Genomic DNA, 54,301 nt, shown 5'->3' with positions numbered 1-54,301 from the left:
CACACTCGCGGTAACGACTCCAGATGAAGGCCCCCAGATGAACGCCTCGCCCGCCCCGCATCTCCGCGATCCTTCGCGCGCGGGGATCGGCAGCCGGGGATGGATCGCCGTCGGCATCGCGGTCGTCGCGACCGCGGCCGTCGTCGCCGCACTGTGGTTCGCGCTCGACGGCCCGCGGATGAAGCGGACGGAGATCGCGCGCCTGGCGGCCGCGCCGTCCCTCGCCTGGCCCGAGGCGCTGGTCCCGCGCCCCGAGCACGCGGTCCGGCACGACGACTTCCTCGGCCTGGTCATCGTCAGCACGGGGTGGGACCTGGATGCCTCGGCGGTGTCGTGCCTGTACGTCTCGCGCGACGGCAGCGAGAGCCTGGAGTCCTTCGAGCGCTCGTGCGGGTCGGGATCCCTCCGCCCGACGGTCCAGGTCGTGGTGGGACCGCAGTCCCCGCCCGAGCTGTCGGCCCGCTACGACGCCGGCCAGACGCTCCGCTTCGTGCTCGACGACCGCGAGGTCAAGGTCGTGACCGCGCCGTAGCCCCGCGGCCCCGACCCATGGCATCCCGGCCCCGAAACCGCCCCGCAGGCCCCAAAACCCGGCAGGCCCCGCAGGCCCCAAGACCAAGACCCCGCAGCCCCTCAAGCCCGCGCCCCCGAAGCTCAGCCCGCGGACAGCCGTTCGACCGCGCCGGTGAGCGTGGTGTCGTCGCCGACGTTGCCCGCGAAGACGACGTACGGGATGCCGGAAGCCAGACCGTCCGCCGCCTCCCAGACCGACACGATGCCGGGGAACAGCGATCCCCGCACCCGCGCGCGGCGGATCTCGAGGCCGCGCGTGGCGACGTCGCTCGAGGTGATGCCGCCCTTGGCGATGACGAAGCGCGGAGTCGTCTGCTCGGCGACGGCGTGGACGGTGTCCACGACGGCCTGCGAGACGCGGCGTGAGATGTCCAGGCTCTCGTCGGGGTCGTCGGTGCGGACGAGCGTGCGGCTGGTGTGCAGCACGACGTCGCCGCGGACGAGCGCCGACGTCACCTCGGCGACCGCACGGGCGACCTCGTCGCTCCCCGTGGCCGGGTCGAGCAGACGCGGCACGTCGATCTCGACGACGGCGGCGAGGTCGCGGTTGTCGACGAGGTGGGCGAGTTGGCGGCTGGTGAGCCCCACGTGCGAGCCGACGACGACGAGGCCGCCGCGGGTGGCCCGGTCGGCGATGACGCCGTCGGGGTCGAGCGGCGGGCGGCGGCGCTGTCCGATCCGGGCCCGTACGAACGGCGGTCCGACGCGGTAGACGAACGCGCGCCCCTCGGACTCCACGATCTCGAGGCCGAGGGCGAGCTGCAGAAGGTCCTCCTCCACGACGGCGTCGACCACGATGGGCGCCCCGTCCGGCGCGGAGCGCAGGATCTCGGCGACCGCGGCGGGACTGTCGCGCAGGGCGTCGATGGTCACCTCGACGACGCGGGAGGCCTCGACCGCACCGCCCGTCTTCTCCTCGACCCAGTCGGCCAGTCGCGACGACGAGAACCCGAAGGTGGAGTCCTTCGCGAACTCGGTCTCGCCGATGGGGGTGAAGCGGTCGCCATCGAGGACGCCGTGCACCCCGTGGACGGTGACGCGGCCCGCGTCGGGGAAGGCGGGCACGATGACCGTGTTCGTGATGCGCGCGCCGCTTTCGCGGGCGACCTCGTCCGCGATGGTGAGAGGCTCCAGCGGGTAGTGCCCGCGCAGGGTGGAGTCGCTGCGGCTGACGAAGTCGACGCGGATGTCGGCGGTCGCCGCGGCGCTCAGCGCCGCGCGCACGACCTCGCGGTTGATCCGCTCCGCGTCGGCGGGCGCGAGGCTGCGCGAGTTCGTCAGCACGTAGACGGCCGGGGCGCCGGAGGCGAAGGCCCAGGCGAAGTCCTCGACGCCCCACCCGCCGAGCACCGGCAGGTCGGCGACGGACTGCGTTCCCGTCGGGTCGTCGTCCAGCACGACGAACACGCGTCCGCTGTCGGCCACGCGCGCGGCGAGCGCGTCGATGTCGGGGGCGGCGACCGGCGGAAGGGCGGCCAGATCGGGGATGGATGCCATGAGGTCTCTCTCGTCGTCGAGCGGGGCGTACCGCGGGTGCAACCTGTCAGCTGTATGACAGCATGCAGGTTCTCCGCGGCACCGTCAAGCCGGTCGCTCGCAGGCAATACCACAGGCTCGATATGCGGCTCAAGCTTTTCCGCTGAGAAATTCCCCTTGACAGACTTACGGCGTAAACGGCGGCCCCACCCGCCTTTCAGGACGCAATGCGTCAGAGAAGTAAGGACTGTCCCATGAATGTTCCCGCTGTACTCCAGAACGGTCTGGCCGCGGTCATCGCGTTCGTCCCGCTCGCCCTGCTGTTCCTCCTGATCCTCATCGTGGGTCTGATCGTCGCGAAGCTCATCTCGAAGGGTCTCGAGAAACTGCTCGAGAAGGTCGGCTTCGACCGCCTCGTCGAGCGCGGCGGCATCAAGAAGGCGCTGGCGAAGTCCAAGCTCGACGCGTCCGACATCGTCGCGAAGGTCGTCTATTACGCGCTGGTCCTGTTCGTCCTGCAGTTCGCCTTCGGCGTCTTCGGACCGAACCCGGTCAGCGACCTGCTCGAAGGCATCATCGCCTTCCTGCCGAAGATCATCGTCGCGATCATCATCATCGTCATCGCCTCGGCCATCGCCGCCGGCGCCAAGGGCCTCATCCAGAACACCCTGGGCGGCCTGTCGTACGGCAAGGTCCTCGGCAACATCGTCGCGATCTTCATCCTGTTCCTCGGCGTCACCGCGGCGCTGAACCAGATCGAGGTCGCCACGACGGTCACCACCCCCATCCTCATCACCGTGCTGGCGATCATCGCGGGCGTCATCATCGTCGGCGCCGGCGGTGGCCTCATCAAGCCGATGCAGGAGCGCTGGGAGAAGTTCCTCACCAAGGCCGAGGAGGAGGCCCCGAAGATCCAGCAGGAGGTCAACGGCGCTCCCTCGGTCACCGAGCAGGCGAAGCAGGCCGGCCGTGCCGTCCAGGACGCCACGCGTTCGCAGGACACCACCCGCACCGCCGAGCCCACGACCCGCACCCAGGCGCAGCGTCCCCCGCTGCCCCCGCAGGTCTGACTCCCTCACGACGCGGGCTGGTTCCGGCATCATTGCCGGGGCCGGCCCGCGTGGTCATTTCCGGGGAGGGATGCCACTCCCCCGAGCCCAGCGAAAGCCGGAGCGTCACATACGGGACAGGGATGCCGTGGCATCCATCCCCCGAAAGCCCTTACTGCGAGAGCTCGCGGTCGAGGCGGTCGAGGAGCGACTCCAGCGACACCTCGAACTCCTCGTCGGCGCGGTCCTCGCTGAGCATCGCCCGGAGCTTGCGGACGGTGGGGGCGTCGTCGAGGGTGGCCTCGCCGTCCTTGCCGGGGATGTCCGCCCCGCCCTCGTCGAGGGGCTCCTCCGCCGGCCCCGTCTCGGCGCCGCGGACGGCGGACTCCAGCAGCAGCTGGCCGAGCAGGAAGCTGCTGAACGCGCGGTAGGCGTTGACGGCCTGCCCGTCGGAGAAGCCGTGCGCGATCAGCGCGGACAGGAAGACCTCGACGACGTCGACGCTGCGCAGCGGCGGCCGCAGCCAGGGAGCCGCCGGGTGGCGGGTGGCGACGAGGGGGAACGCGCGCGGGTGGGCGACCGCGATGCCGCGGATCTCGTGCGCGGTGATCTGCAGGAAGGCCTGCCACTGCTCGTTCACGGCACCTTGGATGCTCGTGAGCACATCGTTCATCAGCAGCGCGACGACGCCTTCGAGCAGGTCCTCCCGGCCGTTGACGTAGCGGTAGAGCGACATCGCCTCGACGCCGAGCTCTTGCGCCAGGTTCCGCATCGACAGGCCGGAGGCCCCGACCCGGTCGATCTGCCCGAGGGCAGCGTCGATGATCAGCTCCCGGCTGAGCTTGCGGGCACCCCCGCGCGGCGTCGTCTTGCCGTCCTGCACCATTCGGTTCCCCTCCCGAAGGGCCCAGTCTGGCACCTCCGGGAGGGGCAGAAGGGGGCTCGCATCGTGGGCGCAGGGAGTGTACGCGTGACTTACGCCGTAAGCAACGTTGTAGGTCGGCGATTCTTCGCGCATCTACCGTCGCGCCCATGAATTCCCCCAGAAACGACGACAACACGCCCCGCGGCGAGCGGCACGATCCCGCCGCACGTTTCGACAGCTCCTCCTCCAGTGCTGCCGTCCCCGTCGACTCCGACTCCTCCCTCCGCCACGACGTGGTCGCCCGAGAGAAGGAGGAGTTCGGCGGCTTCAAGTTCGGCTCGGCATTCTTCGGCTGGCTGACCGCCACCGGCCTCACCGTCCTGCTCACCGCCCTCGCCGCCGCCATCGGGGCCGGCATCGGCCTCAGCCAGACCGGATCCGCCGACGAGGCGGCCGACGCCGCGACGCAGAACGCGGACACCGTCGGGATCGTGGGCGTCATCGTCATCGCCGTCGTGCTGTTCGTCGCCTATTACGCCGGCGGATACGTCGCGGGACGCATGGCGCGGTTCAGCGGCCTGAAGCAGGGCATCGCGGTGTGGATCTGGGCGGTCGTCATCGCGATCGTCGTCGCCATCGTCACCGCGATCGCCGGCAGCCAGTGGGACATCCTTGGCAACCTGAACAGCTTCCCGCGGATCCCCGTCACTCCCGAGAGCGCGACGACCACCGGCATCCTGACCGCCCTCGGCGCAGCCGTGGTGACCCTCGTCGGCGCGATCCTCGGCGGTCTCGCCGGCATGCGCTATCACCGCCGCGTCGACCGTGTCGGCCTCGGCCGCTGACCCCCCGAACCCCACCCCCACCGGAAGGAACACCATGATCAGCGATCAGAACATCTCCGCCCTCATCGGCGCCGACGTGTACAGCACGGACGGTTCCAAGATCGGCACCGTCGGACAGATCTACGTCGACCCCGACACCGGCCGTCCCAACTGGGCGACGGTGAAGACCGGGTTCTTCGGGACGTCCGAGTCGTTCGTCCCCCTCGACCAGGCCAGCGACGCCGACGGCTCGCTGCGGGTGCCGTACTCCAAGGACGAGGTCAAGGACGCCCCGCGCATCGACACCGACAGCGAGCTGAGCGACGCGGAGGAGGACGAGCTCTACCGTCACTACGACGGCGCATTCGCCGCCACCGACACCGACGCCACGACCGGTGGAGGCACGACCGGCGCCGGCGTCGACGCGGCGACAGAGGGCCACGACACGTCCGGCCCGACGACGGATGACGCCATGACCCGCTCCGAGGAGCAGCTGCATGTCGGGACGGAGCGCGTCCAGACGGGCCGTGCCCGGCTCCGCAAGTACGTCGTGACGGAGCACGAGACAGTCACCGTTCCCGTCACCCGCGAGGAGGTCCGGCTCGAGCGCGAGCCGATCACCGAGGGCAACGTCGACGACGCCCTCGGCGGTCCGGACCTTAGCGAGGAGGAGCACGAGGTCGTCCTGACCGAGGAGCGCCCGGTCGTCGAGAAGGAGACCGTGCCCGTCGAGCGGGTGCGTCTCGGCACCGAGACGGTCGAGGAGACCCGGACCGTCGACGCGGACGTGCGTCGCGAGGAGATCGAGCTGGACGGCGACGCCACCCGCGGCACCGGTCGCGAGTAAGTCCCGCACACGAGGGCCGTCTCCGGTCGGAGGCGGCCTTCGTCGTGTCCGCGCTCCTCCGCCTTCAGACGGAGGGGATGCCGCTCCCTCGCGACCGCGTCAGCGCCGAACCGTCCGCCAGCTCAGCGCCCCGAAGAACGCCGCCACGCACACGAGCGTCGCGAAGCCGGCGGCCAGCATGAGATCCACATCTCCGGCGAGCATCGCGCAGCCGAAGGCGGTGTCCTCGTACTCGCACGACCGCCACGGCTGCAGCAGGAAGACGACCGTCACCGCACCGAACACCACGGCACCGGTCCCCGCGACGACGGCGATCCATTTCCGCGCGGTCATGACAGGGCCTCGCCGAGGAGCGCGCTCATGTCAGCGGCGGCGGGCTTTGAGGGCGCAGGCGCCGTAGGCGAGGCCGGTCACCACGAGCAGCACTCCGAGACCGATGTAGAACACCGCGACCGCCGAATGGTCGAAGACGACCGAGACCACGACGGCGATCAGCGCCATCACCAGACCGATGGCGAAGGCGGTGATCCACCGGCGCGTTTCCGGCGACAGCTGCGAGGCGGTGTTGTTCACGGTGATCCTTGTTCGGCGAGATTCGACGGCGCGCGGGAAGGAGCTTCCTCGCGTCATCGGCGTCGGAGATGGATGCCACCTTGTCGCGGCCACATCTCGGGCCGCGGTGTCGAGGCTAACCCGGGTGGTGGGGGCGGTGGCTACCCCCCGAACGCATAGATCGATTGTCCTGCGGGTCAGGGAAAAACGGTGTCCCCTCTTTGGGGGACGCTGAGCGGTGGACGCGATCGGGATGCCGAGGCGCAGAGGGGTGGCATCCGGAAACTCGACCCCCAAGGACGATGTCGTCACCACTCCCCCTCCCGCATTCGGCACCCCGATCGTTTGCACTGTCGGGGCCGCAAGTAGTTAGCCGGCGGGGTCCCCGAATGTGCACATTAGCGGTTTCTCATGTTCGGCATGTGTCTTTTTGCACGCAGCGCAGAATCGTTGCCTGTCCGGGACTTTCGTCTTGTCCACCTTTCGGGGGACACCTCTCGCCGCTGGACCGCATAGCGCCGTCGGCGAAACACGGGGTTGCGCCGACACGGCGAAATGTCTTCGTAACGCCGGCCGTGCATGAGTGGTCGCCGCGTCGTGTTACTGTCCGTCCGGGGAGAACCGAAAACTGGGGCTTTTTGGGGTGAAAGGGGCCACCGCGCTGTGACGTCTGACCTAACGGTCGGCGCGACATCGACGTCGCAGGGTGCCGAGGACGCAGTGCTGCCGCGCGCAGACGCCAACCGCTTGCCGGCTGGCCGCGAGGCGACCAGTGGCTCCGGTGCGCCCGTGCGGAGCCGGTGGCGCCAGAAGTACCGCCGCAACCTCATCATCACCGACCTCGCCGCCCTGGTCTGGGTCGTCTACGGCACGCAGATCGCCTGGTTCGGGCTCGGCAACGCGCAGCTCGCCGCCGTCAACGACAGCCGCATCACCGACATCTCCTATTGGGTCTTCTCGATCGTGCTGATCGTCGCGTGGATGTGGTCGCTCTCCTTCATCGACTCCCGCAGCGACCGCGTGATCGGCACGGGCTCCCAGGAGTACATCCGCATCGTCGACGCGAGCTTCCGTCTGTTCGGGACGATCGCGATCATCGCGTTCCTCACGCAGGTCGACGTCGCCCGCGGGTACCTGCTCATCAGCCTCCCCGTCGGCATCGTGGTGCTCGTCTTCACGCGGTGGCTGTGGCGGCAGTGGCTCGTCATGAAGAGGTCGCGTGGCAAGTACTCCGCGAACGTGCTCCTCGTCGGCTCCCTGTCGTCGGTGACGCAGCTCGCCCGTGAGCTCGCCCGCAACCCCAGCGCGGGCTACCGCGTGGTCGGTGCGTGCGTCCCGAGCGGCAAGGTGGCCGACACCATCCCCGGCACCGACGTCCCGGTGATGGGGAGCGTGGATGCCATCCTCCCCGCCCTCGACGCCACCGGCGCCGACACCGTGGCGGTCACCTCGGCCGACGACCTCCCGGCCGACAAGGTCAAGGAGATCTCGTGGAGCCTGGAGGCCGGCCGTCAGCACCTCGTCCTCGCGCCCAGCATCACCGACATCGCCGGCCCGCGCCTCCACACGCGTCCCGTCGCCGGCCTCCCCCTCATCCACGTCGAGACCCCGCGGTTCTCGAAGGGCCAGTCGTTCCTCAAGCGCACGGTCGACATCGTCGCGAGCTTCGTCGGCATCATCGTGCTCAGCCCGCTGCTCGCGTTCCTGGCGCTGTCTGTGCGCCTGTCGAGCCAGGGCCCGGTGCTCTTCCGTCAGAAGCGCATCGGCTATCGTGGCCGCGAGTTCACGATGCTGAAGTTCCGCTCGATGGTCGTCAACGCCGAAGACCTGCTCGAGGCGCTCGCGAAGCAGCAGCGCGACTCCGGCAATGAGGTCCTCTTCAAGATGAAGAACGACCCCCGCGTCACCCCCATCGGCCGCATCATGCGCAAGTTCAGCCTCGACGAGCTGCCGCAGCTGTTCAACGTCCTCGGCGGCTCCATGTCGCTCGTGGGCCCGCGCCCGCCGCTGCCCTCCGAGGTGGCCCAGTACGCCGACCACGTCCACCGGCGCTTCCTCGCCAAGCCCGGCATCACCGGCCTGTGGCAGGTCAGCGGTCGCTCGTCCCTGTCGTGGGAGGAGTCCGTGCGGCTCGACCTCTCGTATGTCGAGAACTGGACGCTGCTGGGCGACGCAGTGATCCTCGGCAAGACCGCCAAAGCCGCACTAGCGCCCGGCGAGACGGCGCACTGAGGGGTCTGTAAGCCCAAACGAGCGTACGGGTTGACGCTGATGTGAGCGCGACGCTCATATGGGCACTTCTAGACGCGTCGCTCTACAAGCATCTCCCCCAACAGAAGTCGAACCGAACCTGGCCCGCTCACTAGTCATCAAAGGATTGCGGACATTCCAATTTCCTCGACCTCGCACGCGCCGCAGGACGCTTACCCCGGAACGTCACACCCTCCTCCTCGATGGAGTGACGCACAACACCGCGGGACACTCACCGCAGAACTGCGACCGATTGCCATACACATGCGGCCAGCATTCCAGCGCATATGCCTGTCAGGACGCCAACCACACCCAAGGGGGAAGCCAATACCCCGACAAGCACGAGACCGATCGGCGTGCACACCAGCATCGATCTGTTAGCAACGCCGAGGCGCCCCTGCGCCGCTAGACCCGCGTAGCTCACCGCGTTTTGGACTAGAAACAGCCCCACGAAGGAGCCCATCAACACCGAAATCAAGGGACCGGGCTCGACTTCCCCCGCGGCGACCCAATGCACCAGGGGCCGAGCTGAGATTGCCACAACCAGGGCCACAAACACCCCCGCCAGCCACGAAATGGCCAGAGCCACTCGAGCGCGGCGAGCAACAGCAGAGACTCCCTCGCGGGGCACCCATCCCTGAAGTACTGCAGTAACCGGAGAACTCCCCGCCAGCATTTGCTTCGCCAGCCGGTCGACAACGCTGAATGGAGCAACGATCGCAGGAGCGACGAAGGTGACAATCAGCATCGGAGCGTTGCTGAAGAAGGCGGCCAGGAGCGCGGAGGCCAGCCCCTGACGTTGGCGGCGCAGAAGGGTCAGGAACCCGTCGGACCTCGACGAACGCATCCAGACGCGCCACAGGCCAGATCGGAGCACGTACGTTCCCGAAAGAAGAACAGCGCAGAGGTTCCCGAGAAGCTGGACGGCGAGGGCAAAGGGGACAGTAATTGAGTCGGTGAGAAGCAAGAAGGCAGCGGCTGCCGTGAACGCCGCACGGGGAATTGTCTCCATCCAAAAGAGTAGAGATGGCGATGCCAACCCCACGAAGTAGAACGAAGCGGAGAGTGCAATGACCATCACCGGCAGCGCACCCAGTAGACCGAGACCGACATCGACCTCCGGAAGCAGAAAAATGGCCAGTGCGACAGCCATTGTCGCGACCGCGAGAATGAGTGTCCGGAGCGCAAACGCATCTGCGAACTCGCGCGAACGCTCAAGCTGCATTTGTGCCGCGGCGACACGTACAGGCCCCGATACGGACCAACCGTACCCGACCACGATCGCGCCGAGCGCGCCAACCGCCTGACCTACGGCGACTGACGCCCATAAATCGAGACCCCCCGCCGAAATTGCCGCCCGTATGAACCACAACGAGCTCAACGCGAGCAGTAATACACTCAGAGCAAAAAAACCGAACTGCCTCGCAGCCGTGAATCCTCGACGGAGAAAACGCATGAAGCTAGCACCAACCCCCATCTGCGGCCCGCATTAGGAACCGGGGCGCTTTCGGGTGCCAACGCAACGCGCTGGCGACCCCGCCCAGACTTCCCAATCTCCTGTGGAACGAGTTAATACGGCATTCGCGCCTATCAACGTTCCGGTCCCGACTCTGGTCACACCCGCACCGCCGAGAACCTTCGCCCCGGGGTAAAGCACCGCGTTGTCGCCGATCTCAATCTGTTCCATCGGACTGTCCGCGCGCGGCAGATGCGCATCAGCTCGACCGATAGTGACCTGGTGATATAGGGTCACGCCGTCACCAATTCGCGTTTCAGGGTGAACCACCGTGCCCATGCCGCGATGCTGCAACACCAAACCACGGCCGATGGTCACTTCGGCGGGTAAATCAAGGCCATACAGGAGCATGACTTCGCGCGCAACGCGGAATCGCCTCAAGTATGCCAACCTCTCCATCCAGCCCAAGATCAACCCACCTTCATGCAGCTGAAAACGACGTTGGCAAAGGACGTCGCCACCTTATCGATAGTCGGGATGTCGTGGCGGAGATTTTTACTTTTTCCTGCCTCGATTAGATCCAGCGATTGACGCGCGAAACGCTCGGCTGTCGGTCCGAGATAGAACACCTCGCCCTCGCTCAGAAACTCAATCTCAGGTGCATGATAGTCAAAGTTCGTCGTATGCACGGGCAGACCCATTGCCAGCGAATCGACGGCAACAAGACCCACTCGTCCCGGTACCCACATCACATCTGCGAGCGAACCGAGGCGAGCCAACTCAGCACCGCGAGCTTCCGGCACATAATTGAGATTCGCCTCATCGCTAGCGAGAGCCCGCACGAGCGCTTCGTCCCTTCCCCGACCCACCACCGTGAGCTTGAAGTTTGGCATTAATCGCTTGGCGACACGGAACGCCTCTAGCAGAAAATCAATTCGCTTGGCCGCATCAAGCCCCCCCACGTACATCGCGGATGGGGCGCCATCACGCGAAACCGTCGGCAGAAGTCTTTCCGTCTCAACTCGCAGCACCGAGGTGTCAGTGCTGTTCCCGATGGCAGTCACCTTATCCGGCGATATTCCGCCCTTCCGCACAATGTGGTGCCGGCCAGAAGGTGCGTAGGTCATTACGTGATCCGCCCGCCGAATCAAGCCAAATTCCACGTTGTCCGCTAGCCAACTAGTATCGTTGACATAGCCTTTCCCATGCCCCCACAAAATGAGCGGACGCCGACGAAAGCTCTCGCGCCATGCGAAGATGTTGAGCGCCTCTAATTCCGAAATTACCAGCCCGATCTCTGCAGGTTCCGGCGGCAAGCTTCTTCGAGAAACAGTCCACTTACCGATGGCGATCTCGCGCGATTCGACGTGGCGATGCCACCTACCCGACGCTGAATCACCTCTCTGAGATTGCTGCCCTCGTGGAGCCGCACTGTACACGCGCAATTCAAGACCATTGCGTTGCAATCTTTCCTCGATTGCATTGAACAGAGGAACCCGATACGCAGGTACGTACGGCTGGGTAACGGCAATGATTGTCATGTCTCCACCCGATTGACAGGGACTGCTTCGTAGTAGCCTGTCAGCCGTTCAGCGACGGCTGTCCAAGCGAGGTTTGAGTGAGCGTAATTGCGAGCGAGTTGCCCTGAATGCTTTCGGCCCGCAACATCTCCAAGGAGCTCACGGATTTGCACAGAGAGCGCCTCGACAGACTGCTGAGTCAGACGCACACCGGCCGAGGATCCTGCGTCGACAGCACATCCCACTGCTGGCGTCGCCACTACGGCGCAGCCTGCAGCCATCGCTTCAGCTACGGACATCCCGAAGCTTTCGTCATCGCTGGGCAACACATAGATAGCAGACTGACTGAGCAACTTGCGCCGCTGTGTCGCATTCACCTCCCCGAGGAAGATGACGCGTTCGTCTATACCCAACGTTTGCGCTAATTGCACCGGGTCGTAAGACAACGCAGGGTCCAATGGACCAGCCACGCGCGCCTCCCAGGCGCCCGTCTCTGGCCCCAGGTCGGCAAGCGCCCGCAGGAAGAGGTCCAACCGCTTTTTCTCGGCAAGACGAGCAAGGAAAAGCACTCTCGTGTCAGGTCCTTCGCGGCGGGGCGCTGAGAGAATGTCCTGGGAGACGCCCAGCGGCAGCCACGATGGCTTTATGCGAGGTAGGGCGATATTGCCATCGCGCACCTCCACTGACGAACTGTAGATTGCTGTGTGCACAGCGCCTAACCCGAAGCGGTCTAGAAGACGCAGATATGCGATTTTCAACCACCGTCGCTGAGCGAGGTGGTAGGCATTCAATGCCCCATGAGGCTGAAGAAAGACGGGCCGCTTTCGTAAACGCGCGATAATCATGGCGACGGTTGAGGGGAAGGTATGCACGCTGTGAACATGCACAATGTCCGTGTTCCCGACCTCTTTCCACAGCCGCGAAACGAGGGCAGGAGCGACAGTCCAACGCGGGGACCAGCAGGGGGCGAGATGAACTTCCCCAAAAGACCAGATGTCCGCGTCGTCAGGCCCCATGTCCTTCGTCGTCGAGACTAGACGAATCTTCACACCGTTATCGACGAGGGCGGGCAGCAGCTCTCTGATGAGTTCGGCTGGCCCGCCAGATTTTCGAGCTACGGAAGGTATGACGTGAAGAACCCTCACTGCGTGACTCTATTCCGACGCAACTCTCGAGTTTTGAGGCCAATCTGCCAGTAGTACGTCGCCAGCGCTACTGCATAATCGAAGCCGGCCCGGCCGTCCCTAAAACCAGCACGAAGGATATAAGCATAAACAAAGAAAACTAGTGGCTTGAACGGTACAGCGTCGAAGATTCGTCCCTGGCGAGAGCGTCGGCGACGTACATCTGCCTGTACATCACGCCTCGATCGCAGGTGAGCTTCCCAATCGGAATACTTGTTATGACGAGCAAACCAACTCGAGACGGGGTCGAGGTCGTTGTGCAAGATGCGATGTGTCAGCCTCAGTACGGCACCATCCGCTTCTGGCTGGTAATGACCCTCGAGCTCACCCATGCCAGGAGCCGTTAGATCATCCATCACAGGGAAACGCACAAATCCCTTCCGCACTAGGCAGCGTTTTGTAACTCTGTGACCGTGCCGGAGAACGCGACCCGCGAAGACATAGTCGAGGCCTATGTCGAAGGCGACGATGCCGGGTTCCGGACTGCCAGCGAAGATGTTGCGCAATTCCTTGACGAGACCCGCCTGAGGGGTTTCGTCCGCGTCGATGAAGAGGACCCACTCATTTGCGGTTGGCACATTCTCGAGCTGCCACTGCTTTTTCTTCGGATACTTGCCGTTCCAGTCAAAATCGACAACTTTAGCGCCGCTGCGCCGAGCGATAGAAGCCGTATCATCCGTACTCAATGAATCGACAACGATCACTTCTGAGAAGTCGGACAACGCCTGCAGACACTTACCGATGCCGACTGCCTCGTTCTTGGTCTGCACGAGGACCGTTATCGGCAACGGACGCACAGCCTCGTTTGTCATCGGTTTCCCACCTTTCGCAAAGGATTGCCGCCCCATATCTCGCCGGCAGGTATATCCTCTCCTGCGACCAGCGACATGGGCCTCACGAGCGCAGCGCGCCTCACCCGACTCCCCCCGAGAACCACACATCGAGACGTGATCCACACGCCGTCCTCGATGAATATCGGGCGTGTGATCAAACCCATGTCCCGCCGATGCGCGTGACTACCGGTCGTGAGGAAGGTCTCCTGCGACACCACAGCATCGTGCCCAACAACGATCTCGGCCTGGTTGTGGAACCACACGCCTTCACCTATCCACGATCGATCGCCAATCGATAACTTCCAGGGGAATTTGACACGGGTCCTGGGGCGAAAGACAACGTCAGCGCCGATGCGAGCGCCAAATGCTCGGAGGACCCGTACACGGATGCCTGAGCTGATCTGCCAGGGGTTCGTGACGAACAGAAGTTCGCAGATTGCCCACAGATAGACCTGCCAGACGGGCCGATCCCACGCCGCGCGCTCGCCCGGAGCTTGGGAGAGGTTGATAACAGGAATCTCAGACAAGGGCACCTCCGAGATAGGAATTGGTCGAGGCTCAGCTATGGTCAAGCCATGTCGCGCCTCGCCCCCGCAGTCACCCTACTTGGAGTCAACTACCCTCCCGAACCGACGGGGATCTCCCCCTACACGGGGGCTGTCGCTCGTGGCCTGGCCGAACGCGGGTATCGGACACGGGTGGTCACGACGCATCCTCATTATCCGGACTGGCGTGTTGCCACAGGTTACGGGCAATGGTCGCGGAACGAACTTCTGGACGGGGTACGAGTTACCCGCGCGTTGCACTACGTCCCGCGCAAGCCCAGCGGACTCCGGCGCCTACTATCTGAGCTGAGCTTCGGTGGTCGTTTGCTCGCCTCACGTTGGGGGCGTCCTAGCGCCGTCATCGCCGTCTCCCCGGCATTGTTCTCGTCCGCGATGGCCGCCGCTAAGCACCTACTGTTCCTCAAACCGGTTCCTTTCGTCGTTTGGGTGCAGGACCTGTACTGGCTTGGCCTCGCCGAGACGGGTCAGGACGTGGGCCGCGCCGGCGTCGTGATCCGCGCGACTGAGCGTTGGCTCCTCCGCCGTGCGACGAAGGTTGTGGTGATACATGACCGTTTCAAGACGCGCGTCGTCGAGGACTTCGGCGTCGACCCAAGCCGCGTGGAGGTCATCCGAAACTGGACTCACCTTCCGAAGGCCGGACCGATCGACAGAGCAGTTGCCCGGGAACGCAGAGGATGGGGAACTGAGACCGTGGTCCTCCACGCAGGCAATATGGGCGTCAAGCAGGGGCTCGACAACGTCCTAGATGCTGCCCAGCTCGCAGCGGATGCCGGGGAGAACATCAGATTCGTCCTGCTGGGCAACGGTGCCGAGCGCGACCGTTTGCTCGAAGCGAGCCGCTCCATTCCTACCGTCGAGTTCATCGCCCCCCTTCCAGACGATGAGTTCGCGGAAGCGATGGCGGCCGCAGACGTCCTACTTGTCAACGAGAAGGTAGGCGTCTCCGAGATGGCTGTCCCCAGCAAACTCACTTCCTACTTTTCGACCGGTCGCCCTGTCCTGGCAGCCACCGACATCCGGGGTATCACGGCCGACGAAATACGGGCCGCAGAGGGAGGGGTCGTGGTCGAGGCCGGGCGCCCAGAACAGCTTCTTGCGGCGGCCCTCTCCCTGGGCAAGGAGCCGGAACGAGCCGAAGCACTCGGCGCGAACGGCAAGAAGTACCGAGAGACCGTCCTGGACGAAACATTCGCGATCGATCGGTTCGCTACGCTTCTCTCGCTGCTCATCGATGGTGCCAAATCGAAGCGGCAAACTTCCTCGCCTACGACACGTAGCAATCGCTGAACAGGGGCCATCAGTTGACCAAGCGCGCACTCATCACCGGAATCACGGGTCAGGACGGGTCTTATCTCGCTGAGCTGCTTCTCGCGAAGGGCTACGAGGTGCACGGTGTTATCCGCCGCGCTTCGACCTTCAACACCCACCGGATCGACCATCTCTACGTCGACCCGCACGACCCGAACGCCAAGCTGTTCCTGCACTACGGCGACCTGTCGGACGGCGCGCGCCTCGTGACCCTCATGTCAGAGATCAACCCCGACGAGGTCTACAACCTCGCTGCGCAGTCGCACGTGCGCGTCTCCTTCGACGAGCCGGAGCACACCGCGGACACAACCGGCACCGGGACAATCCGTCTGCTTGAAGCCGTTCGACTTTCCGGCATCCAGACGAAGTATTACCAGGCCTCCACCTCGGAGCTCTATGGCGCGACTCCCCCGCCGCAGAACGAAGAGACGCCGTTCTACCCGCGGTCGCCGTACGCCGCCGCCAAGCTGTACAGCTACTGGATCACAAAGAACTACCGCGAGGCGTACGACATGTTCGCCGTCAACGGCATCCTCTTCAACCACGAGTCGCCCCGCCGCGGTGAAACTTTCGTGACCCGGAAGATCACTCGCGCCGTGGCACGCATCAAGGCCGGGCTGCAAAAGGACATCTACCTCGGCAACCTCGACTCGATCCGCGACTGGGGTTATGCCGCAGAGTACGTCGAAGGCATGTGGCGCATCCTGCAGGCTGACACCCCCGAGGACTTCGTCCTCGCGACCGGCGTGGGCTACACCATTCGCGACTTCCTGGAAGCCTCGTTTGGTCACGTGGGTCTCGAGTGGCAGGAGTTCGTGAAGTTCGATGAGCGTTACCTGCGACCGACCGAGGTGGACGCCCTGATCGGAGACCCGACGAAGGCAGCGGACAAGCTCGGCTGGGTTCCGTCGATCGACGGAAAGGAGCTCGCCAAACTGATGGTCGACGCCGACATCAGGGCCCTCGAGAACGGTCCTGAGTGGATCGACACAGTCAACCTCCCCACGTGGAGCAACGCAGAGCTGCTCGGAGCGCGCGCGTGACGACGGCTGTGGACGGCGTCGACTTCACACCGGGAGGGCTGGACCGCGACGCGCCCTTCTACGTGGCCGGCCACCGCGGGCTCGTCGGATCGGCAATCTGGCGCAAGCTGGAAGCGTCCGGCTTCTCCAACATCGTGGGCAAGCCGTCATCCGAGCTCGACCTCAAAAATCGCGATGCGGTCTTCGAGTACATGGGCAAGGTCAAGCCGAGGTACGTCGTTCTCGCAGCGGCGAAGGTGGGTGGCATCCTCGCCAACAGCACCTATCCCGTCGACTTCCTCAGCGACAACATGCGCATCCAAGTCAACGTGCTGGACGCGGCATTGGCGAACGACGTGGAGCGGGTGCTGTTCCTCGGCTCATCCTGCATCTACCCCAAGTTCGCCGAGCAGCCCATCCGCGAGGACTCGCTCCTGACCGGGCATCTCGAGCCGACGAACGACGCGTATGCCATCGCGAAAATCGCCGGCATCCTTCAGACCCAAGCGGTCCGCCGCCAGTACGGCCTGCCTTGGATCAGCGCGATGCCGACAAATCTCTACGGGCCGAACGACAACTTCTCACCAAAGGGGTCTCACGTGCTGCCGGCTCTTATCCGTCGGTACGACGAGGCGGCCAAGTCGGGCGCGTCGAGCGTGACCAACTGGGGCACGGGGACACCGCGCCGCGAGTTTTTGCACGCCGACGACATGGCCGATGCGTGCCTCCACCTGTTGGAGCACTACGACGGGCCTGACCAAGTCAATGTCGGTACCGGCAGCGACGTCACCATTCGAGAGATCGCGGAGACGATCGCCTCGGTCACCGGGTTCACGGGCGAGACTGACTGGGATACTTCGAAGCCGGACGGAACCCCGCAAAAGCTCCTCGACGTCTCCAAGCTCGCTGACGCGGGCTGGACCGCGAAGATCTCGCTCGAAGAGGGCATGGAGCGCACGGTCGCTTGGTACCGCGACCACGTGGGCACCATCCGTGAGTGATGTTTCGACACGTTGTGCTCTTCAGGGTCCGTGACGAAGTCACGGACCCTGAAGTGTCTGATGCAATGGCCATGCTGCGTCGGCTGGGCACGCTGCCCGGGGTTACGGGGTGGACCGTCGCACTGTCGCTGGATGAACGGAAAGGACGGGTGATCGTCGAGGACGGAACATTTCTTGACCAGGCATCATTCGTCGCGTGGCGTGCCCGCTCGGAGCATGAAATCGCGGCGTTCAAGATGACCGAGATTGCAGACTGGCTGGTCGGCGACTGGCAAGAGCACGCGGTCGGCAACTAATTTGCACGATTGGTGCACAGATGCCGCCCCTCGTCACCGCCGCCGGCGGCCCGATCCGCCGATCTTCGGTGCCGCCGACGGGGATCGCCTTCCTCGCTGACCCCATCGGAGCGTTCCAGGCCAACACCGGGCGGGCGTGGCACCGCATCATGTGCACACTGTCAGAGGGGCGTCTGATGTGACGCGACTACTTCGGGACGGGCGGCTTCACCCTCACGCAGATGCGAGACACTCATCTTGTCCAGGTGCTCGCCATGTCGCCCCTCCCGGGGGCGGTGGCCATCTGCGGCGGGACGAACGACGTCGGCTCCGCCACCTTCGACGAGGCTACGTCACGGGCCGCGCTGCTCGACCAAGCTTGAGGTAGCAGGGATCAAGCTGGTGCTGTGGACGCTGCCGCCCCGCAACGACTCCACCGCGGTGAACACGCTTCTGCAGCGATGGAACCTCTAGGTCCGCTACATCGCCGGTGCCCGCAATCTCCCGCTCGTCGACTCGCGCTACGCTCTCGTCGACCCGGCCACCGGCCTCGCGCCGACCGCCTGGTACGGCCCCGGGGACGGCGTGCACTCAATCGACTAGGACACTTCCTGCTCGGCAAGGCGCTCGCCCGACGCCCGCTTCCTCGACCACTTCCCGACGAACGGCGTCTACCTCTCCGCCTTAAAGGGCGCGGACCCGTCACTCGCCCCCGCAAACGCGCGGTTCTTCGACGCGGGCGTCTACGGAAACACGGCACCTCCCAACTGGACGACGGTCGGCTTTCCGGGTTCCGCCGCGGAGTCTCAGGTAGAGGACGCCGCCGTGCCAGGGAACTGGTTCCGATTCACGAAGGCGGCCGGGCTGGCTCGCTCCGCGCTCATCCGCCAGGAGTTCGTTGCAGCCGCCAGCACCTTCGCGGTGGGAGACACGGTCGCTTTGCCGCCCCCATGCGGGTCAACGCCCAGGAGGATCAGTCGGGTGCCATCGCCGAGCTGCTTCTCGAGTTCCGCATCGAATCGACGGCCATCTCGATCGTGAACGTGTGCAGCGCCGGCGCGGTGGCCGACAGCGTGGGCTACATGGAGGCGGTTGTCGCAGCGGGGTGCACCCGCATCCGGGCGAGCATGACCTTCGGTGGCACGCCCGCGTCCGACTCGTGGGCGCAGTCTGCTCAGCCAACGTTCCTGAACTTGTTCAATCTGTGTCGGAACGCTGAGCCCGTAGGGGCGGTCATCGAGAGACGTATCGCGGTCGTCCCCGCCGTTGAGCGGGGGCGGCGGCGATTTTGTCTGCCGCCTCGTCGATGCTCCGCTTCGCGCCCATGACGAACACGCAGACCGCGATCATCACCGCTAGCCGGGACATCGACTGGAGGAGCGGGCCGCGCATCAGGATGAACGTGTAGCCGGCGACTAGGGGCACGAGGATGTCGATGACGTACATCTCCCGGCGGTTGGGGTCGCGGGACAGGCTGAACTGCCAGTCGTACTTCCGGCTCAGGTAACCAATGACGATGAAGCCTGCAATGACACCGACCCATCCGAAGTCGATCCACATTTCAAGCGGCAGCGGCGAGCTGAGATTGATGTTGCCGGTGTTCATGGCAAGGCCGATCTCGACGCCGGTGTCCCGGGCTTTCTCTGGCCAGACGCTACGGGGAACCCAGAAGAAGATCGCGCCGAGGATCTGCCACCCGAGTGTGTGTCCACGCTCGTCAACCCACCACATGCCGTTCGCGGTCATGACGTACTGATCGAAGTCTTTCGTCGCGATCTTGTCGGCGATGCTCGTGATCTGCAGAGCGCCGCGGCGTTCCGATGCCTCTCGGAAGTAGTCCAGGTAGGGGAAGACGACGATCGCGCCGATGATGCCGCCGATGATGGTGAACGCGAACCTATTGGGGGACAACTTGGGGAGCGTGAAGACAAGGGCGACGAGGATGGTGATGGCCCAGTAGCGCGCGCTGGTCGCCGGGTTGTTGACGACGAGGTTGACTGCGACGAGAACGAGCAGCCCTGCCCATCCGCCGATGCCGCGGCTGCGGTTACGGATCAGGTGCACGAGCCACAGCGTCATTGCGATGAACACGGGCACCGTACCCGCCGTCATGACGATTGCCGAGCCGACCTGGGAGTCCGCGGAGCTCAGGCCGGCGGCATCGATCGACTCGCGCAGTTCGCGACGGCTGGCCCACAGAACGGAGATCCCGCCAACTGTTTGCGCATAGTAGAGGGATGCGGCAATGGCGAAGACGCTCACCAACTTGAGGCGACCGATTGAGACAACGCGGTGGTGGGTGGGCGCGACACGGGCGCCGCGGCTGTCGTTGAGGAAGCGCCCAATCTCATAACCGATCGCGGTGAGGAGAAGCAGCACGCTCGCGCCGAGGAGGTACTCCTTTCCGACGAGGAACGGGAAGGTGTTGAGGTGGAACTGTGCGAGCGGCACCACGCCGACTGTGATGTAGATGAACATCCACATGGTTGCTGCGAGCACCGGAGTCTCGCCGCTGAAGAAGATGGCGGTGAGCCGCCCGGTGGAGATGATCAGGATCAGCAAAGGGATCGCGACTAGCGCAGGGTCGGCGACGATTGGACCGCTTACGAGGAACGACAGCACGGGGATACCAATGCCGCCGAGAGCGAAGAACGTGGCGAGCAGTGGCCGTCTGCGCGTCGCTGCGGTCGTGCTCAAGTTCTGTCGTCCCACGGGTTGATCCTAGGCGGCCTGATGATCGGCATTTGCCGAGGCGGATGCAGGCCGCTGGGCGCGAAGTGGGGCCAGCAGGCGGCCCCGGATCGAGTGGTAGTGGTGCTCGGTGAGCTGTGCGAAGCACCACCCGCCGAGCGCCAGTGCGAGGGTGATTCCGATCACAAGCGACCATCCCAGCAGGTTCGGCTCGAACCTGTTCGTCGGTCCAGTCGACGTGATTGCCGTGGCGATGAGCAGGAGCACCGGCATGTGGTACGCGTACAGGCTGTAGCTCGACTCGGCCAGGTTTCGGTCGACGAAGCCCAGCGCGGCGCGCGCCGGTCGCGTCTGGGGATGCACGTCGTTGATGAACAGCACGACCAACGCGGCTGCACAGATCGCGCAGAGGATAGTGCCGACGGCCACGTATCCGGACCCGCCGCCTTGAGCGCGATCGAGCACCATCGCAAGAAGCGTGACCAGAACGGCGCCGACCCGGGCGACTTGGAGCAACGGCGAGGAGACGCTAGCTATCACCGCGGAAAGCCGCGGGGACTGCCAGGCGACGAGCGCACCGAGCAGCCACGCTCCAAAAAGAATCAAAGCGACCGGTCCGGCAAGGACGCCGACGAGAACGCCGAGGATGGCGGCCGCCGTGCGCCCCTTCCACGATGCGTTACGACGGAAGATTCCGATGACGAGTAGCGGGAACAGCAGGTAGTAGGTCCACTCGAACGCGAGCGACCATAGTGGCCCGTTCGACCCGAACGGCTCCACGACCCACGCCTGAAGGAACAGCGCGTTGCCGAGAAAGGTGAACGGGTCGCCCTGCACCAAGGCGCGGCTCGCAGCGTCGTATGACGGGCTACCGGGGTAAAGAACGCGGCCGAGCATGTCGAGAGCGAATGTCAAGAACAGCGCCGGGATTAGGACGACCCAAAGCCGTGTGCCGCGCGCAATGAGGTATTCGCTCCAGCGGAAGCTACCTCGCATGCGCTGCCGGATTACGCTGCCGCCGACAAAGTACCCGCTGAGCACGAAGAACACCATCACGGCACCGTTGCCGAGGCTCGTCGCGACGTACATCACGTTGTTGATGACGCCACCGTTCGTCTCTGCGAGGGGAATCAGCAAGAATCCGCGGACGTGCACGACGACGACCATGAGTGCCGCGACGGCGCGCATCACGTTGAGGGAGCTGTTCGTCACAGCGCTCAGGATAGGGCCACCGTGTTACAGGCACAGACTCCCGGCCTGGACTGCATCCTTCGTGCGCAGATGTCTGCGTGATTGCCAGACGGTCACACACCGAGGTGGTCCAGTAAAGCCGCGCACCCCGGCCAAAGCCCCTCCGGCCGGTCGCCGACCGCGAACCACTGGAATGCGTGCGCCTCGTTCCGTGGTTGGGGGTCGCCGAGCGCCCGGACAACGAACGACAGGCCGATCGCATGTTTGCGGGGATCGTCCCCGAATACGAGGTCAGCGGCGTCGGCGGGGCGATTTGACGGCGGGAACCACTGATAAACGTAGTCGGGCTGCGGGTCTGCTGACAGGTCGAGACCGACGGCGAGGGTGTCGCCAGCGTGGCGGAGGAGCGCCTCCCGAACGCTCTCACCGCGGCTGATCCGGCCGCCGAGGTGACACCACACCACGCCGAACGGCGAGTCGCGCTGGATCAATCCGTATTCCCTCCCCCGACTCCCCTTCCGGACAGGAACGAAGTCGACGCACGCGAGGGGAATGGACTGCTCGATCTGCTGATAGAGATCAGCCGGGAGAAAGCGCACGGTCACAGCCTGGCAGCATCCCGCGATTCCCACGTCCGGTAAGGCGATGCAATGCACACAGCCAAACACTGGTCAGCGCCTGGGCGATTTCTCCGGAGGCATCCTGAGACGCGATTCCTCGCGCCCTGTCAACCGGCAGACGTGCACCCCGGCGACGAGAAGAGTGGGCCCACACGGACCACCGCTCGAAGGGAGCACTCATGTCTGCGGACACCGACGCACACGAGACCGTCATCAAGCTGATCGACCGGGCCCACACGGCCATGCTGACCACCATGACCGAGGACGGCCGGCATGTGAGCCGGCCCATGGCCGTCCAAGAGGTCGAGTTCGACGGCGACCTCTGGTTCTTCTCGTACGCGGACTCCGACAAGGTCCGCCAGATCCAGTCCTCCCCCCAGGTGAACGTGGCCCTCGCCAACGAGAAGAAGAGCGAGTGGACGTCCATCAGCGGAACTGCCGAGGTGGTCCGCGACCGGGCCAAGGCGGAGGAGCTGTGGTCGAAGCCGCTCGAGGCGTGGTTCCCGGACGGGCTCGACACCCCCGGACTCGTCCTGCTCAAAGTGAACGGCGAGACGGCGGAGTACTGGGACGCCTCCAGCAGCAAGGTCAAGCAGCTGCTCGGAATGGTCCGCGCCGTCAACAAGAACGACCCCGACGAGTTCCCCTCCGAGAACAAGACCGTCCAGCTCTGAGGTTCGACGCCCCCGGCGAGCGCAGGCTTCGCCGGGGGCGTTTCCGTGTCCAGGCAAGGCCACGGCCGACGCCCGCCCCGCCGGGACGGAACCGGAGGGGGCGCCCGCTCCCCCGGCCGCCGGAGCCGCGGTTGGTAGCGTGGGGCGATGTGGCGCCCCGACGGCGCGGCATCAGGAGGAGAGAGCCCGGATGAAGGCGTCAGAGCGGCGGGAAGAGATCGTTCGGATGGCGATGAGCAACGGGCTCGCCAGCGTCGAGGAGCTCTCCCGCGCGTTCGACGTCACGGCATCCACGATCCGACGCGACCTCTCGGCGCTCGAGCAGTCCAACCGCCTGGCGCGCACCTACGGCGGTGTCATCGCGGTCGGATCGCACCATCGCGAGATGAGCCTGCGCGAGCGCTCGGTCGATGCGTACCGGGCGAAGGATGCCATCGGGCGGACGGCGGCCGCGCAGGTCACGCCGGGCGAGACGATCCTCCTCGACGCCGGCACCACGACCGCCCGCGTCGCCGCCCACCTGGGGGCGACGCGCCCCCTGACGGTCGTCACCAATGGGATGACGCCCTTCCGTGAGTTCCAGGACGCGGACGGCGTCGAGCTGTCCCTGCTCGGCGGCTGGTACCGGCAGACGTCGCAGAGCTTCGTCGGCCCGATGGCGGAGGCCTCCCTGGAGCGCTGGTACTTCGACGCCGTGTTCCTCGGCGCCGACGCGGTGAGCGCCGACCGAGGCCTCTGCGAAGCGACGGCCACGCAGACCCGCTTGAAGGAGCTCATGTCGCGCACCGGTGCGCGCGTGTACGTCGTCGCGCACGCCGCCAAGCTCGGTGCCGCGCCGTTCAATGCGTGGGTCCGGCTGGAGGCGCCGTGGACCCTGGTGACGGATGCCGAGGCCTCCGACGAACAGCTCGAGCCCTTCCGTCGACGCGGCGTCGACATCCTGCTCGCGGACTGACCGTACCTCTGCGCGACTCCTGCGCGTTCTGCGCGCCGAGACACTCGTCGTGCGTTCTCAGCGCGCACCCATGGGCCGTACGCAGCGTTCACTCCCATCGCGGTGCACGTAATACGCAGAATTGTTGCGCACTTCGTGCATATCTGTCAGGATGACGACACCTCATACACGCGCGACGACGCCTGCCGAGCGGCATCCCGAGTCGACCGAGGCCGTGAAGAACGTTCACCGAAGAACTGCGCCGCCCCCCATTGGCGCCCACCGTCATCGACGACTGGAGGACCCCCGCATGAGTGCATTCGACGGGCTGTTGCGAAGCCGCCCCGACGGAGGTGCCGAGGCCTTGCTGCCCACCCCGACGGTGCAGTGCCACGCGGCCAACCTCGCCTTCCTTCCGGGCGGGGACCTCGCGTGCGTGTGGTTCGGCGGCACGCAGGAGGGCGTGTCGGACATCTCCATCTACCTGTCCCGCCTGCCGGCCGGGACGGACCGCTGGGTCGACCCCGTGCAGCTGAGCTTCGACGCGCAGCGCTCCGAGCAGAACCCGATCCTGTTCACGGCTCCCGACGGCGCCCTCTGGCTGGTCTACACCGCGCAGATCGCCGGCAACCAGGACACCTCCGAGGTCCGCCGACGGATCTCCCGGGACGGTGGCGAGACCTGGGACGAGCCGACCGCGCTGCTCGGCGCCGACGCACCGGTCGGCGTGTTCGTCCGACAGTCGCCGGTCGTGCTCGACAGCGGACGGATCCTGCTGCCCGTCTTCAACTGCCGCACCGTGCCCGGCGAGAAGTGGGTCGGCAACGACGACACCGCCTCGATCTGGTACTCGGACGACCAGGGCGAGACCTGGTCCGAGGTCGCCGTGCCCGCGTCCGGCGGGTGCGTCCACATGAATATCGTCCCGCGCCAGGACGGCACGCTGTGGGCGTGCTTCCGCTCCCGCTGGGCGGACCACGTCTACGAGTCGCTGTCGACGGACGGCGGGATGACGTGGGAGCCCTGTCATCCGATCGACCTGCCCAACAACAACTCGTCCATCCAGGCGCGGGCCTACGGCGACGGCCGGGTCGCGATGGTGATGAACTACGCGAGCAAGGACGACGCGACCAGCCGCCGCGTCTCGCTGTACGACGAGATCGACGACGACGGCCTCGCCGACGACGACGGTCCGCGGATCGCCGAGCCCGCCCTCGACCAGGACGGACCCAGCGCGTTCTGGGGCGCCCCGCGCGCACCCATGACCCTCGCGCTCTCGACCGACGACGGGCGCAGCTGGCCGCTCGCCTACGACATCGAGAACGGCGACGGGTACTGCCTCTCCAACAACAGCCGCGAGAGCCTCAACCGCGAACTGTCCTACCCCTCCGTGATCGCCGACGGCCACGGAGGCCTGCACATCGCCTACACCTGGCACCGCAAGACCATCAAGCACGTGCACCTGGGTGCTGATGCTCTGGCGGAGATCGTGGCGTCGCAGCCGACGTCCGCCGGGCCCGACCTCTCTGCGAAGGAGCAGCGGTCATGACCGTTCCCATGATGGTCGCACTCGCGATCACCGTCTTCATGATCATCCTGATCATGATCGACCGACTCCCGTTCGGCGTCCCGCCGCTGATCGCCTGCCTGCTGATGGTGGTGTTCAACGTCGTGCCGATCAACGTCGCGTTCAGCGGGTTCGCGAACGCGACGATCGTGATGCTCGCCTCGTTCATGGCGGTCATCGCGGCCCTGCAGAAGACCGATCTCGTCTCGGGCTTCAAACGGACGATCTCGGGCCTCGCGACGAAGGGCGGCTTCCGCGCCTACGTCCTCATCATCGTCTTCGTCATGGTCGGGTGCAGCATCTTCGGCACCGGCTCGACGGCGTACTACGTCCTCGTCATCGGCCTGCTCTCGACGCTCGCCTACAACAAGAAGCTGCCGCCGTCGAAGGTCCTCATGCCGGCCGGCTTCGCCGCGAACCACCCGATGCTGCCCTTCAACGTCGCGCTGCAGTACGGCATCGTCGTCGCCGTCCTCGAGGCGGCGGGGGTCAACGAGCGCGTCGACCTCGTGCGGTTCTCGCTCGTCAACCTCGTCCTCAGCCTCGGCTTCCTCATCTGGTGCCTCGTCGCGTACCGCATGCTGCCCGACCACCCCATCACCGACGAGGAACGCGCCGCGGATGAGACCACGGGCGGGGGCCGACCGGCACCGCGGAGCGGGGGGATCGCGGATGCCGCGGCCACCGCGACCGCCACGGCCACGGTGATCGCGCCGGCACTGACCCGGCAGCAGCAGCTGGCCACCTACGTCAGCTTCGTCGTCGCGATCGCGGGCATGATCTCGTACAGCTACATCGGCGACGGCGGGTACGCCATCACGGGCCTTTCCGTCGTCATCCTGCTGCTCACGCGGGTGCTGAACTTCGCCGAGATCCGGGATGCCATCAGCCAGCCCATCATCCTCATGTCGGCCGGCGTCATCGGCATCGCCGAGGCGCTCGGCGCGACGGGACTGACGCAGCTCGTCGGCGAGACTGTCGCGGGCATGCTCGGCGGGAACGTCAGCCCCTTCCTCCTGGTCTTCGTCTTCTGCGTCCTGACCAGCGTCCTCGCGACCCTCACCGGGTCGACCATCGGAACGGTGTACGTCTTCGCCCCGCTGGCGATCGCGACCTGCGTCGGCCTCGGACTCGACCCGACGGCCGCGGCCATCGCCATCGTCATCTCGGGCTGGAACGGACACTTCCTCCCGATCGACGGTCTGCCCGCGATGGTCATGGGCGTCGGCAAGTACTCGCTCGTGCAGTTCTGGAAGTTCACGATCCCGATGTACTTCGTGCGCCTGCTCGCCCTGACCGCCGGCGCCCTCGTCCTCTTCCCGATGTGACGCCCCTGGCATCCGAACGGAGACCGACATGACGAACACCTTCGAGCTCGCCCACGTGGGCATCAACAACGCCGACGCCACGGACGCCCAGGAGCTGGCCGACCTGCTGTGCCTGATGTTCAACCTCGATCCGCGGCACGGGAAGAAGTCCGAATTCGCGGGCACCTTCTTCGAGTGCGTGCGCTCGCAGTACCTCGGGACGCACGGCCACATCGGCATGGCGACCGCGGACCTGCCCTCCGCCGTCGAGGAGCTGACCGGCAAGGGCTTCGGCTTCAACGCCGAGACGGCCGCGTACTTCGACGACGGACGCCTGCAGAACATCTACCTCGCCGGGGAGTTCGGTGGCTTCGCCATCCATGTCATGCAGAAATAACGGATCCCCCTCGACAGACACCACCCCCGGCCCTCCCCGCCACGAAGGAGCACTCTCGTGACCACCACCATCAGCGGCAGCATCCACGCGCTCGTCACCCCGTTCCACGACGACGAGTCCCTCAACCTCGACCAGATGCACGTGCACGCCGACCGTGCTGTCCAGGCGGGCGCGGACGGCGTCTTCTGCCTCGGCACGAACGGCGAGTTTTTCCAGCAGACGGCGGACGAGCGGATCGCCGTCCTCGAGGCCGTCGTGGATGCCGCCGGGGGCCGTGTCCCCGTGTACGGCGGCGCCGGCGCGATCGGCACCGCGGAGACGGTGCGCATCGCCGAGCGCATGCAGGCCGCGGGGGCGGACGTCCTGTCCGTCATCGCGCCGTACTTCGCCGCCGCGTCGCAGGAGGAGCTCTACCAGCACTTCGCCTCCGTCGCCGCGTCGGTCGACGTGCCGGTCCTGCTCTACAACATCCCCGCGCGCACGGGGAACAACATCTCCCCCGCGACCGTCGCCCGCCTGGCCGAGATCGACAACATCGCGGGCGTGAAGGACTCCTCCGGCAACTTCGACGCCATCCTGCAGTACATCGAGCTGACGGATGCCGAGACCTTCGCGGTCCTCGCGGGGACCGACTCCCTCATCCTGCCGACGCTGCAGGCGGGCGGCGCGGGCGGCATCACCGCCGTCGCGAACGTCTACCCGCGGACCATGGTCGAGATCTCCCGACGCTGGGCGGCCGGCGACCTCGAGGGCGCCCGCGCGGCGCAGGCCTCCATCCGCGCGCTGCGCAACCTCTTCGTGCTCGGCAACCCGAACACGATCGTCAAGGCGGCCACGAACGCCGCCGGCGAGAACGTCGGACCCTGCCGCGCGCCGTTCAACCTCCTGAGCGAGGACGCGCTCGCCAAGATCGCGGCGACCGTGCGCGCCGACCAGGCAGCCGGAATGGGCTGAGCCCACCCCCCGCAGTAGCGGGCCCCGCACTCTACGTGCGGGGCCCGCTTTCTTTGCGCTCCGCGTCAGCGGTTGTACGCCGGCATGCTGCCCTTCAGCGGCGACGAGATCGCGTCGCACGCCTCGGCGAGGTCGGCGGGCAGCGGGCCCTTCGCGAGCGCGTCGATGTTCGCGCGCAGCTGGGAGGTGCGGTTCGCCCCGATGAGCACCGCGGAGACACCCGGACGGCCGACGAGCCAGCGCAGAGCCAGCTCGTACATGGGCATGCCGGCCTCCTCGGCGACCTGCGCGAGCGCCGCGGTCGCGGCGACGAGCTCGTCGGTCCAGTACCGCTTCTTGTACATCTCGGCGAGGGCGGACCCCTCGAAACGCGTCGGCGCCGCGCCGTCACGGGGAGGGCGCGCGATCATGCCGCCGGCGAGCGGGTTATAGCACATGGTCGCCAGGTCGTACGCGGAGGCGAACTCGATCCACTCGTCCTCGATCCGCCGCGCGACGAGGTTGTACACGTTCTGCCCGACCGCGGGACGCGGGATGCCGAGCTCGTCCGCGAGGCGGACCACCTCGAGCGCCTGCCACGCCGCGAAGTTCGACACCCCGTAGGCGCCGATCTTGCCCTCGGCGTGCAGCTGCGCGATCGCCTCCATGGTGTCGCGGATCGGAGTGAGCCGGTCCGGCTGGTGCAAATAGAAGAGGTCGATGCGGTCGACGTCGAGACGACGCAGCGAGCCGTGGATGCTCGCCCGCAGCCCGGCAGGAGACAGGGGCGCGTCCGCACCGGCGTCGGCGTGCGGCATCCCCGCCTTCGTCGCCAGGACGATGCGGTCGCGGTGCCGCTTCACCCAGGGCGCGATGAGGGACTCGGTCGTTCCCCGCGCGTACCCGTTGGCGCAGTCGATGCCGGTGATCCCGGCGTCCACGGCAGCCTCGAAGAGCTCCTCCGATGCCGCGGCGTCGCTGGTGTCGCCCATGTTCATCGTGCCGAGCACGGCGGTGGTGAGGGGAACGGGCGTCCCGGGGATCGTGATCGCGCCCGCGGACGTGTCATCGCTCATGCGTAAACCTCCTTGTTGACCTGCTCGATTCTCTCTCGATTGCGCGTTGCGCGCAATTTCTCGCGCGAAACGCGCGCCATCGTGTTAAGCTCGAGAGGCACCGCACCCCTCGCTCACCGGAGAGACCGATATGACCTGCGACACCGGCCCTGGCGTCCCGGCGACGGTCGGCCTGGTCGCCGACGACTTCACCGGTGCCGCCGATTCCGCCGGCGTCTTCACGCAGCACGGCTGGGCGGTGCGGCTCCTCGTGGGCCCCGCGGACACGGACCATGAGGCCCCCCTGACCCCGAGCACCGTGCTCGCGGTCGCCACCGGTGCCCGGTCCCTGAACGACCCGGATGCCGCGGAGGTCACCGCGGCCGCTGTCCGCCGGCTGTCCGAGGCCGGGGTCGAGCGCCTCTTCCTCAAGATCGACTCCACGATGCGCGGGTCGGTGCCTGCACAGGTGCGGGGAGCCCTCGATGCCTGGAGCCGTCGGCATCCTGACGCCCGCGCCGTCGTCACCCCGGCCTTCCCGGCACTGGGGCGCACCGTCGTGGACGGTGTCGTCCTCGTCGACGGCATCCCGGTCAGCGAGACGGACTCCGGCCGCGACCCCTTCGCGCCCGTCGCGTCCAGCCGTCTCGACGAACTGCTGCCCGGGTTCCAGCCGCTGTCTCCGGCGAGCGCGATCTCGTCGATGCCCGCCCGGGCGTACGCGGATGCCACGACGGACGACGATCTGGACGCGCTGGCCCGCCTCGTCCATCACGACCCCGCCGTCGTCGCCGTCGGTTCCGCCGGTCTCGCCTCCGCCCTCGCCCGCCGGTGGCAGCATCCCGCTCGGGCCTCCGTCGCATCCGCGAGCCGCGGGGGCGTGGTCGTCGCGGTCACCTCGCTGCACCCGGTCTCCGCCCGCCAGGTGAGCGAGCTGGCGGCATCCCTCCCCTCCGACGTCGACGTGCTGACACCGCCCGTCGAACGCGGCCCCCGTCCGTCTGACGTCGCCGCGGAGCTCGCCCAGCGGGTGAACGCGCTCGTGAAAACACAGGACGTCGGCGCGCTGATCGTCGTCGGCGGCGACGGCGTGGCCGCCGTGCTCGCCGCGTTGGGCGCGACCGCCGTCCGCCTCGACGGCGTCCTCGACGCGGGCTGTCCGACCGGGATCATCGTCGGCGGTCTGGCCGACGGCGTGCGCCTCGTCTCCAAGTCCGGCGGGTTCGGCTCGTCGAGCGCCCTCGTCGACCTCGTGTCCCACCTGCGGTCGCAATCGCCGACCGACCCGGTCCTCCACCCCGTCCACCCGAAGGAAGATCACAATGTCTGAGCATCCCGCCCTCCCGGTCCTCGCCCTCACCCTGGGCGACGTCGCGGGAATCGGTCCCGAGATCACCGTCAAGACGCTGCTGCAGCACCCCGAGCTGCGCGAGATCTGCGTTCCCGTCGTCATCGGCGACGCGGACGCCCTCCGTCGCGGTGCGGAGTTCGTCGGCCTCGACCCCGCGGCGGTGCGTGTGATCGCCGACCCGCGCGACGCGGTGAACGACCCCGCCCTGGTGGAGGTCGTGCAGACCGGCGGCTCGCTGGGTCACGTGCCGGTGGGCGAGCTGAGCCCCGAGGCGGGCGACGGCGCGTACCGCTTCGTCGTCGAGGCGTGCCGACTGGCGCGGGAGGGCATCGTGCAGGGCATCGTCACGGCGCCGCTCAACAAGGCCGCGATGCAGGCCGGCGGGCACAAGTGGCCCGGCCACACCGAGCTGTTGGCGCACGAGTTCGGCGTGAAGAACTTCAGCCTCGTTCTCTCCGCCGGTGACCTCTACTTCTTCCACCTCACCGCGCACGTCTCGCTGCAGCAGGCGATCGAGCGCACGAGCCCGGAGCGGACCGACGACGTGCTGACCCTCGCCGGGGCGTTCGTCCGCGCACTCGGCAAGCCCGACGAGGCGATCGGCCTGTGCGGCCTCAACCCGCACGCCGGCGAGAACCGCATCTTCGGCGATCAGGATGCCGACATCCTCGCGCCCGCCGTGGAGCGCGCACGCGAGCGCGGCATCAACGCGCACGGGCCGATCCCGGCGGATGCGCTCATCCCCGCTGCCGTGCGCGGCAAGTGGAACATGGTCGTCGCCTGCTACCACGACCAGGGACACGCCCCCTTCAAGGCGGTCTACGGCGACGACGGCGTCAACATCACCGTCGGCCTGCCCGTCGTCCGCGTCTCGGTCGATCACGGCACGGCGTTCGACATCGCCGGACAGGGCATCGCCCGCGAGGCGAGCCTCGTCCTGTCGGTCCAGCGCGCCGCGGAGCTCTCGCGGGGCTGGGACACCGTGTGGGAGACCGCGCGGGCCAGCGACCTCGTGGCCTGACCTCGCTCGAGCCTCCGTTCGGGGCCGCCTCCGCCCGGGGCTCCCGTTCCCGGGCGGAGGCGGCGGCTTCGAGACCCCCGGCTCGACGCCCTTCCGTCACCTCGACGTCATCTTCCCGGCGTACCGTCGCCTCCGACCGGAGGGGGAACAGTGGACGAACATGTCGAGACCGTGGCGATCCTGGTGTGTCTCGTGCTCCTCTTCGGGACCACGCTGACGATGGGCGTCGTCGCCGCTCTGCGCAACCGCGAGTGACGCGGGATGGATGCCACCCGGTGGCATCCATCGGCCCTTCCGGCGACGCGGGGGTCAGCCGCCGGCTTGCATCATCGCGCGGCGGGCGGCATCGCCGAGAGCGGTCACGTCGGTGCCGTCGACGATGACGGTCTTCTTCATCATCGGGATGAAATCGCCGTCGCGCACGCGGACCTGCGGGGTGAGGCCGACGGGACCGATCTCGTCCTCGAAGTCGGCGACCACGTCGACCGCGCGCACCCCGCGGGAGTAGCTCGACCAGTTGAACGCGCCGTTCCAGGCGAGGAAGCGCTCGAAGTCCGGGTCCTCGCGGACGCACATGCCCTGCAGCGACCGCCTCAGGCCGCGCACGACGGCCTCGCCCAGCTGCCTCGGCGTCGCGGTCGGCGAGACGACCTCGGGCAGCCCGTCGAGCGCCCAGGTGCGATGCGTCGGGCGCGAATAGACGAGCACCTCGATGCGGCCGTCGCGCTGCCGGTGCAGCGAGAGGGAGTGCCAGGCCATTACGCGGCTCCCTCTCGGCACGTTCGGCGTCGGGCGCCGCCGGCCCCCCTCGCTCCCCCGGCTCGGCGGGAACGGTGACTCGGCTCACGGGCGAGTTCGCGCGACGTCATGGATGACCTCCTCGGTGCGAGAGTGGGATGCCGAGCGATGAGCCCGATGTTCGACGTTAGGTCGCGCTGCGCGGGAAATCCCCGCTCAGCCGTGAATCTCGCCCGCCGGTTCACCTGGCGGCATCCCGTCCGCCTGCAGGACCGCCGGATCGGATGCGGCCACGTCGAACGTCACGTCGGGTCCTGGTCCCGCCGGCGCCGCGCGGACGCCAGCCCCGTGACCGCCAGAAGGACGGCGACGGCGGCGAACACCGCCGGGAGGAACCAGCCGATGGTCAGCTGCGCCGCCCACGCGAGCAGCGCGGCGACCACCGCGAGCGCGAGCAGGAGGACACCGGTCGATTCACGGCTCTGAGACATGGGTCGAGGGACCTTTCGTGGGGCGGACCTTTCGACGCTGGCAGCGCGGAACGCAGAGCGCGCCCGACAGGTGGGGGGAACTCCCCCGCCGGGTGGGGCCGCCGCGCGGTCAGACCCGTGGCGGCGTCACCGCGCAGCTTGTCTGGGCATGCATACATGCCCTATGGTCGGAGTGTCCTCTCGCCGTCCTGCCTCGTCACGACCCCGGGCCCGGTCGGCCGACGCGACGAAGGAGAGAACGATGGATGCGCACCGCACGCGACTCATCGCCGTCCTTCGCGAGATCTACGACGTCGACCGCGACGACCGCGGCGACGTCTTCCGGCTGCGCTCCCTCACCGCGTACAGCGGACGGACCGTCGCCCTGACGGCGAGCGCCCGCACCGTCGCGGCGTACGTCGAGCGGACGCGGGCGCGGGCGCTGCGAGCGCTCGGCGCCGTCGGCGGCGACCCGACGGGGACCATCGCGGCCATCGGCCTGCTCGGCGTGGACATCGAGGACATCATCGAGTCCGACGACGCCGTCCAGCACGTCCGGGTCACCCCGCACGGGGCGCGGCGCGTCTCTGCCACCGGCGACCGCGCCGGCTTCTCGTTCTAGCCCACGTCGGACGGGTGGATGCCGCCCCTCGGGGCCGTGGCATCCAGGATCCTCGTTCGCGGGAGACGCACTCGACCGCAGAGGAGAGGGGCTCCTCCCCGCCGGGGGTGCCGTCCGAGCGGGGAGGAGTCACCTGCATTCCATTGTCCACCTTTAGGGGGACAGCGTCACTAGGGGGAACCGAGTTAGATGAAAATGAGGCCGTCGTCGGCCGGGTGCCCATGAGGCCGGCGACGGTCCACAGCCCCGGAATTCCGCGGTTCTTGCGGCGTGCCGAACGGAGTCGGCCGCGCGCTGCGCCGGCAGAATCTGCGCGGCGATCACGCGGCGCGGACGAATTCCGCACACGCGATACGGCGCGCGCAGTCCGCCGGGTCCGCGCGTGCTCCGCCGCGGCGTCGCTCCCGTGGTGAGGCGCTGTCCCGCGCTTCTCCGGCGCTGACTTGTCGCAAATGCACGCGACACCCCGGCGCCGGCGTACATATGGGGCAAGTCAGCGCCATCCGAAAAGGGGGTGGCGGGGTGCGCGATCTTCCGCCCTGCCTTGCTGTCGCGCCCTTTTCCAGCGGTGACTTGTCGCAGATGTACGCGACGCCAGGGCGCCGGCGTACATATGGGGCAAGTCAGCGCCACACGCAGAGGGGGCTGGCGTGCAGCCGTGATGTTCCGGGGCTTCCGTGCTGTCCCGTGGCTTCCGTGCTGTCCCGTGCTCTTCCAGCGGTGACTTGTCGCAGATGTACGCGACGCCAGGGCCCCGGCGTACATATGGGGCAAGTCAGCGCCATCCGCAGAGGGGGCTGGCGCGATGTCGGGGGTCGGTCGTAGCCTGCTGCTCTCTCGGCCGGAGAAAGGATCCGGCGTAGCGATGGGCGAATGGCATCCGGTGTTGGCTGCGGTCGAAGGACCGACCGGGGTGTGGCGGATGGTCGACCCGCAAGGACACGAGTACGGGCGCATCGAGATCCGCCGCGTGATGAACGGCCAGCAGGTCATGTACAAGGCCATCCACCGCGGCGAGGTCATCGGGTGGGCGCACACGCTGCGGCTCGCCTGTTACAAGGTGCACATGGCGTTCCTCGGGTCGATGCGTCCCGGCGGGGCCCCGGCAGCGGACTGGGGCGAGCTCACCGGCAACGGCCGGCGCCGGTGACGGCCGCGCGCGTGGTGCTCCGATCGATAAACGCTGTCTGCACTCAGAAACGCGTGCACACGGCGTTTATGAGGGCAGAGAGCGTTTATGAGTGCCGGGTCGGACCCGGCGAGCGCAGCTCGGGAACGGGGCCGGCGGCCGTGGCATCCCGAGTCCGGTGCGGCGAAGGTCAGGCCGGGAACGCGGCGGCATCCCGGGTCCGGTGCGGCGAAGGTCAGGCCGGGAACGCGGCGGCGAGCAGGCGGCCCGCCTCCCGCAGGTACGGCTCCGGGTCGGCGATGGCCGCAGCGACCGAGCCGGACAGCTCGCTCAGCGCGACAGCGGCGGCGAAGCGCTCGGTCGAAGCCGCGATGCCCCCGGCGGCGAGCAGGAGCGGTGAGGTGGCGGCATCCATGAGGAATCCGACGACCTTGCCGTGGGCGCTCTGCTCGTCGAAGCGCCCCTCGCCCGTGACGACCACGTCGGCTCGGTGCATCGCGTCGAGGAGTCCGCTGCGTTCGGCCACGAAGGCCGCACCGGAGGTCATCCGGCCGCCCCACGCGAGCAGCGCGTAGGCGGCACCACCGGCGGCACCCGCGCCCGGCGTGGCCGGATCGACCCCGACCATGCCCGCGAACCCGGCGAGCGCCCGGTCCATCGCGACGACATCGGCGGGGCTGGCACCCTTCTGCGGACCGAACACCGCCGCCGCGCCCCGCTCGCCGAGCAGCGGGTTGGTGACGTCGGCCAGGATGCGCACTCCCCCGGGCGGCGGTGACAGCAACCCGGCCAGGTCGAGGGATGCCGCCGCCGCCAGGCCGCGGGCGCCCGGCGCGATCGGACGACCGTCCTGGTCGCGGATCGACGCCCCCAGCGCGGTCAGCAGTCCCGCTCCCCCGTCGGTCGAGGCGCTGCCTCCCACCGCGACGGCGATCTCGTCGACGCCGGCCTCGAGCGCCGCCCGGATGGCGTGTCCCACGCCCGCGGTCCCGGCGTTCAGCGGAGCCGGGGCGGCGAGGGTCAGCCCGCTCGTCGCGGCGAGCTCCACCAGGCCGGTGACCGACCCGTCCGGCGCCGGGATGCCGACCCACCAGGTGGACACGGGCTGCCCCGTGGGTCCGGGGACGACGACGGGATGCCGCTCCACTCCCGGCATCGCGGATTCGAGAGCGGCCATGGTGCCCTCGCCGCCGTCCGCCATCGGGTGGCGGCGGATGTCGTCGCCGGGACGCCGTTCCGCCCACCCCTCGCCGATCCACTGCGCGACGTCCGCCGCGGAGGCGCTGCCCTTGAAGGAATCGGGGGCGATGACGACGGTCCTGGTGCGCATGGGACTCCTTCGCTCGGGCTCCCAGTCTCACCCGGTCCCTCCTCCCCCGCCGAACTCCCGACTCCCCCGCACCCCCGCTCCGCTCAGCCCGGCTCGGCCCTGCCCGGCCCTGCCTCGCCGAACTCCTGAGAACCGCGAGCCCCGCTCCGCTCGGCCCCGCCCGGCCCTGCCTCGCCGAACTCCTGAGAACCGCGAGCCGCGCTCCGCCCGGCCCTGCCCGGCCCTGCCTCGCCGAACTCCTGAGAACCGCGAGCCCCGCCCCGGAGAAACCGGGCGGATCCGCCTCTCCCGGGGCCTGTCGCCGCACATTCAGCCCGAAACTCAGGAGTTCGACGAGCAGCGGCCCGCGGCCGGCCCCGACACCTCAGGAGTTCGGCGAGCCGCGGCCCTGCGGCCGGCCCCGAGACTCAGGAGTTCGACGAGCGCCGGCCCCCACACCTCAGGAGTTCGACGAGCAGCGGCCCCCACACCTCCGGAGTTCGGCGAGCGGCCGCGCCGACTTCTGCGCGAGCGACGACACAAAGCCGCAACACGGCGTGACCAACGCGACACGACGCGCTGCCAAGGTCATGGCATACCCCCGGATCGCGGCCGAGAGGCCCGTGCGGCCGCGATCCACCACCCCCACCAAGGAGCCCTACTTGCGCATGCCTGCATTCCGCGCAGCCGCCCCCGCGGCGACCGCGGCATCAGCGACGTCGAGGCGCATCGTCGCCGCCCTCGTCGCCGCCCTCACCGTCGCGGCCCCCCTCGCCGCGGCCCCCGCCGCCGTCGCCGCCGCCCCGACGGCGGTCTTCACCCTGACCGTCACGCCGACGGCCGCGGCCGGCGACACGGTCGAGGCCACCCTGACCGCCACCGGCGTCTCGGACCTCTACGCGTACGACCTCGAGCTGACCTTCCCCGACGAGCTGCTCGCGGTCGAGGCGGAGGACATCACCGGCACCCCCGAGGGCGGATTCGACTCCGCCGTGACCGACGCCGGCAGCCTCATCCTCACCCACACCCGCCTCGGCACCTCGCCCGGCCTGTCGACGGGCCCGGGCGAGACCCTCACCCTCGGCGTCATCCCGTTCTCGACCCTGGCAGCGGGAACGGCGACGATCGACCTGTCGTCCGTCCGCCTGGTGTCGTCGACCGGTGAGGTCACGACGCTCGCGAACGCCGCGACCGCGCCCGTCGTGATCGCCGCCGCGCCGACGCCCGACCCCGACCCCGCGCCCGAGCCGCAGCCCGAGCCGGAGCCGTCCACGACGGCCTCGCCCGCGCCCACCGCCTCCCCCTCGACGACCGCCATCCCGGCCCCGGCCGCGAACGGCTCGTCCGGAGGCGACCTCGCCGTCACCGGGTCCGAGGCCGCGCCGTGGCTCGTCACCGGTGCCGTGGGCGTCGCGCTCATCGCCGCAGGCGCCGTGTTCGTCATCCGCCGTCGCCGCCAGGGGGTGAGCGAGTGATGCGTGGCATCCCCTCCCCCTCCTCCCCCCTGCACCGCGAAAGAGCGCCCATGACCCCTCTGACCCGCCGCCTGTTCGCCGGCTCGGCCGCGATCTCGGTCGCCGTCGCCGGCGCCGTCATCGCCCCGACTGCGGCGACCGCCGCGCCCGCTCCCTCCTCCACCGCCCCGATCGCGGCGCCGTACTACACGGAACTGGACCTCACGGGCGACGACCAGGTCACCCCCGACGACCTCGCCCTCCTGGCGAGCGCGATCGGGGTGGCATCCACGTCCCCGGAATGGGCGGAGGTGTCCGACCTCGACCTGGACGGCGACGCGAAGATCACCGCGTCCGACCTCGCCGCCCTGTCCGAGCGCGTCATCTACGACGACGGCCCGTTCGAGATCGTCGAGGCCGACGTCGTGTCGATGCAGTCGGCGATGAACGCCGGCGTCATCACCTCGGTGTCGTTGACGCAGGAGTACCTCGACCGCATCGCCGCCTACGACCGCGCCGTGAAGCAGGAGGGCGGACGTCCGCTCAACTCGATCATCACGACGAGCACGGTCGCGCTGAAGGCCGCCGCCGAGGCGGACGCGATCCGCGCGGAGCAGGGCATGACGAGCATGCTGCTCGGCGTCCCGGTCGCACTGAAGGACAACTACAACACCGTCGACATGCCGACCACGGCCGGCTGCGGCTGCTGGAACGAGAACCAGACCATGTCGGACGCCTCCATGGTCGAGGGTCTGCGCGCGGACGGCGCCGTCATCGTCGCCAAGGCGAGCATGGACGAGTTCGCGATCAACCTGACCTCGGAGTGGTCGGCCTTCCAGCCGGCCGGCGCGAAGTCGATCGTCTCGAGCCCGTACGACACCACCCGCAGCGCAGGCGGCTCGAGCGGCGGCACGGGCGCGGCGATCGCGGCGAACCTCGCCGGCATCGGTTTCGGCACCGACACGGGCGGGTCGATCCGCATCCCGTCGACGTACAACCAGCTCGTCGGCGTGCGCCCCACGGTCGGCCTCGCCAGCCGTGACGGCATCGTGCCCCTCGCCCTGTCGCAGGACACCGGCGGCCCGATGGCCCGCAGCGTGCTCGACGCCGCCGTGGCCCTCGACACCGTCGTGGGCGTGGACGCGAACGACCCCGTGACCCAGCGCCAGGCCGGTCTCGTCCCCGACACCTACACGTCGTACCTCGACACCGACGCCCTCAAGGGCAAGCGCATCGGCGTCCTCACGACGCTCGTCGGCAGCAACGCCGCCACCGGGAGCCTGTTCGCCCAGGCCAAGGCGGACCTGACCGCGCAGGGCGCAACGGTCGTCGACGTGGTGCTGCCCGAGGGCTGGGCCGCGATCGTGGGCGAGGGCAGCGGCAGCGGTCCGGAGTTCAACCACGACCTGCGCAACTACATCGCCAGCTACCTGAACCCGGCCGTGTCGGCGCGCAGCCTGCTCGACATCTCGCTGTCGCCGAACATCGTCCCCGGCCGCGCGACCAACCCGTACGGGCAGCGCGCCGCCGTGACCGAGGAGGCGTACCAGGCCTGGGCCGGACCGCAGGGGTCGCACACGCTGCAGCTCGCCAAGGGCAAGCAGATCGTCACGCAGATGATGAACGACCAGAACCTGGATGCCGTCATCTACCCGACCGCGAACGCCTACGGCACCATCAGCACCGCCAACACCCGCCTCAGCCCGAACACGGGTCTGCCGGCCGTGACGGTCCCGATGGGGCAGACGACGGAAGGCACGATCGGCGGCGTGAACATGGAGTTCCTCGGCCGGGACTTCAGCGAGGGCACGCTGCTCGGCTTCGCCTATGCGTACGAGCAGGCGACGCACAAGCGCACGACCCCGGCGGCCTACGGCCCGCTGGGCTGACGCCGCGCCGACGCCACGACGGCCCCGGGACCCACGGGTTCCGGGGCCGTCCGGCATCCCGCCCCCGAGGGACGCACGGCCTCACCACTCGTCGAAGTCGGCGCTCCACGGCGCACCGGAGTCGGCCGGCAGCGCATCTCCGTTCCCGCCCGTCGCGGGGTAGCTCGTGCGCATCTGCAGCATGAGGTTCTCGGTCGTGAAGTCCGGCTCGTCGCCGCGCCAGTCGACGGGGAGGTTGAGCAGCGGCAGGCCCGGGCCGATCACGAGTTGCGCGGTGTCCGTCCCGTCGGCGTCCCCGCAGACCGGCACCTCGACCAGCTCCGTCCCGCCCAGCACCGCGACGCCGACGGCGAGCCGCATGAGCGTCCCGGCGATCTCGGCGGTGGTGAGGAAGGACCCACCCGCGTAAACGATCCGACGCATGCGTCCAGTGTGCGCTCGGGACGTTCGAGGTCCGGCGGTTTTGCGCGGATTGTCCAACGGGATGCCACCGGGCACGGTCCGCGCCGCCGGTCAGCGCTCGTCGGGGCGGCGCACACGGACCGCGTTCCGCCACACCACGGGTTCCCAGTGCCCGCCCTCGCACGGCACCCGCAGGAACACGACGCGGTCGTTCGCCGCGTGCGCCCAGCAGGCGACGCGCTCGGCGGAGCGATGCGGCCACTGCACCCACGCCCACACCGGCCGCGGACGCTCGAACCATTCGACGGGCCCGGGTCCGAACGCCTGCATCGGCAGCGTCGTCGGGGCGATGGATGCCAGGACGCGTTCGAGCTTCGCATCCGAAACCTTGTTCGATACCACCGACCGGACACCCCTCTCTCCGGCCGAACAACAGAGTAATGCACCCGCGGAGCGACGACGAACCGGTTGCGCCGTGCGTCTCACCTTCGTAGATGTGTTCTTCCGCGGCATCCATTTCACACCGGACGACCCCGCGTCAACGGTCGTGGCAACCCGACGGGGGCCGCCGTAGACCGGAGGTCCCCCCGGAACGGAAGGCCACCATCGTGTCGACGAAAACCGCGAAGCCCGAGTCGCCGACGGACCTGCACAAGCGGTCCTGGAAGTACGTGCTGCAGAAGACGCTGCGCGAGTTCTCTTCGGACCAGTGCACCGACATCGCCGCGAGCCTCGTCTACTTCGGCGTGCTCGCGCTCTTCCCCGGCCTCATCGCCGTCTTCTCGATCCTCGGCGTCGTCGGTCAGAGCGACGCCGCCGTGTCGACGGTCCTGGGCATCGTCCAGGACGTCGCCCCCGGCGACACCGCGGAGACGCTGCGCGGACCCATCGAGCAGATCGCCTCGTCCCCCGGCGCCGGGTTCGCCCTCGTCTCCGGGATCGTGCTGGCCATCTGGTCGGCGTCCGGCTACGTCGGCGCCTTCAGCCGTGCGATGAACCGCATCTACGAGATCGACGAGGGCCGGCCGTTCTGGAAGCTCAAGCCCGTCCAGCTGCTGCTCACCGTCATCACCGTCGTGCTGGTGAGCGTCTGCGCGCTACTGCTCGTCGTCTCCGGCCCCGTGGCCGAGGCCGTCGGCAACGCCCTGGGCCTCGGCGACGTCGCCGTCACCGTGTGGAACGTCGTCAAGTGGCCCGTGCTGCTCGCCATCGTGGTGCTGATCCTCGCGATCCTCTACTACGGCGCCCCCAACGCGAAGCAGCCGAAGTTCCGCTGGATCAGCGTCGGCGCCATCGCCGCGATCGTCATCCTCGCGATCGCCACGGCCGGGTTCGTCCTCTACGTCGCCAACTTCTCCAACTACGACCGCACCTACGGCTCGCTCGCCGGCGTGATCGTGTTCCTGCTGTGGCTGTGGATCGCGAATCTCGCGATCCTCTTCGGGGCGGAATTGGATGCCGAACTCGAGCGCGGCCGCCAGCTGCAGTCGGGCATCCCGGCCGAACGAGAGCTGCAGCTCCCCCCGCGCGACACGAAGAAGCTCGAGAAGACCCGCGAGAAGGAGGAGAAGGACGTCGCCGAGGGACGGCGGATCCGCGAGTCGCATGGCGAGGACTCCGGCTCCTGAGGGACTCGCCGCGGGACGCCCCACCCGCAGAACCGCGCGCATACCACGCCCTCGGGTCATGTTCATGCGCCGGACACATGACGAAGCTACGCTGATGCGCGACGCGGCCACCGGTGACGCGACGCCGGGTCCACCGCCCCGGGGTCACGCCGTCCGGATACCGCGCACAGTCGTTGCTCATTCTGGGGGGAAGGCCGACTCGCCATGGCTCAGTTCCATCGCATCACACACGCGTACAGCTATCCGACGGGGTGGGTCCGGGTACCGCACAAGCCACTTACGCCCGAGCTGCGCGACGATCTGCAGCTGCAGGGATACACGATGGCGCGCGTGCGCCGGGGACTGTTCGGGCAGCGGGAGGTCTCGCTGCGACAGCCCGCGCCGCGACGCTGAGACGGCTCCGACCCCGAGTGCGGTGACCGGCCGGAATCCGACCGGTCACCGACGCTGCTGAGCCCCCCACCGTTCCCCCTCCGACGCCCCCGCGCCGGTTCCCTCAGCCTCGGCGAGAACCCGACCGCGCGCACACCATTGACGCCCGGAGCCGGGCGCGATAGGGAGCGTCGTCGGCGTGGCATCCCTTCTCCGTCCGCGGAAAAAGATCGACGTCGCGCGTGACGAATCGGCGACTCGACCCGTCTCCCCGGTAAGCGAACCTCGCTCGGCCCGCGGACATGATCCCGGGTCACGACGTACACGGGAAGGACACTCCGATGGCTGAGGAAAACCAGACCACCACGACGGCCGGTCGCGTCGACCGCGCATTCTCGAACGCGCCCGGCGGATCGGGCACCGCGGGCAAGACCACGATCGCCGACGGCGTCGTGTCGAAGGTCGCGGGCATCGCCGCGCGCGAGATCCCGGGCGTGTACGCCCTCGGCGGTGGCGGAGCCCGTGCCCTCGGCGCGATCCGCGACGCCGTGAACGCGACGGACCTGTCCCAGGGCATCAAGGTCGAGGTCGGCGAGACCCAGGCCGCCGCCGACGTCACGATCGTCGTCGAGTACCCGGCGCCCATCCAGGACGTCGCCACCCAGGTCCGCGACCACGTCGCCGACGCCATCCACCGTCTCGTCGGCCTCGAGGTCGTCGAGGTCAACGTCGACGTGAACGACATCCACATCGCCGGAGACGACGACAACAACGAAGAGAGCTCGCGAGTCCGATGAACCCCACCTACACCGGAGCCCTCGTCGGGCTCGTCCTCGCCGTCTCCGCCCTCCTGTTCGGCTTCTGGGGCTTCATCCTCGTCGCCCTGTTCATGGCCATCGGCGCCGTCGTCGGCCGCGTCGTGTCGGGTCAGATCGACATCCGCAACGTCGTCAACGCCTTCACCGGGCGGAGCACGTCATGACCACCGCACTCACCGGGGTCGCAGCCGCGGCCCCGGCGGGCGCACCGGCCGCCACGCGGGGTCGGATCGATGTAGCGGATCGGGTCTACCGCAAGGCCGCCGAACAAGCCGCGGCCGAGGCCATCGGCATCGACCGCAGCGACGTCTCCATCGACATCACCGGCTCCCGCGACACCGTCGTGGTCCGCGTCTCCGCCCCGTTCCCCATCCCCCGGCTGGATGACACCGCCGCCATCTCCACCACCGTCCCGGTGCTCGAGGCCGCCCGCGGCATCCAAGCCGACCTCCACACACGCCTCACCCGCCTGTTCGGACGCGACGTCTCCCGCGTGGACATCACCCTGACCGGTGCCACCACCCCGAAGAGAAAGCGAGTGCGCTGATGACCGACACCACCCTCCGCACCGTCGTGCGCCGCGAGACCCACTCGCCCCGCACCGTCGCCATGCTCACCGTCGTCGTCCTCCTCCTCCTCGCCCTCGTCTACGCCGGCACCGAGATCGTCCTGGCGGCGACGGGGTCGGCTCCGCTGCTGATCGCCCCCGGTGCGGCGTTCGACGCGCTGGCGGACCCGCTCGGCGCCTTCGCCCCGGGGGCGGTGATCGCCGCGGGGATCGTGCTCGCCCTCGTCGGGCTGATCCTCGTCGTGCTCGCGCTCAAGCCCGGACGCCTGTCACGCCACGAGATGGAGGCCGGCGAGCGGGCCGTCGTCGTCGACAACGGCGTCGTCGCCTCCGCACTGGCCCAGCGCCTGAGCGCCGACACGGGCATCGCCCGCGACGACATCGTCGTCGGCGTCGCCCACCGCTCGGTCGACGTGACGGTGCGCCCGCCGCTCGGCATCCCCGTGGACGCGGAGGCGGTCCGCCGCAGCGTCGAGACGGAGATCGAGTCGTACCGCCTGACCCCGAGCGTGCGCACCCGCGTGCGCATCGATCGCCCGAAGAACGGCGACGACGACGGCGCCGCGCGCCCCGCCGCGCCCGACCGTCCCACGGGGGCGCTGCCGACCACCGCCACCACCCCGGCGACGAAGGAGGCCCTGCGATGAGGAACACCCACCGCGGCGTGAACCGCACCCTGCTGTTCATCGTCGGACTGATCCTGCTGGCCAAGGGCGCCCTGCTCGTCCTGCTCGTCGCGCTCCCCGGCACCGCCGGTGCGTACACGTCGGTGACGGACGGGGTCCGCGGCTGGGCGGAGAGCGTCGGCCAGCCGGCCTTCAGCTGGATCGTCGTCGCGATCCTGGCGGTCCTCGCCGTCCTGCTGGTGATCATCGCCGCCGCCGCCGTCCGCGGTCGCCATGGCGTTCCGCTGCAGGCCACCGGCAGCGACGAGGGATCCGGCCGGATCACCGTCACCAACGGCTTCGCCTCCGAGGCGCTGCAGAACGCCCTGTCGGACCGCGACGAGATCCTCTCGGCCCGCATCACCTCCGGCGAGGTCCGCGACGAGCCCGTCCTGCACGTGGCCGTCACGCCGCGCCAGAACACCTCGCCCCGCGAGGTGGCCACGCACGTCGACACGCTCGTCTCGAACCTCGGGACGCTGACGGGCCAGTCCTTCCGCACCTACATCTCGATCCACAGCGGCCTGCGCGCGAAGCTCGCCCACGACAACACCCGCGTGCGCTGACCGCCCGGACGACAACGGAGACCACCATGCGCAACAAGATCATCCTCGTCGGCGGGGTCGCCCTGCTCGCGTTCATCGTCGGCACCCGGACGCCCCGCGTGCGCGTGAAGGAGCGCGAGTCGGTCGGGCACCAGCTCGTCCGGCTCTGGAACGACCCGAAGGCGAAGAAGGAGCGTCGCAAGAACGCGGAGCGCCGGGCGAAGCGGGTCGCCGAGCTCGCGGCGGAGCAGCGCAAATCCGCCGAAAAGCGCGCCAAGGCCCTCGCGCGCAGAAGTAAAAGTACTTTTCGGCGCCTGCGCAAGTAGTTCCCACAAATAGGTCACAGGGGCCACAGTTTTACCAGTACCCCTTCCTGGGGGTCACCTGGACGTGGGGGACTCGCCCACGCAACACCACTGAAAGGACACAGCAATGGGATTCTTCGGATGGATCATCCTCGGTCTTGCTGCCGGCGCCATCGCCAAGCTCATCCTCCCCGGTAAGCAGGGCGGCGGCTGGATCATCACCCTCGTGCTCGGCGTCGTGGGCGCGCTGCTCGGCGGCTTCCTCGGCAGCGTTCTGTTCAACGCTCCGCTGCAGGACTTCTTCTCGATCCAGACGTGGCTGCTGGCCATCGGCGGATCGATCATCGTCCTTCTGATCTACGGCCTCATCGTCGGCCGCCGGGGTGCGACCCGCTAAGGGACACACCACCACCGCGGAACGGGGGAGACGGCGCTCAGCGCCCTCCCCCGTTCTTCTTTCACCCGGCGGACACGGGTCACACCCCGGCGGACACGGGACGCCGCTCTCCCAGCGGCCGTGTCGGTGGGGCATGTGAACATGTTGCTATGACGCGACGGACGATCGACCCGCCTCCCTTCCCGCTCTCCTCCGAGGACGCGGACGACACCACGCAGGGCTTCGCCCCCACCTGTCCCGGCTGCCTCCTCACCCTCGAGCCGCACGTCGTCGGAGACCGCGCCGTCTGGCGCTGCCCCGGCTGCGGACTCCTCGTCGTCGCGTGAGGCGCGGGTTACGCTGACCCCGTGCTCGCCCAAGCCCTGATCGCCCTCGCCGCCGTCGTCTCGGCGGTCCTCGTGGGCTTCGTGGCCCGACGCGTCCTCGGGACCCCGGTCGGCTGGCCGCGCAGCATCGTGATCGGTCTGCTCGTCTTCGCCCTCGGCATCCCCTTCGCGGAATGGGTCCTGCGGCAGACCGCGCTGAGCGGGCCCGACGGCACCACCGTCGACACCATCACCCCCGATCAGGTCTGGATCGCCCTCGGGATCATCGCCCTGGCGATCGCCTGGATGTTCGCCCTCGGGGTCGCCGCGCTGGTGGCCAGCGAGGCCATCTTCCCCACCCGACCGCTGCCGAACCCCGTCGACCTCGTCCGCGCGGCGCTGCGGCAGCGCAAGCGCACCCGGCGCTACCTGCAGATCCTCACCATCGCCTCCCGCCACGGCGTCGGCTGGATCTTCCACGGCGGGCACAGCCGGGTCGAACGCGACCTCAGCACGTCCGACGAGCGCGCCCGGGCGATCGTCGCGACCATCAACGACGCCGGCGTCAGCTTCGTCAAGCTCGGCCAGGTGCTCGCCACCCGACGCGACCTCATCCCCGAGCCGTACCTGAGCGCCCTGGCATCCCTGCAGACGAACGCCACCACGCTGTCGTGGGACGTCGTCCGCGAGGTCGTCGAACGCGACCTCGGGCGACCGCTCGACGAGGTGTTCGCGCACGTCGACCCGACGCCGCTGGCCGCCGCCTCCGTCGCGCAGGTCCACCGGGCGACGCTGCGCGACGGCACGCCCGTCGTCGTCAAGGTGCAGCGGCCCGCCGCCCGCGCGCAGGTCGAGGCGGACGCCGACATCATCGGCCGCCTCGCCCACCGCGCCGAGGCGCGGACCCGCGTCGGCCGCGACCTCCGCATCGAGTCCGTCGCCCGGGGCTTCACGACGACGCTCCTCGAGGAGCTCGACTACCGCATCGAGGCGCGCAACATGGAGATGATCCGCGCCACGCTCACCCGGATCGAGCGGACGCCGGGCCACCGCCCCGGGCTCATCTCCATCCCCCGCTCGTTCCCCGAGGCCTCCGCGCCCCGGGTCCTCACGATGGAGCTCGTCGACGGGCGCCCGCTCACCGAGTCCGCCGACCGTCTCGCCGCCCTGCGTCCCGAGGAGCGCGAGACCCTCGCCCGGACACTCATGGCGACGGTGATCGAGCAGATCCTCGTCTACGGCGTCTTCCACGCCGACCTCCACCCGGGCAACGTCCTGCTGCGCGAGGACGGCACCCTCGGCATGATCGACTTCGGCGCGGTCGGCGTCATCGAGCGCAGCCGTCGTCAGCACCTGACCGCCCTGCTGCTGGCGTCGCTCAGCGAGAACGACGTCGCCGCGACCGACGCGCTGCTGCTGATCGTCGACGCTCCCGCCGACGTCGACCTCGAGGCGTTCCGGCGCGACATCGGTCTCGTGCTCACCACCGAGCACCTGGCGTCCGCGGCGACCGGGTCGATCTTCACCCGCATGGTCGACGTCATCCGTCAGCACCGCATCGCCCTGCCCGGCGAGCTCGCGTCGGCGTTCCGCAGCTTCGCGACCCTGGAGGGATGCCTCCGCGTCATCGTCGCGGACTACGACATGGTCGGCGAGGCGCTCCCCCTCATGCCCGCCCTCATGCGGCGCACCGTCTCGCTGCGCCGCCTCGCGACCGACATGCAGGCCGACTCCGCCATCGCCCTCGCGCGACTGCAGCGGCTCCCCCGCCGCCTGGACGCCCTGCTGACGGGGATCGAGCGAGGCTCGATCGGCATCACCCTGCGCTCCGAGGACGGCACCGACGCGGGCGGCGTCCTCACCCGGATCAGCGGCGAGGTGGCATCCACCCTCGTCTCCATCGCAGCGGTGGTGCTCGCGGTCGTGCTCATCATCTCCGGCGGCGGGCCGGTGCTCGGGGGCTCGGTCACCCTCTTCGCCGTGCTCGGCGCGGTGATCGGGCTGTTCGGATTCCTCGGCCTGCTGCGCGTCGTCCGCCGCTCCTTCGCGCGGCGCGACTGACGCACACGTCGTCCCGTCCGGACGCACAGCCGGAGACCCGTACTCTGAGACCATGGCGCGGGGAACGGCGGGGCGGGACTGGCAGAACGACGCCGGCGCGCGTCTGGTCGCGATCATCGCCGTGGCGGTGCTCGGCGTCGTCGCGGTCGGTACGGCCGCTCTCGCGCTCGGCCGTGACACCGGGGTCGACGAGGGCGCCACGGCCGCGCCGGTCCCCACCTACGGCGCCGGTCCGACGCCCACGCCGACCGCCGCGACCCCGTCCGTCGTCGTCATCGGCGACGACTTCACCAGCGGCACCGCGCAGAACACCGGACCGGAATGGCCGGCCCTGCTCGGACTCGACGCGGACGTCACCGCCCAGGGCGTCGCCGAGTCCGGCTACCTCGTCGGCGGCGCCGACGCGACCTTCGCGGACCGCGCGGCGGCCCTGCCCGCCACCACGGACGTCGTCGTCTTCCTCGGCGGCGGCGACGACCCCGTCGCCGGTCTGCAGGCGGGCGTGGAGTCGGCGATCGCCGCGGCCCGGACCGCCGCCCCCGAGAGCCGCCTCATCGTCGTCGGTCCCCCGTGGACCGGCTCGCCCGACGCCGTCGCCGCCAGCATGATCGCCCGGCGTGACGCCGTCGCCGCGGCCGCGAGCGCGGCGGGCGTCGTCTTCATCGACCCCATCGCCGACGGGTGGTTCGCCGACCGTGCCGGACTCGTCGGGGCGGACGGCATCCATCCGACCGACGCCGGGCACGCGCGCATCGCCGAGCGCCTGCGGCCCGTCCTGCAGGAAGCCACGGCCCCGGCCGCCTGATCCGGGATGCCATGAGCCTGACGCCGCGGACACGTCGACGCCTCATCTGTGCGGTGCTGGCCGTGTACGGGGTCGGGCTCGCGTTCGCGGTGCTCTGGCCCGAGCACATCGACAAGGACGCCGGCGCCGCCTACTCCTGGCTGCAGCGCCTCGTGCCGGTCGCGACCTACCCGCGTGTCGAGTTCGCCCTCAACATCGTCCTCTTCGTTCCGCTCGGCGCCCTGCTGGCCGCGCTGCTGCGGCGCCGCCGGCTCGCCGTCGTCGGACTCGGCTGGGCCGTGTCGCTCACGATCGAGATCATCCAGGGCACCCTGCTGCCGGGCCGGACGTCGAGCGCGCTCGATGTCGCGGCGAACACCCTCGGTGCGGCCCTCGGCGTTCTGGGTGTGGTCGCGGCGGAGCGCCTCGCCCGGCGCCGGGACGGCGCCCCGCGCGTCGCGGTGCCGGCCCACGGCGCCCCGACCTCTCGCGGCTGACGGCGGGCCCGCGCGCGTCAGCCCTGCGGGCCGTCCAGCAGGGAACGCACGTCATCGTCCTCGTTCAGCAGACGGCGCAGCTCGCGCGCTCCCTCGGCGGACAGGGCGATCGACACGTCTCCGCCGTCATCGAGGACGAGCCAGGCCCCGTCGTCATCCGGGCGGCGCAGCACCCCCACCTCGACCGTCGTGCCGCGACCCGGGCCGCGGCCGTCCGCGCGCCGCACCCGCGCCTCGAACGCGACGCCCGCGCTGCGGTGCGTCTCGTCGTCAGGGTGCAGGGTGCGACCGTGCGCCGTGACGCACCACGGGTGCGCGCAGGGAGCGGCGGCGGGAGAGGAGGAGAGGGGATTCTGACGAGACATGCCGCGACCTTTCATGCAGCTTCGCCCGGGGGAGGGCGGACTGATCGTTGGTGGGCACGGGAGAATCTAAACGCGAACCTCCGACACTCGCCGTCAGCGGCCGGCCGTCACCCCCGACGGGGGCTCGGGGATGAGCTCGGTGAGCGGGACGCCCAGCACGCCCGACAGGGCGACGAGGGTCCGCAGACGCGGGTTGGCCGGCGTACCGGGGTTCGACTCGCCCTTCTCGAGCTTGCGGTAGGTGAACGTCGAGATGCCCGCGTCGTGCGCGACCTGCTCCTGCGAGAGTCGCTTCTCGCCGCGAGCACGCAGCAGGGCCAGGCCCAGCTCTCTCGCGAAGTCGTCCCAAGGGTCGGGGGCAGTCGTCATGGGTCCAGCCTGACCCGGCCCAGATGCGCACATGAACATGTATACCTGCGTATTCAGCTGCGACCCGGGTCGAGGCCGGGCATCTCACCCGTTCTTTCGCCCGCGATTCCGCAGCCGCCGACGCCGGCCCACGACGAGCCGCACGACCACGAGCACCGCGATGACGACGGCCACCACCGGCAGCGTCACCGGCACCCCCGCCCCGCGCAGCACCGACACCAGCACGACCACGGCGACCACGGGGGCCAACCAGACGGCGATCTGCCAGAGGCGTCGAGGAGTCACGGAGCCCACGCTAGTCCCGCCGACCGTCCCTCGCCCTGCTTCACCCGGTCCACCGGGAGGATGACGCGGGGCACGCGATGTCGTCCGCGGAGCCGACGCGGGCCGGGCACCCCCGTTCCTACCGTGGGAACCATGACCACTCCGATGACCGACGGCGACTACGCCGCCCGCGCAGAACAGCTGACCAAGACTTACGGCGACGGCGAGAACGCCGTCCACGCCCTCGACGGGGTGAGCCTCGCGGTGCGCCGCGGCGAGTTCGTCGCCATCATGGGCCCGTCCGGGTCGGGCAAGTCCACCCTGATGCACATGATGGCGGGTCTCGACGCCCCCACGAGCGGGCGCGTCTGGCTCGGCTCGCAGCAGATCACCGGCCTCTCCGACCACGAGCTCACCGTCCTCCGGCGACGTCGCGTCGGCTTCGTCTTCCAGTCGTTCAACCTCGTGCCGACTCTGACCGCCCGCGAGAACATCCTGCTCCCGTTCGATCTCGACGGGCGCCGCCCGTCCTCCAGCGAGCAGGCCCGCATCGACCACCTCGTGCACGCCCTGGGCCTGGTCGAGCGCGTGCACCACCGCCCCGACCAGCTCAGCGGCGGCCAGCAGCAGCGCGTGGCCATCGCCCGCGCCCTCGCGACGGCGCCCGACCTCGTCTTCGCGGACGAGCCGACGGGCAACCTCGACTCCCGCTCGAGCCGCGAGGTGCTGACCCTGCTGCGCACCGCGTCGCGGGAGTTCGGCCAGTCGATCGCCATGGTCACGCACGACCCGGTGGCCGCCTCCCGCGCCGACCGCGTCGTGTTCGTGGGCGACGGGCGCATCGTCGCCGACAAGCCCGCACAGACGGCCGAGCAGATCTCGGCGTTCATGCTCCGCGCCGAGGGGGTGACGGCATGACCGTCGCGGTCCGCACGCTCGGCTCCGTCGCACCGAGCCGGCCCGCCGTCGCGCGGCCGCAGAGCTGGATCCGGGAGCGCGGGATGGGGGCCACCATCCTCGTCGCGGCGATCTCGGCCGCGTTCGGCGTCATGCTGCTCTCGGCGATCGAGTACGTCTCCGCGGTGATCCGGGCGATCCCGGAAGCGGAGGACAGCAACACCGTCCGCACCACCCTGACGATCGTGGGCATCGTGTTCATCGCCATCGCGATGTACGTCGGCGGGATGGTGACCGCGAACACGTTCAGCACGGTGGTGGCCGGGCGCGTGCGGCGCATCGCTCTCCTGCGCCTGCTCGGGTCCTCCGCGCGCCGGGAGCGCACGACCATCGCGCGCCAAGGGCTGATCCTCGGGGCCATCGGCGCCGTCCTCGGCCTGCTCGGGGGACTCCTGGTGTCCGTCCTCGCCTTCCGTCTCGCGTCGGCCGCATGGAACGTCGACCCCGCCTGGAACGTCCTGCGCCCCGACCTGGTCGCCCCCGTGCTCGCGGTCATCGCCGTCACCTGGCTGGCCGCGTGGACCGGCTCCCGCCGCGTCATCGCCGTCACCCCGCTGCAGGCGCTGTCGCAGGCGGCCGAGCCCTCGCGCGACGCCGTGCGCTCCCGTCGGGGACGCCACGTCGCCGCCCTCTCGCTGTTCCTCGTGGGTCTCGGCATCCTGGGCCTCGGTCTGCTGCTCGGTCTCGTCTCCCCGTTCGGCCTGCTCATCGCCGTTCCGGGCGGCGCGCTCTCGTTCGGCGGCGTCGCGCTCGGATCGACGCTGTTCGTCCCGCCCGCCCTGCGGGCCGTGGGCCGCCTGTTCGGGCGGAGCGCCGTCGCGCGCATGGCCGCGGCGAACGCGGTGCGCTACTCGGAGCGGTCCTCGCGCATGGTCGTCGGGGTCGTGATGGGCGTCGGTCTGGTGACCCTGTTCGCCGTCGGCGGCCAGAGCTCGGTGCAGTTCCTGCAGCGCGTGAGCCCGGACGACCTGCCGGACGTGGTGGTGCAGGCCATCGACATCTTCACCGCCGTGACCATGGGACTGGTGGCCGTCTCGGCCGTCATCGCCGCCGTCGGCGTCGTCAACCTGCTCACCCTCGGTGTGCTGCAGCGCCGCCGCGAGTTCGGCCTGCTGCGGGCGCTCGGACTGTCGCAGGGTCAGGTGCGCGGCATGGTGCTGCTGGAGTCCGTGCACGTCGTCGTCACCGCCGTGGGCCTCGGCCTGCTCCTCGGGACCTTCTACGGCTGGGCCGGCGCGCAGGCGCTGTGGGGATGGGTGCCGCTGCAGGCGCACCTCGGGGGTCCCGCGTTCATCGTCCCCGCCATCCCGCCGGTCACCGTGGCCATCGTGGTCGCGGCCACCGCGGTGCTCACCGTCGTGGCATCCGTCGTCCCGACCCGGCTGGCGACCCGGATCTCGCCCGTCCGCGCCCTCGCCTGACCGTCCGCCGAGCGCCGCCTCCCTGGGGGAGGGCGGCGTTCCGCGCGTCAGGCGGGGAGGGATGCCTCGTCGGCGGCGACCTGCAGACCGAAGACGCCGAACCAGGCGATGGCGAGCGTCGCGGCCGTGAACTCGAGGTTGCCGCCCAGGACCGTGTCACCGCCGAACAGCGCGAGCATCGCGCCGGTGAACGAGGTGACCCCCACGAGGACCAGCGTGACGATGCTCCCCCACCGCATCCACGGGCGGCCCCGCAGCGCCGCGACCTGCGCCATCGCGACGATCGCCAGCACGAAGCCCAGGACCGCGGCGGCGATGTGGACGGTGTCCTGCCAGAGCGCGCCCTCGGTGAACGGCACGGGGCATCCGGGCGAGCAGGTGACGACGGATGCCAGGCCGAAGCTCAGTCCGCACACGAGCAGCGTCAGCGCGATGGGCCAGCCGACCACGTAGCGGCCGCGGCCGACGGCGAGCGCCCGGTCCACGAGCACGGCGGCGGCGGCGAGGAGGAGCAGGGCCGGGTTGAAGATCGGCGCGGTGGCCATGCTGGGCGCGCCCAGCTGACTGACGTAGTGGACACTCGGCTCGAGCAGACGGCTCACCCAGATGAGAATCGCGGAGACGAAGGCGGCGAGCGCTCCGATGCGGGCGAGCCGCACGGCGCGGCCCGGGCGGGCGGCCCGCGGGCGGTCGGACGGCGACACCGACGAGCGTCGATCGAGCGTCTCGGTCATGCCTCTCCCCGTGGTCGGCGCCACGGCGCACGTCGAGCCAGACTACCGGCGCGCCCGCTCATCGTCCCGTGTCCCGCACGCGGCGGGGCCCTCCCCTTTCTGCGCTGACTCGCCCCCTCGGCGATGACTTGGCGCAGATGTACGCCCGCGGGGCCCCCGCGCGTACATCTGCGCCAAGTCACGGCCTCTGCGACAGCGAGCAGCGGGAGGCGGCCCGGGGCGCGGCGGACGGGGCGGGCGAAGACGCGGGTGATATTTCGAGCATTCTCGGGGAAACTCGCGCCGAGCATGTCATCGTCTCCGTGCACGGTCGTTGAGTGGTTCTCCCCCAGGTTCCCCACTCGATCCGAATCGACCGGCGCCCCCACAGATGCGCGGTCCCGCGGGCTAACGGCACCCTGCCCCGGGACCGCGCATCGCCTCGCGGCCGCTGCAGCCGCGCCCGGCAGGATCGCCGCCGGCCGCCCCGCCGCCGCTAGCGTTGAGGCATGCGAACCGTCCCCCTCGGCCCCTCGGGCCCCGCCGTCCCCAACGTCGTCGCCGGCATGATGCGCATCGACGGGAAGACCGACGACGACGTCCGGTCCCTGTACTCCGCCGCGCGCACCGCGGGCATCGACTTCTTCGACCACGCCGACATCTACGCCGCCGAGCTCCACTCCGCGGAGCGGCGCTTCGCCGAGGCGCTGCAGCTGTCGCCGAGCGAGCGCGGCGAGATCCGGCTCCAGACGAAGGCCGGCATCGTCCGCGAGGGGCCGTACTTCGACTTCTCGTACGAGCACCTCGTCTCGTCCGTGGAGGAGTCGCTGCGCGCGCTGCAGACCGACTACGTCGACGTGCTGCTGCTGCACCGTCCGGACGCCCTCGTCGAGCCCGAGGAGGTCGCGCGCGCGTTCGACGAGCTCGAGCAGTCCGGCAAGGTGCGGGCGTTCGGCGTCTCCAACCACACCGCCCGTCAGATCCAGCTGCTGAAGACCGCCGTCCGCCAGCCGATCGTCGCCAACCAGCTGCAGCTCTCCGTCGCCCACGCACCGTTGGTCGCGCAGGGCCTGGCCGCGAACATGGAGAGCGCCCCGCAGTCGGCCGTCCTCGACGGCGGGGGCCTGCTGGACTTCTGCCGCATCGAGGGCATCACCGTCCAGGCGTGGTCGCCCCTGCAGGGCACGCGCGGCGGCGGTGGCGTCTTCCTCGGCCACCCCGCGTACGCCGAGCTCAACGGCGTGATCGACGAGCTCGCGGCGCGGTACGACGTCGCGCCCATCGCCATCGCGGTGGCCTGGATCACGCGGCATCCCGCCGGCATCCAGGTCGTGCTCGGCACGACCACGCCCGAGCGGGTCACCGAGGCCGCGGCGGGGTCCGACATCCCCCTGACGCGCGCCGAGTGGTACGCCCTCACGCGCGCCGCCGGATACGTCGTCCCCTGAGACGCGGACCCCCGCGGGCGCCGGAGCCGTCCCGCGCCGGGCCCGAGGGCGCCGGACGCAACAGGCGCCGGACGCGAGAGCACCGGTCCCGCGGACGCCGGCCCGCGCGAGGGCGTCAGTCGCCGCGCGGCTTGCGGCGGCCGCGCCGCAGCACGAAGATCCCGCCGATGACGACGACGGCCGCCGCCAGCACGGCGAAGAGCACGAGGAAGCCGCGGCCGCCGTCGACCTCCGCGGCCGGCTCGGCCACCTGCGAGTCGTTCGCCGCGGTGTCCGTCTGCGACGCGGAGGGCGAGGGCGACGTGTCCGTCGTCCCGGGCGCGGGCTCCGCGGTGGGGCCGGCGACGCTCACGGTCGAGCTGGCCAGGACCGTCTCGCCCGTGCCGACGGTGACGGTGACGATGCCCGCCTGCGTCGCGGTGAACTCGATCATGGCGGCGCCGTCGGCTGCGGCGACCTCC

60 protein-coding genes (1 of these 60 only partly in view) are annotated in these 54,301 nt (G+C 69.1%); 38 read left to right on the top strand and 22 right to left on the bottom strand.

Features of this window, described 5'->3' with window-relative positions; all coding sequences use genetic code 11:
- The first annotated feature begins 37 nt into the window (after positions 1-37).
- Positions 38-532: a hypothetical protein gene (locus tag MRBLMI1_RS07275; protein ID WP_367728933.1), complete on the top strand. Its 495-nt coding sequence runs from the start codon at positions 38-40 to the stop codon at positions 530-532.
- A 122-nt stretch (positions 533-654) separates the two neighbouring features.
- Here the strand turns inward: MRBLMI1_RS07275 and MRBLMI1_RS07270 are convergent, their stop codons facing one another.
- Entirely contained in the window at positions 655-2,070 is a 1,416-nt protein-coding gene (locus MRBLMI1_RS07270; protein WP_367728931.1) for a four-carbon acid sugar kinase family protein, read from the bottom strand.
- Between the two features lie 233 nt (positions 2,071-2,303).
- Between MRBLMI1_RS07270 and MRBLMI1_RS07265 the strand changes: the two genes are divergently transcribed.
- Entirely contained in the window at positions 2,304-3,119 is an 816-nt protein-coding gene (locus tag MRBLMI1_RS07265; RefSeq protein ID WP_367728928.1) for a mechanosensitive ion channel family protein, read from the top strand.
- 151 nt (positions 3,120-3,270) lie between these two features.
- Here MRBLMI1_RS07265 and MRBLMI1_RS07260 read toward each other — a convergent pair whose 3' ends face one another.
- A complete protein-coding gene (locus MRBLMI1_RS07260) occupies positions 3,271-3,984 on the bottom strand; it encodes a TetR/AcrR family transcriptional regulator C-terminal domain-containing protein (protein WP_367728925.1) in 714 nt (237 codons plus the stop codon).
- 146 nt (positions 3,985-4,130) lie between these two features.
- Between MRBLMI1_RS07260 and MRBLMI1_RS07255 the strand changes: the two genes are divergently transcribed.
- Together MRBLMI1_RS07255 and MRBLMI1_RS07250 are read left to right on the top strand one after the other, a co-directional pair.
- On the top strand, positions 4,131-4,808 hold the full coding sequence (locus tag MRBLMI1_RS07255) for a hypothetical protein (RefSeq protein ID WP_367728923.1): 678 nt from the start codon (positions 4,131-4,133) through the stop codon (positions 4,806-4,808).
- A gap of 34 nt (positions 4,809-4,842) precedes the next feature.
- Positions 4,843-5,634, top strand: coding sequence for a DUF2382 domain-containing protein (locus MRBLMI1_RS07250; protein WP_367728920.1), 792 nt, complete (start codon positions 4,843-4,845; stop codon positions 5,632-5,634).
- Positions 5,635-5,733: 99 nt separating this feature from the next.
- Here the strand turns inward: MRBLMI1_RS07250 and MRBLMI1_RS07245 are convergent, their stop codons facing one another.
- Positions 5,734-5,967: a hypothetical protein gene (locus tag MRBLMI1_RS07245; RefSeq protein WP_367728918.1), complete on the bottom strand. Its 234-nt coding sequence runs from the start codon at positions 5,965-5,967 to the stop codon at positions 5,734-5,736.
- A gap of 30 nt (positions 5,968-5,997) precedes the next feature.
- Complete coding sequence (locus MRBLMI1_RS07240) at positions 5,998-6,207, bottom strand: hypothetical protein (protein WP_367728916.1); 210 nt, start codon at positions 6,205-6,207, stop codon at positions 5,998-6,000.
- 642 nt (positions 6,208-6,849) lie between these two features.
- Between MRBLMI1_RS07240 and MRBLMI1_RS07235 the strand changes: the two genes are divergently transcribed.
- The gene (locus tag MRBLMI1_RS07235; protein ID WP_367728914.1) at positions 6,850-8,418 is read left to right on the top strand and encodes a sugar transferase; all 1,569 of its coding nucleotides are present in this window, start codon (positions 6,850-6,852) and stop codon (positions 8,416-8,418) included.
- A gap of 250 nt (positions 8,419-8,668) precedes the next feature.
- Here MRBLMI1_RS07235 and MRBLMI1_RS07230 read toward each other — a convergent pair whose 3' ends face one another.
- From MRBLMI1_RS07230 to MRBLMI1_RS07215, 4 genes are all read right to left on the bottom strand, one after another.
- A complete protein-coding gene (locus MRBLMI1_RS07230) occupies positions 8,669-9,892 on the bottom strand; it encodes a hypothetical protein (protein ID WP_367728912.1) in 1,224 nt (407 codons plus the stop codon).
- A gap of 470 nt (positions 9,893-10,362) precedes the next feature.
- A complete protein-coding gene (locus MRBLMI1_RS07225) occupies positions 10,363-11,433 on the bottom strand; it encodes a glycosyltransferase family 4 protein (RefSeq protein ID WP_367728910.1) in 1,071 nt (356 codons plus the stop codon).
- Positions 11,430-12,557 carry a glycosyltransferase gene (locus tag MRBLMI1_RS07220; RefSeq protein ID WP_367728908.1) on the bottom strand — a complete coding sequence of 376 codons (1,128 nt, stop codon included), beginning with the start codon at positions 12,555-12,557 and terminating at the stop codon, positions 11,430-11,432. The genes MRBLMI1_RS07225 and MRBLMI1_RS07220 overlap by 4 nt, the downstream gene beginning before the upstream one ends.
- Positions 12,554-13,408, bottom strand: a complete 855-nt coding sequence (locus tag MRBLMI1_RS07215; RefSeq protein ID WP_367728906.1) for a glycosyltransferase family 2 protein — start codon at positions 13,406-13,408, stop codon at positions 12,554-12,556. The genes MRBLMI1_RS07220 and MRBLMI1_RS07215 overlap by 4 nt, the downstream gene beginning before the upstream one ends.
- 596 nt (positions 13,409-14,004) lie before the next feature.
- Here MRBLMI1_RS07215 and MRBLMI1_RS07210 point away from each other — a divergent pair.
- The 5 genes from MRBLMI1_RS07210 to MRBLMI1_RS07190 all read left to right on the top strand — a co-directional run bounded on the left by MRBLMI1_RS07210 (position 14,005) and on the right by MRBLMI1_RS07190 (position 17,987).
- A complete protein-coding gene (locus MRBLMI1_RS07210; protein WP_367728899.1) occupies positions 14,005-15,285 on the top strand; it encodes a glycosyltransferase family 4 protein in 1,281 nt (426 codons plus the stop codon).
- Between the two features lie 14 nt (positions 15,286-15,299).
- Positions 15,300-16,349 carry a GDP-mannose 4,6-dehydratase gene (gmd, locus tag MRBLMI1_RS07205; RefSeq protein WP_367728895.1) on the top strand — a complete coding sequence of 350 codons (1,050 nt, stop codon included), beginning with the start codon at positions 15,300-15,302 and terminating at the stop codon, positions 16,347-16,349.
- Entirely contained in the window at positions 16,346-17,329 is a 984-nt protein-coding gene (locus MRBLMI1_RS07200) for a GDP-L-fucose synthase family protein (RefSeq protein ID WP_367728893.1), read from the top strand. Before gmd ends, MRBLMI1_RS07200 begins: the two co-directional genes overlap by 4 nt.
- Complete coding sequence (locus MRBLMI1_RS07195) at positions 17,329-17,625, top strand: Dabb family protein (RefSeq protein WP_367730819.1); 297 nt, start codon at positions 17,329-17,331, stop codon at positions 17,623-17,625. The genes MRBLMI1_RS07200 and MRBLMI1_RS07195 overlap by 1 nt, the downstream gene beginning before the upstream one ends.
- A 221-nt stretch (positions 17,626-17,846) precedes the next feature.
- Positions 17,847-17,987 carry a hypothetical protein gene (locus MRBLMI1_RS07190; RefSeq protein WP_367728891.1) on the top strand — a complete coding sequence of 47 codons (141 nt, stop codon included), beginning with the start codon at positions 17,847-17,849 and terminating at the stop codon, positions 17,985-17,987.
- An 850-nt stretch (positions 17,988-18,837) separates the two neighbouring features.
- Here the strand turns inward: MRBLMI1_RS07190 and MRBLMI1_RS07185 are convergent.
- The 3 genes from MRBLMI1_RS07185 to MRBLMI1_RS07175 all read right to left on the bottom strand — a co-directional run bounded on the left by MRBLMI1_RS07185 (position 18,838) and on the right by MRBLMI1_RS07175 (position 22,085).
- A complete protein-coding gene (locus MRBLMI1_RS07185) occupies positions 18,838-20,316 on the bottom strand; it encodes a hypothetical protein (protein WP_367728887.1) in 1,479 nt (492 codons plus the stop codon).
- A gap of 9 nt (positions 20,317-20,325) precedes the next feature.
- On the bottom strand, positions 20,326-21,507 hold the full coding sequence (locus MRBLMI1_RS07180) for an acyltransferase family protein (RefSeq protein ID WP_367728884.1): 1,182 nt from the start codon (positions 21,505-21,507) through the stop codon (positions 20,326-20,328).
- Between the two features lie 92 nt (positions 21,508-21,599).
- Positions 21,600-22,085 carry a DUF4916 domain-containing protein gene (locus MRBLMI1_RS07175; protein WP_367728881.1) on the bottom strand — a complete coding sequence of 162 codons (486 nt, stop codon included), beginning with the start codon at positions 22,083-22,085 and terminating at the stop codon, positions 21,600-21,602.
- 200 nt (positions 22,086-22,285) lie between these two features.
- Here MRBLMI1_RS07175 and MRBLMI1_RS07170 point away from each other — a divergent pair, with 200 nt between their 5' ends.
- The 6 genes from MRBLMI1_RS07170 to dapA all read left to right on the top strand — a co-directional run bounded on the left by MRBLMI1_RS07170 (position 22,286) and on the right by dapA (position 27,939).
- Entirely contained in the window at positions 22,286-22,780 is a 495-nt protein-coding gene (locus MRBLMI1_RS07170) for a pyridoxamine 5'-phosphate oxidase family protein (protein WP_367728879.1), read from the top strand.
- Positions 22,781-22,970: 190 nt separating this feature from the next.
- Entirely contained in the window at positions 22,971-23,735 is a 765-nt protein-coding gene (locus MRBLMI1_RS07165) for a DeoR/GlpR family DNA-binding transcription regulator (protein WP_367728877.1), read from the top strand.
- A gap of 289 nt (positions 23,736-24,024) precedes the next feature.
- On the top strand, positions 24,025-25,263 hold the full coding sequence (locus MRBLMI1_RS07160; protein WP_367728876.1) for a sialidase family protein: 1,239 nt from the start codon (positions 24,025-24,027) through the stop codon (positions 25,261-25,263).
- On the top strand, positions 25,260-26,609 hold the full coding sequence (locus MRBLMI1_RS07155) for an SLC13 family permease (RefSeq protein ID WP_367728874.1): 1,350 nt from the start codon (positions 25,260-25,262) through the stop codon (positions 26,607-26,609). The genes MRBLMI1_RS07160 and MRBLMI1_RS07155 overlap by 4 nt, the downstream gene beginning before the upstream one ends.
- A gap of 28 nt (positions 26,610-26,637) precedes the next feature.
- A complete protein-coding gene (locus tag MRBLMI1_RS07150; RefSeq protein WP_367728872.1) occupies positions 26,638-26,985 on the top strand; it encodes a hypothetical protein in 348 nt (115 codons plus the stop codon).
- A gap of 57 nt (positions 26,986-27,042) precedes the next feature.
- Positions 27,043-27,939 (top strand): 4-hydroxy-tetrahydrodipicolinate synthase, encoded by an 897-nt coding sequence (gene dapA / locus MRBLMI1_RS07145; protein ID WP_367728871.1) that lies wholly within the window; start codon positions 27,043-27,045, stop codon positions 27,937-27,939.
- 65 nt (positions 27,940-28,004) lie between these two features.
- Here the strand turns inward: dapA and MRBLMI1_RS07140 are convergent, their stop codons facing one another.
- The gene (locus tag MRBLMI1_RS07140; RefSeq protein WP_367728869.1) at positions 28,005-28,994 is read right to left on the bottom strand and encodes an aldo/keto reductase; all 990 of its coding nucleotides are present in this window, start codon (positions 28,992-28,994) and stop codon (positions 28,005-28,007) included.
- 130 nt (positions 28,995-29,124) lie between these two features.
- Between MRBLMI1_RS07140 and MRBLMI1_RS07135 the strand changes: the two genes are divergently transcribed.
- Positions 29,125-30,303 (top strand): four-carbon acid sugar kinase family protein, encoded by a 1,179-nt coding sequence (locus MRBLMI1_RS07135; RefSeq protein ID WP_367728866.1) that lies wholly within the window; start codon positions 29,125-29,127, stop codon positions 30,301-30,303.
- Positions 30,296-31,345: a 4-hydroxythreonine-4-phosphate dehydrogenase PdxA gene (pdxA, locus tag MRBLMI1_RS07130; RefSeq protein ID WP_367728862.1), complete on the top strand. Its 1,050-nt coding sequence runs from the start codon at positions 30,296-30,298 to the stop codon at positions 31,343-31,345. The genes MRBLMI1_RS07135 and pdxA overlap by 8 nt, the downstream gene beginning before the upstream one ends.
- A gap of 309 nt (positions 31,346-31,654) precedes the next feature.
- On the opposite strand, the gene MRBLMI1_RS07125 is transcribed toward pdxA, so the two are convergent.
- Positions 31,655-32,104 (bottom strand): hypothetical protein, encoded by a 450-nt coding sequence (locus MRBLMI1_RS07125; RefSeq protein WP_367728860.1) that lies wholly within the window; start codon positions 32,102-32,104, stop codon positions 31,655-31,657.
- A gap of 281 nt (positions 32,105-32,385) precedes the next feature.
- Positions 32,386-32,574, bottom strand: a complete 189-nt coding sequence (locus tag MRBLMI1_RS07120) for a hypothetical protein (protein ID WP_367728857.1) — start codon at positions 32,572-32,574, stop codon at positions 32,386-32,388.
- Between the two features lie 241 nt (positions 32,575-32,815).
- Here MRBLMI1_RS07120 and MRBLMI1_RS07115 point away from each other — a divergent pair, with 241 nt between their 5' ends.
- Together MRBLMI1_RS07115 and MRBLMI1_RS07110 are read left to right on the top strand one after the other, a co-directional pair.
- Positions 32,816-33,175 carry a hypothetical protein gene (locus MRBLMI1_RS07115; protein WP_367728855.1) on the top strand — a complete coding sequence of 120 codons (360 nt, stop codon included), beginning with the start codon at positions 32,816-32,818 and terminating at the stop codon, positions 33,173-33,175.
- A gap of 922 nt (positions 33,176-34,097) precedes the next feature.
- On the top strand, positions 34,098-34,325 hold the full coding sequence (locus MRBLMI1_RS07110; RefSeq protein ID WP_367728852.1) for a hypothetical protein: 228 nt from the start codon (positions 34,098-34,100) through the stop codon (positions 34,323-34,325).
- A 214-nt stretch (positions 34,326-34,539) separates the two neighbouring features.
- On the opposite strand, the gene MRBLMI1_RS07105 is transcribed toward MRBLMI1_RS07110, so the two are convergent.
- Entirely contained in the window at positions 34,540-35,634 is a 1,095-nt protein-coding gene (locus tag MRBLMI1_RS07105) for a glycerate kinase (RefSeq protein ID WP_367728850.1), read from the bottom strand.
- A gap of 647 nt (positions 35,635-36,281) precedes the next feature.
- Between MRBLMI1_RS07105 and MRBLMI1_RS07100 the strand changes: the two genes are divergently transcribed.
- A complete protein-coding gene (locus MRBLMI1_RS07100) occupies positions 36,282-37,088 on the top strand; it encodes a cohesin domain-containing protein (RefSeq protein WP_367728848.1) in 807 nt (268 codons plus the stop codon).
- A 50-nt stretch (positions 37,089-37,138) separates the two neighbouring features.
- A complete protein-coding gene (locus tag MRBLMI1_RS07095) occupies positions 37,139-38,956 on the top strand; it encodes an amidase family protein (protein ID WP_367728845.1) in 1,818 nt (605 codons plus the stop codon).
- Positions 38,957-39,037: 81 nt separating this feature from the next.
- Here MRBLMI1_RS07095 and MRBLMI1_RS07090 read toward each other — a convergent pair whose 3' ends face one another.
- Together MRBLMI1_RS07090 and MRBLMI1_RS07085 are read right to left on the bottom strand one after the other, a co-directional pair.
- A complete protein-coding gene (locus tag MRBLMI1_RS07090) occupies positions 39,038-39,379 on the bottom strand; it encodes a hypothetical protein (protein ID WP_367728843.1) in 342 nt (113 codons plus the stop codon).
- A 90-nt stretch (positions 39,380-39,469) separates the two neighbouring features.
- The gene (locus MRBLMI1_RS07085; RefSeq protein WP_367728842.1) at positions 39,470-39,760 is read right to left on the bottom strand and encodes a hypothetical protein; all 291 of its coding nucleotides are present in this window, start codon (positions 39,758-39,760) and stop codon (positions 39,470-39,472) included.
- 206 nt (positions 39,761-39,966) lie between these two features.
- Here MRBLMI1_RS07085 and MRBLMI1_RS07080 point away from each other — a divergent pair, with 206 nt between their 5' ends.
- The 13 genes from MRBLMI1_RS07080 to MRBLMI1_RS07020 all read left to right on the top strand — a co-directional run bounded on the left by MRBLMI1_RS07080 (position 39,967) and on the right by MRBLMI1_RS07020 (position 48,303).
- Positions 39,967-40,986, top strand: a complete 1,020-nt coding sequence (locus MRBLMI1_RS07080; RefSeq protein WP_367728841.1) for a YihY/virulence factor BrkB family protein — start codon at positions 39,967-39,969, stop codon at positions 40,984-40,986.
- A 204-nt stretch (positions 40,987-41,190) separates the two neighbouring features.
- The gene (locus MRBLMI1_RS07075) at positions 41,191-41,379 is read left to right on the top strand and encodes an alternative tryptophan synthase beta-subunit (RefSeq protein ID WP_367728840.1); all 189 of its coding nucleotides are present in this window, start codon (positions 41,191-41,193) and stop codon (positions 41,377-41,379) included.
- Between the two features lie 320 nt (positions 41,380-41,699).
- Positions 41,700-42,155 carry an Asp23/Gls24 family envelope stress response protein gene (locus MRBLMI1_RS07070; RefSeq protein WP_367728839.1) on the top strand — a complete coding sequence of 152 codons (456 nt, stop codon included), beginning with the start codon at positions 41,700-41,702 and terminating at the stop codon, positions 42,153-42,155.
- Positions 42,152-42,340: a DUF2273 domain-containing protein gene (locus MRBLMI1_RS07065; RefSeq protein ID WP_367728838.1), complete on the top strand. Its 189-nt coding sequence runs from the start codon at positions 42,152-42,154 to the stop codon at positions 42,338-42,340. Before MRBLMI1_RS07070 ends, MRBLMI1_RS07065 begins: the two co-directional genes overlap by 4 nt.
- Positions 42,337-42,723 (top strand): hypothetical protein, encoded by a 387-nt coding sequence (locus tag MRBLMI1_RS07060; RefSeq protein WP_367728837.1) that lies wholly within the window; start codon positions 42,337-42,339, stop codon positions 42,721-42,723. Before MRBLMI1_RS07065 ends, MRBLMI1_RS07060 begins: the two co-directional genes overlap by 4 nt.
- On the top strand, positions 42,723-43,391 hold the full coding sequence (locus MRBLMI1_RS07055) for a DUF6286 domain-containing protein (protein ID WP_367728836.1): 669 nt from the start codon (positions 42,723-42,725) through the stop codon (positions 43,389-43,391). The genes MRBLMI1_RS07060 and MRBLMI1_RS07055 overlap by 1 nt, the downstream gene beginning before the upstream one ends.
- Positions 43,388-43,975 carry a hypothetical protein gene (locus MRBLMI1_RS07050; protein WP_367728835.1) on the top strand — a complete coding sequence of 196 codons (588 nt, stop codon included), beginning with the start codon at positions 43,388-43,390 and terminating at the stop codon, positions 43,973-43,975. Before MRBLMI1_RS07055 ends, MRBLMI1_RS07050 begins: the two co-directional genes overlap by 4 nt.
- A gap of 26 nt (positions 43,976-44,001) precedes the next feature.
- A complete protein-coding gene (locus tag MRBLMI1_RS07045) occupies positions 44,002-44,280 on the top strand; it encodes a hypothetical protein (protein ID WP_367728834.1) in 279 nt (92 codons plus the stop codon).
- 106 nt (positions 44,281-44,386) lie between these two features.
- The gene (locus MRBLMI1_RS07040) at positions 44,387-44,656 is read left to right on the top strand and encodes a GlsB/YeaQ/YmgE family stress response membrane protein (RefSeq protein WP_367728833.1); all 270 of its coding nucleotides are present in this window, start codon (positions 44,387-44,389) and stop codon (positions 44,654-44,656) included.
- 149 nt (positions 44,657-44,805) lie between these two features.
- Entirely contained in the window at positions 44,806-44,982 is a 177-nt protein-coding gene (locus MRBLMI1_RS07035; RefSeq protein ID WP_367728832.1) for a hypothetical protein, read from the top strand.
- A 21-nt stretch (positions 44,983-45,003) separates the two neighbouring features.
- Positions 45,004-47,022, top strand: a complete 2,019-nt coding sequence (locus tag MRBLMI1_RS07030; protein ID WP_367728831.1) for an ABC1 kinase family protein — start codon at positions 45,004-45,006, stop codon at positions 47,020-47,022.
- Positions 47,023-47,074: 52 nt separating this feature from the next.
- The gene (locus MRBLMI1_RS07025) at positions 47,075-47,827 is read left to right on the top strand and encodes an SGNH/GDSL hydrolase family protein (RefSeq protein WP_367728830.1); all 753 of its coding nucleotides are present in this window, start codon (positions 47,075-47,077) and stop codon (positions 47,825-47,827) included.
- Between the two features lie 11 nt (positions 47,828-47,838).
- The gene (locus MRBLMI1_RS07020) at positions 47,839-48,303 is read left to right on the top strand and encodes a VanZ family protein (protein WP_367728829.1); all 465 of its coding nucleotides are present in this window, start codon (positions 47,839-47,841) and stop codon (positions 48,301-48,303) included.
- A gap of 17 nt (positions 48,304-48,320) precedes the next feature.
- On the opposite strand, the gene MRBLMI1_RS07015 is transcribed toward MRBLMI1_RS07020, so the two are convergent.
- From MRBLMI1_RS07015 to MRBLMI1_RS07005, 3 genes are all read right to left on the bottom strand, one after another.
- Positions 48,321-48,668, bottom strand: coding sequence for a DUF6907 domain-containing protein (locus tag MRBLMI1_RS07015; RefSeq protein WP_367728828.1), 348 nt, complete (start codon positions 48,666-48,668; stop codon positions 48,321-48,323).
- A gap of 93 nt (positions 48,669-48,761) precedes the next feature.
- Complete coding sequence (locus tag MRBLMI1_RS07010; protein ID WP_367728827.1) at positions 48,762-49,037, bottom strand: helix-turn-helix domain-containing protein; 276 nt, start codon at positions 49,035-49,037, stop codon at positions 48,762-48,764.
- 84 nt (positions 49,038-49,121) lie between these two features.
- The gene (locus MRBLMI1_RS07005) at positions 49,122-49,322 is read right to left on the bottom strand and encodes a hypothetical protein (RefSeq protein ID WP_367728825.1); all 201 of its coding nucleotides are present in this window, start codon (positions 49,320-49,322) and stop codon (positions 49,122-49,124) included.
- 132 nt (positions 49,323-49,454) lie between these two features.
- On the opposite strand from MRBLMI1_RS07005, the gene MRBLMI1_RS07000 reads away from it, so the two are divergent.
- Together MRBLMI1_RS07000 and MRBLMI1_RS06995 are read left to right on the top strand one after the other, a co-directional pair.
- Entirely contained in the window at positions 49,455-50,219 is a 765-nt protein-coding gene (locus MRBLMI1_RS07000) for an ABC transporter ATP-binding protein (RefSeq protein WP_367728823.1), read from the top strand.
- Entirely contained in the window at positions 50,216-51,679 is a 1,464-nt protein-coding gene (locus MRBLMI1_RS06995) for an ABC transporter permease (protein WP_367728820.1), read from the top strand. The genes MRBLMI1_RS07000 and MRBLMI1_RS06995 overlap by 4 nt, the downstream gene beginning before the upstream one ends.
- A 47-nt stretch (positions 51,680-51,726) precedes the next feature.
- On the opposite strand, the gene MRBLMI1_RS06990 is transcribed toward MRBLMI1_RS06995, so the two are convergent.
- Positions 51,727-52,413 carry a DUF998 domain-containing protein gene (locus MRBLMI1_RS06990; protein WP_367728818.1) on the bottom strand — a complete coding sequence of 229 codons (687 nt, stop codon included), beginning with the start codon at positions 52,411-52,413 and terminating at the stop codon, positions 51,727-51,729.
- A gap of 488 nt (positions 52,414-52,901) precedes the next feature.
- On the opposite strand from MRBLMI1_RS06990, the gene MRBLMI1_RS06985 reads away from it, so the two are divergent.
- Positions 52,902-53,840 (top strand): aldo/keto reductase, encoded by a 939-nt coding sequence (locus MRBLMI1_RS06985; RefSeq protein ID WP_367728817.1) that lies wholly within the window; start codon positions 52,902-52,904, stop codon positions 53,838-53,840.
- 115 nt (positions 53,841-53,955) lie between these two features.
- Here MRBLMI1_RS06985 and MRBLMI1_RS06980 read toward each other — a convergent pair whose 3' ends face one another.
- A protein-coding gene (locus MRBLMI1_RS06980) for a hypothetical protein (RefSeq protein ID WP_367728815.1) crosses the window boundary here: on the bottom strand, positions 53,956-54,301 show its 3' portion. Its footprint extends 251 nt past the window's final position; 346 of the gene's 597 nt are visible here — the last part of the coding sequence; its start codon lies beyond the right edge, outside the window; its stop codon occupies positions 53,956-53,958.

It is taken from the genome of Microbacterium sp. LMI1-1-1.1 (assembly GCF_040815675.1).
Classification (GTDB): domain Bacteria; phylum Actinomycetota; class Actinomycetes; order Actinomycetales; family Microbacteriaceae; genus Microbacterium.
This window is presented reverse-complemented; position numbering and strand designations above follow the sequence as displayed.

Excerpts from the sequence above, each read along its gene's own strand:
- MRBLMI1_RS07010 (WP_367728827.1), bottom strand. The coding sequence starts at position 49,037 with ATGACGACTGCCCCCGACCCTTGGGACGACTTCGCGAGAGAGCTGGGC.
- MRBLMI1_RS07115 (WP_367728855.1), top strand. The coding sequence starts at position 32,816 with ATGGATGCGCACCGCACGCGACTCATCGCCGTCCTTCGCGAGATCTAC.
- MRBLMI1_RS06995 (WP_367728820.1), top strand. The coding sequence starts at position 50,216 with ATGACCGTCGCGGTCCGCACGCTCGGCTCCGTCGCACCGAGCCGGCCC.
- MRBLMI1_RS07055 (WP_367728836.1), top strand. The coding sequence starts at position 42,723 with ATGACCGACACCACCCTCCGCACCGTCGTGCGCCGCGAGACCCACTCG.
- MRBLMI1_RS07265 (WP_367728928.1), top strand. The coding sequence starts at position 2,304 with ATGAATGTTCCCGCTGTACTCCAGAACGGTCTGGCCGCGGTCATCGCG.
- MRBLMI1_RS07245 (WP_367728918.1), bottom strand. The coding sequence starts at position 5,967 with ATGACCGCGCGGAAATGGATCGCCGTCGTCGCGGGGACCGGTGCCGTG.
- MRBLMI1_RS07165 (WP_367728877.1), top strand. The coding sequence starts at position 22,971 with ATGAAGGCGTCAGAGCGGCGGGAAGAGATCGTTCGGATGGCGATGAGC.
- MRBLMI1_RS07000 (WP_367728823.1), top strand. The coding sequence starts at position 49,455 with ATGACCACTCCGATGACCGACGGCGACTACGCCGCCCGCGCAGAACAG.
- MRBLMI1_RS07210 (WP_367728899.1), top strand. The coding sequence starts at position 14,005 with ATGTCGCGCCTCGCCCCCGCAGTCACCCTACTTGGAGTCAACTACCCT.
- MRBLMI1_RS07025 (WP_367728830.1), top strand. The coding sequence starts at position 47,075 with ATGGCGCGGGGAACGGCGGGGCGGGACTGGCAGAACGACGCCGGCGCG.
- MRBLMI1_RS06985 (WP_367728817.1), top strand. The coding sequence starts at position 52,902 with ATGCGAACCGTCCCCCTCGGCCCCTCGGGCCCCGCCGTCCCCAACGTC.
- MRBLMI1_RS07125 (WP_367728860.1), bottom strand. The coding sequence starts at position 32,104 with ATGGCCTGGCACTCCCTCTCGCTGCACCGGCAGCGCGACGGCCGCATC.
- MRBLMI1_RS07040 (WP_367728833.1), top strand. The coding sequence starts at position 44,387 with ATGGGATTCTTCGGATGGATCATCCTCGGTCTTGCTGCCGGCGCCATC.
- MRBLMI1_RS07230 (WP_367728912.1), bottom strand. The coding sequence starts at position 9,892 with ATGCGTTTTCTCCGTCGAGGATTCACGGCTGCGAGGCAGTTCGGTTTT.
- MRBLMI1_RS07015 (WP_367728828.1), bottom strand. The coding sequence starts at position 48,668 with ATGTCTCGTCAGAATCCCCTCTCCTCCTCTCCCGCCGCCGCTCCCTGC.
- MRBLMI1_RS07255 (WP_367728923.1), top strand. The coding sequence starts at position 4,131 with ATGAATTCCCCCAGAAACGACGACAACACGCCCCGCGGCGAGCGGCAC.
- MRBLMI1_RS07070 (WP_367728839.1), top strand. The coding sequence starts at position 41,700 with ATGGCTGAGGAAAACCAGACCACCACGACGGCCGGTCGCGTCGACCGC.
- MRBLMI1_RS07075 (WP_367728840.1), top strand. The coding sequence starts at position 41,191 with ATGGCTCAGTTCCATCGCATCACACACGCGTACAGCTATCCGACGGGG.
- MRBLMI1_RS07275 (WP_367728933.1), top strand. The coding sequence starts at position 38 with ATGAACGCCTCGCCCGCCCCGCATCTCCGCGATCCTTCGCGCGCGGGG.
- MRBLMI1_RS07195 (WP_367730819.1), top strand. The coding sequence starts at position 17,329 with ATGTTTCGACACGTTGTGCTCTTCAGGGTCCGTGACGAAGTCACGGAC.
- MRBLMI1_RS07060 (WP_367728837.1), top strand. The coding sequence starts at position 42,337 with ATGACCACCGCACTCACCGGGGTCGCAGCCGCGGCCCCGGCGGGCGCA.
- MRBLMI1_RS07045 (WP_367728834.1), top strand. The coding sequence starts at position 44,002 with ATGCGCAACAAGATCATCCTCGTCGGCGGGGTCGCCCTGCTCGCGTTC.
- MRBLMI1_RS07035 (WP_367728832.1), top strand. The coding sequence starts at position 44,806 with ATGACGCGACGGACGATCGACCCGCCTCCCTTCCCGCTCTCCTCCGAG.
- MRBLMI1_RS07065 (WP_367728838.1), top strand. The coding sequence starts at position 42,152 with ATGAACCCCACCTACACCGGAGCCCTCGTCGGGCTCGTCCTCGCCGTC.
- pdxA (WP_367728862.1), top strand. The coding sequence starts at position 30,296 with ATGTCTGAGCATCCCGCCCTCCCGGTCCTCGCCCTCACCCTGGGCGAC.
- MRBLMI1_RS07140 (WP_367728869.1), bottom strand. The coding sequence starts at position 28,994 with ATGAGCGATGACACGTCCGCGGGCGCGATCACGATCCCCGGGACGCCC.
- MRBLMI1_RS07105 (WP_367728850.1), bottom strand. The coding sequence starts at position 35,634 with ATGCGCACCAGGACCGTCGTCATCGCCCCCGATTCCTTCAAGGGCAGC.
- MRBLMI1_RS07020 (WP_367728829.1), top strand. The coding sequence starts at position 47,839 with ATGAGCCTGACGCCGCGGACACGTCGACGCCTCATCTGTGCGGTGCTG.
- MRBLMI1_RS07270 (WP_367728931.1), bottom strand. The coding sequence starts at position 2,070 with ATGGCATCCATCCCCGATCTGGCCGCCCTTCCGCCGGTCGCCGCCCCC.
- MRBLMI1_RS07160 (WP_367728876.1), top strand. The coding sequence starts at position 24,025 with ATGAGTGCATTCGACGGGCTGTTGCGAAGCCGCCCCGACGGAGGTGCC.
- MRBLMI1_RS07110 (WP_367728852.1), top strand. The coding sequence starts at position 34,098 with ATGGTCGACCCGCAAGGACACGAGTACGGGCGCATCGAGATCCGCCGC.
- MRBLMI1_RS07100 (WP_367728848.1), top strand. The coding sequence starts at position 36,282 with ATGCCTGCATTCCGCGCAGCCGCCCCCGCGGCGACCGCGGCATCAGCG.
- MRBLMI1_RS07155 (WP_367728874.1), top strand. The coding sequence starts at position 25,260 with ATGACCGTTCCCATGATGGTCGCACTCGCGATCACCGTCTTCATGATC.
- MRBLMI1_RS07135 (WP_367728866.1), top strand. The coding sequence starts at position 29,125 with ATGACCTGCGACACCGGCCCTGGCGTCCCGGCGACGGTCGGCCTGGTC.
- MRBLMI1_RS07225 (WP_367728910.1), bottom strand. The coding sequence starts at position 11,433 with ATGACAATCATTGCCGTTACCCAGCCGTACGTACCTGCGTATCGGGTT.
- MRBLMI1_RS07150 (WP_367728872.1), top strand. The coding sequence starts at position 26,638 with ATGACGAACACCTTCGAGCTCGCCCACGTGGGCATCAACAACGCCGAC.
- MRBLMI1_RS07250 (WP_367728920.1), top strand. The coding sequence starts at position 4,843 with ATGATCAGCGATCAGAACATCTCCGCCCTCATCGGCGCCGACGTGTAC.
- MRBLMI1_RS07260 (WP_367728925.1), bottom strand. The coding sequence starts at position 3,984 with ATGGTGCAGGACGGCAAGACGACGCCGCGCGGGGGTGCCCGCAAGCTC.
- MRBLMI1_RS07090 (WP_367728843.1), bottom strand. The coding sequence starts at position 39,379 with ATGCGTCGGATCGTTTACGCGGGTGGGTCCTTCCTCACCACCGCCGAG.
- MRBLMI1_RS07170 (WP_367728879.1), top strand. The coding sequence starts at position 22,286 with ATGTCTGCGGACACCGACGCACACGAGACCGTCATCAAGCTGATCGAC.
- MRBLMI1_RS07120 (WP_367728857.1), bottom strand. The coding sequence starts at position 32,574 with ATGTCTCAGAGCCGTGAATCGACCGGTGTCCTCCTGCTCGCGCTCGCG.
- MRBLMI1_RS07095 (WP_367728845.1), top strand. The coding sequence starts at position 37,139 with ATGACCCCTCTGACCCGCCGCCTGTTCGCCGGCTCGGCCGCGATCTCG.
- MRBLMI1_RS06990 (WP_367728818.1), bottom strand. The coding sequence starts at position 52,413 with ATGACCGAGACGCTCGATCGACGCTCGTCGGTGTCGCCGTCCGACCGC.
- MRBLMI1_RS07050 (WP_367728835.1), top strand. The coding sequence starts at position 43,388 with ATGAGGAACACCCACCGCGGCGTGAACCGCACCCTGCTGTTCATCGTC.
- MRBLMI1_RS07215 (WP_367728906.1), bottom strand. The coding sequence starts at position 13,408 with ATGACAAACGAGGCTGTGCGTCCGTTGCCGATAACGGTCCTCGTGCAG.
- MRBLMI1_RS07190 (WP_367728891.1), top strand. The coding sequence starts at position 17,847 with ATGCGAGACACTCATCTTGTCCAGGTGCTCGCCATGTCGCCCCTCCCG.